Source organism: Nocardioides sp., from assembly GCF_964228225.1.
In the GTDB taxonomy this organism is placed as follows: domain Bacteria; phylum Actinomycetota; class Actinomycetes; order Propionibacteriales; family Nocardioidaceae; genus Nocardioides.
Genome location: NZ_CAXQZB010000009.1, coordinates 1 through 51126, shown reverse-complemented (window position 1 = coordinate 51126; position 51126 = coordinate 1). Strand labels below are relative to the sequence as shown.

Sequence of the window (51126 nt, the reverse complement as noted above, 5' to 3'; positions counted from 1 at the left end):
CACGTTGTCACCAGCGGAATGCACCGGTCAACAGCGTTGACCGGTGCATTCCGCTGGTGACAACGAGCCCGCGGCGACCACCGACGGTCCGGACACGAGGCTCAGACGCCCGCGAGCTCGCGCAGCCGCTCCAACTCGGGGGCGAAGTGGCGCACCAGCGCCTCGGCGTCGGGCATCGACTCCCGGCACGCGATGACGCCGACGTGCACCACGCCGTTGTTGCTCATGACCGTGATGTTGAGCCCGGCGCCGTGGAAGACCGGCCCCAGCGGGTACATCCCGGTGATGCGCCCACCGAGCAGGTAGAGCGGGATCGGGGGTCCGGGCACGTTGGAGATCACCAGGTTGTGCACCACCGGGTGGCGTTCGGCCAGCCGCAGCCCCGCGTAGGCCCGCACCGCCAGGCCGAAGGTGCGCGGTGCCGCGAACTCCGCCCAGTCCTGCAGCGAGTCGGCACTGATGGCGTCGTGGTGCTCGCGGGCGTGCCGGTTGGCCCGCGCCATGTCCTGCAACCGCTCCAGCGGGTCGTCGGTGTCGGTGCCGAGCCGCGCGAACAGCGAGCTCACCTTGTTCGAGCCGCCCTCCCGGCGCGAGCTGCCGCGCACCGACACCGGCACCGAGGCCAGCAGCGACGTCGCCGGCAGCTCGCCCCGCTCCTCCAGGTAGGCGCGCAGCGCACCGCCGCTCACCGCCAGGACGACGTCGTTGACCGTGGTGCCGGTGGCCGACTTCACCGCCCGGATCGTGGCCAGCGGCAGGTCGGCCAGTGCGATGGTGCGGTGGCCGGTGATCGTGCCGTTGAACGAGGTGCGCGGGGCCGTGAGCGGGGCGGCCATGGCCGTGCCGGCGCGGGCCCGGGCGACGGTGCGCCCCACCCCGCCGAGCGTCGGCCCGAGGACCTTGGCGGCCTGCACCGGCAGCGAGAGCCGACTCACCACCGCTCGCCCGAGCAGCTCGCGGCTGCCCGGGTCGCGGCCGAACCGCTGGCCCTCGTCGCCCATCGGCAGCGGCTCGGCGTCCGGCTCGAGCGCACACAGGTGGGAGATGAGGTTGGCCCCGGACACCCCGTCCACCGTGGCGTGGTGCATCTTCATGAACACCACCAGCCGCGGTGCCCCGTCGTCGTCGACGTGACCCTCGATCAGCCACATCTCCCACAGCGGTCGGGCGCGGTCCAGCGGCAGACCCGCGAGGTGGGAGGCCAGGTCGAGCAGCTCCGCGCGTCCGCCGGGGCTCGGGACGGCGAGCCGGTGCACGTGCCGCTCGATGTCGAAGCCCTGGTCGCGCACCCAGATCGGGTGGTCGAGGCCGAGCGGCACCCGCCGCAGCTTGCGGGTGAAGGCCGGCACGTCGACGATGCGGCGCTCCAACTCGGCGCGGAAGCGGGTGAAGTCGTAGCCGCCCGGCATCGTGGCGGGGTCCAGCGCGACCAGGGCGCACACGTGCATCAGCTGCGCCGGCGTCTCGAGGTAGAGGAAGCTGGCGTCCAGTCCGGAGAGTCGTTCCATAGCGAACCGCTCAACGTCCGAGCGTGGCGGAGGTCACGGTCCCCGGACGCGCGCGGGCGGTGTCGGCCCGGCGTCCTACAGTCGCGGCATGGGGTATCAGCGACGCCGGCTGCTCACCGCGGCCCTCACCGCCAACGCGATCCGCCCGGTGCCGGGCTACCGTGCCAGCATCCCGGCCTTCTTCGCCGGCTGGCTCACCGGCGAGCTCGCCCCGCACGTGCTGGCCACGACGGCCGCCGACACCGCCTGGCACCTGGCCCGGGGGCGCCGCGACACCCGGGCCCTGGCGCTGGCCGGGCTCACCGCCGCCGGCCTGGTGCACCTGATCCGACAGGCGCAGGACTCGGCGCGCGTCGCCGAGGAGGCGCTCACCGAGGGGCTCGGCGTCGACTACGCCGCGGTGCTCGACCCCGCCCCCACCCCCGCCGACCTCGCGGTGCCGTGGCGCCGGGTGGCCCGGCCGTTCCGGGTCCCGTACGACGGCGTGGTGGTCGAGCGCGACATCGCCTACACCGAGCACGGCCGTCGCGGACTGCTCGACGTCTACCGCCCCGCGGTCGTCGCGCCGGGCGCCCCGGCCGCGCCCGTGCTGCTGCAGATCCACGGCGGCGCCTGGACGATCGGCAAGAAGGAGGAGCAGGGGCTGCCCCTGATGACCCACCTCGCCGCCCGCGGCTGGGTGTGCGTCGCGATCAACTACCGCCTCAGCCCGCGCGACGCCTGGCCGGCGCACATCGTCGACGTCAAGCGCGCCATCGCCTGGATCCGCGCCCACATCGGGGAGTACGGCGGCGATCCCGCCTACCTCGCCGTCACCGGCGGGTCGGCGGGCGGCCACCTCACCGCCCTCGCCGCCCTCACCCCCGGCGAGGCGGCCTGGCAGCCCGGCTTCGAGGACGTCGACACCTCGGTGCAGGTCGCGGTGCCCCACTACGGCGTCTACGACATGGCCGGCACCCTCACCGGCCCGGTGGCCGGGCCGAACGGGCGTCGGATGCGCGACGGCTTCCTGGCCCCGCGGATCTTCCAGCGCCGCTACCGCGAGGACCCCGCGGTCTTCCACGACGCCTCGCCACTGGAGCACGTCACCGACCGGGCCCCCGACATGTTCGTGATCCACGGCCGGCTCGACACCCTCGTCCCGGTCGACCACGCGCGGGAGCTGGTCGCGCGGCTGCGCGCGACCTCGCGCCGCAGCGTCGTCTACGCCGAGCTCCCGGGCACCCAGCACGGCTTCGACGTCTTCGCCTCGGTGCGCTCCCAGCACGTGGTCCGGGCGGTCGAGCGGTACCTCAACTGGCACTGGACGACCTGGCGCTCGGGGCTCGGGGCGGCCCGCCCCGACGCCGGTGACGATTGGGTGAAGACCACCTCCTGAGGCGACAATGCCAGGCATGGGGGGCCGCTCGTCACTGCCGCGTCGGATCGCCTGGGTCTCGGGACTGCTCGGCCTGGTGCTGGTCTTCGCCGTCACCGTCGTCGCCGTCGTGACCGCGCGCGGCGACGCCGATCAGGCGCCCACCCCCACCGCGGCGCCCACCCCGGCCGCGCTGCCGGCCAGCTGCGTGGACGGCGACGACCTCGTGCCGGACACCGCCCGGCGCTGCGACCTGCTGCCCTACGTGCCCGGCCGTCCGACGCTGGTGCTGTGGGGCGACAGCCACGCCTGGCACCTCGTGCCCGCCCTCACCGAGGCGATCGGCGCCCAGCCGGTGAACCTGGTCGGCTTCCTCTTCGGGTCCTGCCCCCTGGTGCGCATCGAGGCCCGCACCGAGTGCGCGCGCACCAACGACCTCGCGCTGCGGTTCGTGCGCCAGGCCGTGCGGCGCGGCGACGACGTCCGGGTGGTGGCCAGCGAGGCCTGGGAGCTCTACCGCGACGCACTGCCGGGCTCCACCGGCGAGGAGCCGCTGCCCACGTCCGACGCCATCATCAAGGCCGCCCCCGAGACCGTGGACGGCACCCCGCGGCTCTTCCGCACCCTGGCCACCCTCGGGGTCCCGACCGACGTCGTCGGCCCGATGCCGGTCGTGCCCACCGACGTCACCGGCTGCACCGCGCTGCAGCCGGGCACCCCGAGCGAGTGCGAGCTCCCCCGCGCGGCCGCACTGGAGGACGAGGACGACACCCGCCGCGAGATCGAGCGGCTGATGACCGGTCTCGACGACGCCACGCTCATCGACCCCAGCCCCGCGCTGTGCGACGACGCCACCTGCGCGGCCGTCCTCGACGGCATGCCGGTCTTCCTGGACAACATCCACCTCTCGGCCGAGAGCTCGCGGCTGTTGGCCGACTACTTCTCCCCCACCGTCGAGCGCCTGCTCGCCGACGCCTGACGCAGGCCGGCCCCGCCCGCGGATCAACCCCGGGGCAGGCCGAGGATCCGCTCGCCGGCGATGTTGCGCAGGATCTGGGTCGTGCCGCCGGCGATGGAGAGGCACCGCGTGTTGAGCATCTCCCACAGCGCGGCGGCGGCGTCGTCGCTGCCGGGACCGGTGGCGTCCAGGACGTCGGTGCCGAGCAGCTCGACCACCAGCTCGGCGCCGTCCTGCCGGTTGCGCACGCCGAGCAGCTTGGCCACGCTCGACTCCGCCCCGGGGCCCTGACCCGCCAGGGAGCGCAGCACCGTGCGCACGCCGAGCAGGCTGCACACCGTGGAGAGCGCCACCGAGCGGCCCACGCGGGCCCGCTGGGTGAGCGGCAGGTCCGTGCCGGCGGCGAGGGCGACCGCGCGCTCGGTGCTCTTGTCCAGGCGGCTGGTGGCCATCGCGACCCGCTCGTTGGCCAGCGTCGTGCGCGCCAGCCGCCAGCCGTCGCCGGGCTGGGCGACGAGGCAGTCGTCGGGCACGAAGACGTCGTCGAGGAAGACCTCGTTGAACAGCGCCTCGCCGGTGATCTCGCGCAGCGGCCGGACGTCGATGCCGGTGCTGTGGCGCATGTCGACCAGGAAGTAGGAGATGCCGCGGTGGGCCGGCGCGTCCTGGTCGGTGCGGGCCAGGCAGATGCCCCAGTCGGCGCGGTCGGCCACCGAGGTCCACACCTTCTGACCGTTGAGCACCCACCCGCCCTCGACCTTGTCGGCACGGGTGCGCAGCGAGGCGAGGTCGGAGCCCGAGCCGGGCTCGGAGAAGAGCTGGCACCAGACGAGCTCGCCGAGCAGCGAGGGCACCACGAAACGCTCGCGCTGCTCGGGGGTGCCGTGCTCGAGGATCGTGGGCAGCGCCCAGCCGGCGATCACGATGTCGGGGCGGACGACGCCGGCCGCGGCGAGCTCCTCGTCGATCACGATCTGCAGCACGGGGTCGGCCCCCAGGCCGGCCGGGGCGGGCCAGTGGGGCGTGAGGTAGCCGGTCTCGACCAGGGCACGGCGCACGTCGGGCGCGCCGGCGATGTCGGCCACGGTGGCCCGCACCTGGTCGCGCACCGCCGCGTCGCGACCCTCGAGGTCCACGCGCAGCGCCCGCCTGGTGCCGGCCGCCGCGCGGGCGGCGAGCCGCACCGCGGCGTCGTCGGCGTCGCCGGCCAGCGCGCGCAGCGCGAGCGCGCGGCGCAGGTAGAGGTGGGCGTCGTGCTCGAAGGTGAACCCGATGCCGCCGAGCACCTGGATGCAGGACTTGGCCACCGCGACGGCGCCGTCGAAGACGGTCACCGCGGCCACGTCGGCGGCGAAGGCGGCCTGCTCCTCCTCGGGCGTCCCGGCGACGGCGGCGAGGTCCCACGCGGCCGCGGTGACGGCCTCGCAGGTCTCGAGCATCTCCGCGCACAGGTGCTTCACGGCCTGGAAGGCGCCGATCGGCTTACCGAACTGCTCGCGCACCCGGGCGTAGTCGGCCGCGGTGGCCAGGCACCACCGCGCCAGACCGGCGGCCTCGGCGGCGGCGTAGGTGAGGAAGGTGCGCCGCACCCGCTCGGTGGTCAGACCGGGCACCGGCCGCCCGGCGGCGAGGTCGACGGCGGTGACCCGCGCCGTGCGGCGGGACAGGTCGAGCAGGCGGCCCGGCACGGCGGACACCGCGGTGACCGGCACCAGGTGCCAGACCCCCTCGGGGCCGTCGGGGCCGGGCAGCAGCACGTGGCTGGCCCCCGGCAGGTCGAGCACGACGTCGGCCCGCGCGGTGAGCGCGAGCGCGTAGCGACCCGGGGCGTCGAGCAGGGTCGCGACGACGGCGCTCGCGAGGAGGGCCCCGGGCACCATGCCGTGGGCGGCGGCCTCCAGGGCCACGGCCTGGTCGAGCACCGAGCCGCCCCCGCCGCCGGCCGACTCGGCCACCGCGATCGCGGGCAGGCCGACCTCCAGGGCCTCGGCCCAGGCGGCGTCGAAGGCGGCGTGGGGGTCGGCCTCGGCCGCGCGCGCCTGGGCGGGACCGTCCAGGCCCAGCGCCCACTTGCGCAGGGTGGCGGCGAGTTCGACGTGGTCCTCGGTGATGCCGATGGTCATGGAGTTCCTCAGGGGTGCACCAGAACTAGAACAGGTTCTAGATGGTAGCGGACCCGGACGCCGGCGTCCCCGCCCCGCCGACTAGCCTGCGCGGGTGCCCCCCGAGATGCGCCCCGAGACGCCCGCCGAGATGCCCGCCGACCTGCTCGCCCACGCCCTGGCCGCGAAGGGCTTCATGCCCGAGGACGAGGGGCTGCTGCTGCACCGGTACGCCCGCGAGCGGCTGCCGCACGGGCCGGCGCTGGAGGTCGGCACCTACTGCGGCAAGTCCGGCATCTACCTCGGCGCGGCGGCGCGCGAGGTGGGCACCCCCGACGCCGGCGCTCCGGCGGTGGTCTTCACCGTCGACCACCACCGCGGTTCGGAGGAGAACCAGGCCGGCTGGGAGCACCACGACGCCTCGCTGGTGGACCCCGAGTTCGGCCTGATGGACACGGTCCCGACGTTCCGGCGCACGATCGCGCGTGCGGGCCTGGAGGACCACGTGGTGGCCGTGATCGGGCGCAGCACCACGGTGAGCGCCCACTGGCGCACCCCGCTGAGCCTGCTGTTCATCGACGGCGGCCACGCCGAGGTGCACGCACAGAACGACTACACCGGCTGGGCGCCGTGGGTGATGCCCGGCGGCCTACTGGTCATCCACGACGTCTTCCCCGACCCCGCCGACGGCGGCCAACCGCCCTACCACGTGTTCCTGCGCGCCCTGGCGGGCGGCAGCTTCACCGAGGTCGAGGCCCTGGGCTCGATGCGGGTCCTGCGCCGCACCCAGGGCGCCCCCGGCGACGCCGTCGGCTGAGGGTCACCGTCTCCCGTTGCTCCCCGGCGACCACCGAGGGTCAGGGGATGAGGGCGGACTCGCAGCCGCACTCCAGGGCGAGCTCCTGGAAGTGGGGGGCGAGGGAGGTGCCGCGCATGATCCCCGAGCCGGGGGTGCTGTGGCCGTAGGTCTCCCCCAGCGCGTCGACGGCGAGCACCACCGCGGCCGCGGTGTAGGTGGTGTGCTCGTGGGGCCAGTACACGTCGCTGGGCTCGTCGGTGCGGCCGGTGTCGTAGACCCAGCCGGTCCAGTAGCGGCCGTCGTCCTCGCGCAGGTGCTGCATGTCGGCCAGCAGGGCGCGGGCGCGCTCGTGGTCGCCGAGGGCGTCCAGGGCCATCGCGAGCTCGCAGGTCTCCGCGCCGGTCACCCACGGGTTGGTGTCGACGCAGTGGATGCCCAGGCCGGGCACGACGAAGTCGTCCCAGCGCCGCGCCAGCCGGGCGTGGGCGGCGTCGCCGCGCAGGGCCCCGCCGAGCACCGGGTAGTACCAGTCCATCGAGTAGGTCGACTTGTCGGCGAACCGGTCCTCGTGGCGCCGGATCGCGTGGCCGAGCCGGCCGCCGGCCAGCTCCCACTCCGGCTGCGGGTCGTCGAGCAGGTCGGCCAGCGCCACGCCCGCGCGCAGGGAGTGGTAGATGCTGGCGTTGCCCGTGAGCAGGCAGAAGTCGTCCACCGGCGTCCAGCTGATGCCGCCCCAGCCGGTCTGCAGCGAGACGACGAAGTCGAGCGCGGCACGCACCGAGGGCCAGTACCGGCGCAGGTGGTCCAGGTCGCGTCGCACCAGCCAGTGGTGCCACAGCCCGACCGCCGGGTAGGCGGACATGTTGGTCTCACCGCGGTCGTCCTCGACGGTGTCGTCCACGATCTTCATCGGGAACGAGCCGTCGGCGCGCTGCATGGTCGGCACCCAGGCGTAGGCGCGCTCGGCGGCCTCCACTTCACCGCCCACGAGCATGGCCATCGCGGCCTCGACGTGGTTCCAGATGTCGACGTGCTCGCCGGTGGTCCACGGCACGGCGCCGCAGGGCTCCTGCATGGCGGCGATGGCGGCGGCGGTGGCCGCCACCTGCGCTCCGGTCAGGACGCCGTCGACGTGCGGGAGCAGGGCGGGGGTGGGCTCAGGCACCGGACTCCTCGGGCTTGCGGAAGTACAGCACCATCGACTTGCCGATGAGCGGGTCGAGCACCTTGCCGGCCAGCTTGAGCGTGCGCGGCTGCTTCATGATCTCCCAGACCAGCAGCTTGTGGTAAGCCTTCGCCGCCGGGTGGTCGTCGTTGTTCACGCCCACCGCGCACTTGATCCACCAGTACGGGCTGTGCAGGCCGTGGGCGTAGTCCTTGCCCTCGAAGACCATCGCCTCGCCGGGGGTGCCGTCGTTGAAGCGGCCGGCCTTGGTGACCTTGTCGACGAGCTCGTGGTCGGTGTAGATGCGGATGTGGCCGCCCTCGGCGTGGTGGTAGTCCGGCGAGAGCCTCCAGTTGATGACCTCCGGCAGCCAGCGCGGCACCGAGACCGCCAGGGTGCCGCCGGGGCGCAGCACGCGCACGAGCTCGCGGATCGCGCTGACGTCGTCGTGGATGTGCTCGAGCACCTCCGCAGCGACGATGCGGTCGAACTCGCCGTCGGCGAAGGGCAGCGCGAGGGCGTCGCCCTGCTTGATGTCGGCGCTGGCGCCCACCGGCGCCTCGCCGGCCTCCTTCATGGCGCCGAAGAGCTCGAGCACGCCGGCCAGCTCGTCGGCGTCCATGTCGAAGGCGACGACGTCGGCGCCGCGCCGGTACATCTCGAAGGCGTGGCGGCCCCCGCCGCAGCCCATGTCGAGCACGCGGTCGCCGGGGCGCAGGCCGAGGCGGTCGAAGTCGACGGTCAACATGTCAGGCTCCCTGGGTACTGGTCTGGAGGGTCTGGCCGGTCGTGCTGGTCTGGCCGGTCTGCTCGGCCCGGAACTGCTCGATCACCTGCTCGTACTGCGCGGCGACCTTCACCGCGACCGCCCGCCAGCTGAACATCTCCTCGACGCGCGCGCGGCCGGCCGCGCCCATGCGGGCACGCCGCTCGGGGTCGTCGAGCAGCGCCGCGAGCGCCGAGCGCAGCTGCTCGACGTCGCCGGGGGGCACGAGGTCGGCGCACAGGCCGTCGGGGCCGGTGACCTCGGGGATCGCGCCGGCCTCGGAGACCACCAGCGGGGTGGCGCAGGCCATCAGCTCGGCGGTGGGCAGCGAGAATCCTTCGTAGAGCGAGGGCACGCACGCCACCTCGGCCGAGCCCATGAGCGCGACCAGCTCCTCGTCACTGATGCCGTGCACGAACCGCACGTGCGGGCCGATGCCGAGCTTGTCGATGAGCTTCTCGGTGCGCCCGCCGGGGGTGGGACGGGTGACCAGCACGAGCTCGACGTCGCGCTCGGTGCGCAGCTTGGCGAAGGCCTCGAGCAGCGTGGCGACCCCCTTCATCGGGGCGTCGGCGCTGGCCATGGCCATGATCCGACCGGGCACGCGCGGGGTCGTGGGCGGCACGAACATGTCGTCGACCCCGAGCAGCACGACGTGCATCTTCGCGGGGTCGACACCGAAGTCGGTGGCGATGTCGCGCTTGGAGGTCTCCGAGGGCGTCATGATCCACCGCGCCTGCCGGGCCACCTTCCCCTGCATGCGCAGGAAGCCGTACCAGCGGCGCAGCGTGATCTTGCGCCACGGGTTGCGGGTCTGGGCCAGGTCGATGCGGCGGTCGTAGGTGATCGGGTGGTGCAGGGTGGTGATCAGCGGCAGACCGTGCTCCTCGATGTCGCGCATGCCGTAGCCCAGCACCTGGTTGTCGTGGGCGATGTCGAAGTCGCCGGCGCGGTCCTTCATCAGCCGCGCGATGCGGCGGGAGAACGTGCGGGCCTCGGGGAACCCCGCGAGGCACATGATGAGGAACTCCTGGACGTCGATGAGGTCGCGGAACTCGCGCAGCTTCGGCACCCGGAACGGGTCGGGCTCGCGGTAGAGGTCCAGGCTGGGCACCTTCGTGAGGGTGACGCCCTCGTCGAGCACGGGGTAGGGCTGGCCGGAGAAGACCTCGACCTGGTGGCCCAGGGCGGTGAGTTCACGGCTGAGGTGCCGCAGGTAGATGCCCTGACCTCCGCAGTGGGGCTTGCTGCGGTAGGACAACATGGCGATGCGCATGCGAGGCCGACCCTTCGGGGTGTGGGGGGCGGCGTCAGCGCCGCACAAACTGGAACGTGTTCCTATTATGGGACACGTCTTGATAGCGTAGCGACGCAATCACTGGACACGACGACCAGTCCCCGGCGCTTTCCACCGACGCAACGTGCTGGCGGAACCAGACCGGAAGGCTCCCATGAGCACGCTGAACTCCCTCTCTGTGGAGGATCTCGGGTCCGCGGCCCAGCGCGACCGGCGCAAGCGCATCCTCGACGCCACCTACGAGCTCGCCCGCGAGGGCGGCTTCGACGCCGTGCAGATGCGCGCGGTCGCCGACAAGGCCGAGGTCGCCCTCGGCACCCTCTACCGGTACTTCCCGTCCAAGATCCACCTGCTGGTCTCCGCCCTGGCCCGCGAGTTCGAGCGCAGCCAGAAGTCGATCGCCACCATGGACGCCGTGCCCGGCGACACCGCGGCCGAGCGCGTCATCTTCGTCATGAAGCGCACCACCCGCGGCCTGCAGGGCGATCCGCGGCTCACCGAGGCGCTCACCCGCGCGTTCATGTTCGCCGACGCCTCGGTGGCCACCGAGATCCACACCGTCGGCATGCTGCTCACCTCGATGCTCACCCAGGCGATGCGCCCGGGCGCGGAGGAGCCCACCGCCGAGGACGTCGCCATCGCGCGCGTGATCGGCGACGTCTGGCTCTCCGCGCTGGTCGCGTGGGTCACCGGCCGCTCCACCGCCGCCGAGACCGGCGCGCACCTCGAGACCGCCGTCGGCCTGCTGCTGCGCGACTGAGGGCGCCCCGCCCGATCCCCCGCACACCACGCGCGACACGGCCGGCCCCGAGGACCGGGGCCGGCCGTGGCGCGTCGGGATCACTCCAGGAAGGCTGCGGTGGTCCCGCCGAGCTCCATGGCCGGCAGTCCCAGCTTGCGGTGGTCCCAGGAACGGACCCGGTCGACGTCGAGGCGCACGACCACACGGTTCCTGGCCATCACCTCCACGAAGGGCCGCAGCTCCTCGGTGTAGGTGGCGTTGTAGCGCTCGAAGATGCGCACGCAGACGTCCCACACCAGGTCGGCGTCGTCGAGCACGACGGCGCTGCCCTCCAGCGACACGCCACGCAGCTGGTCGTAGGTGTGACCGGCCTCGACCAGCACGCTCATCCGCGGGTCGCGGCGCAGGTTGACGACCTTCTGCGACTTCGCCTTCGTCTCCAGCCAGATGTGGCCCTCGTGCCAGTCGTACCACATCGCCACGAGGTTGATCCGGCCCTGCAGCCCGAGGGTGCCGATCGTGCAGGAGCGCTGCTGGACCAGGAAGGTGTCGACCTCCTCGGGCGACATCACGATCTGGCCGCGCTGGTTCGCCATCCCGGACCCTCTCAGCCGCCGAAGGCGTGGGTGGAGGTCACACCGCCGTCGATCGCGATCTCGGCACCGTTGACGTAGGACGACTCGTCGCTGGCGAGGTAGACGTAGAGCGGGGCGATGTCGTGGGGGTTCCCCACCCGCCGCAGCGGCACCTTCGAGGCGCCGAACTCCATGGCGGCGTCGCCGCCGTGCACGCGCGTCATCGGGGTGTCGATCATGCCGGGGTGCACCGAGTTCACCCGGATGCCGTGGCGCCCGAGCTCCATCGCCCCGCACTTGGTCATCCCGCGGATCGCCCACTTGGTGGCAGCGTAGGCGGTGCAGCCCGGCATCCCGGCCAGCCCCTCCACCGAGGAGGCGTTGATGATCGAGCCGCCGCCGTTCTTGCGCATCGTGCGCGTGACGGCCTGCATGCCGAGGAAGCAGCCGAGCTGGTTGACCCGGAACAACAGCTCGACCTCCTCGCGCGGCATCCGCTCGATGTCGCCGAAGCGCAGGATGCCGGCGTTGTTGGCGAGCACGTTCACCGCGCCGAAGCGGGTGGCGGTCTCCTCGACCACCGCGGCCCACGACTGCTCGTCGCTGACGTCGTGGTGCACGTAGTGCGCCCGCTCCCCCAGCTCGGCGGCGAGCGCAGCACCCTCGTCCTTCGCGACGTCGGCGAGCACGACGCGCGCCCCCTCGGCCACGAAGGCGCGGGCGATCTCGGCACCCTGGCCCATCGCGGCGCCGGTGACGATGGCGATCTTGTCCTCCAGGCGGCCCGGAGTGGTCATGACGGTCCTCCTCAGACCTGGAGCTGCATGATCGAGTCGGCGGCGAAGCCGACGGCGGGGTCACGGTCGGCGAACCAGGAGCCCAGCTGGGCGTCGAGGTCGGCCGGGGTCCAGGTGGCGCCGGCGGCGTCGAACCGCTCGGCCACCACCGGGGCCGCGACGACGGCCACCATGCCGCCGTAGACCACGAAGACCTGCCCGGTGATCCGGTCGGCCGCCGGGGAGGCGAGGTAGGCCACGAGCGGGGCCACGTGGTCCGGCGAGTAGGGGTCGATCTCGGCCCCCGAGGTGTCCTCCCCGAAGACCTGGGCGGTCATCGCGGTGCGGGCGCGCGGGCAGATGGCGTTGGCACGCACCCCGATCCGGCCCAGCCCGCGGGCACTGGACAGGGTGAGCGCGGCGATGCCGGCCTTGGCGGCCGCGTAGTTCGGCTGGCCCGGCGAGCCCCCGAGGAACGCCTCGGAGGCGGTGTTCACGATCCGGCCGTACACCGGGGCGTCGAGCTCCTTGGCGCGCCCGCGCCAGTACGACGCCGCGTTGCGCGAGAGCAGGAAGTGACCACGCAGGTGCACCCGGATCACGGCGTCCCACTCGTCGTCGGACATGTTGAACAGCATCCGGTCGCGGGTCATGCCGGCGTTGTTGACCACGATCTCCAGGGAGCCGAAGCCGTCGACGGCGGCCTTCATCATCGCCTCGGCCGTGGCGCTGTCGCTCACGTCGCCCTCGACGACGGCGACCTCGCCGCCGCGCGCGCGGATGGTCTCGGCGGCCTCGTCGGCCGCGCCCGGCAGGTCGTTGAGCACGATCCGCGCACCGGCGTCGGCCAGGGCGAGCGCCTCGGCGCGTCCCAGCCCGGCCCCGGCGCCGGTGACGATCGCGACCTTGCCGTCCAGGGTGGTGTCGCCCACGCCTCAGTCCTCCAGCCGGATCGCCGCGCGCGGGCAGGCCGCGACCGCGCGCTGCACCGACTCGATGTTCTCCGGCGTCGTCTCCTCGGCCTTGAGCACCAGGTAGTCGTCGTCGTCGAGCTCGAAGACCTCGGGGGCCATCGCCTCGCACAGCGCGTTGGACTCGCACAGGTCGAAGTCGACCTTGATCCGCATGGGGGTTCCTCTCAGTCGGGACGGGGGTGACGGGTCGTGCTCGGGGCGGGTCGCTCAGCCTTCGCTGGAGTGGCCCGGGAAGACCTTGGCGCTCGGGTCGATGGCGACCGTCGCGTTGTTCACCGCGGTGGCGGCCTCGCCGAAGCCGACGGCGATCAGGCGCACCTTGCCGGGGTACTCGGTGATGTCGCCGGCGGCGAAGACGCGCGGCAGGTTGGTGCGCATGGCGGGGTCGACGACGAGGTGGCGCTTGTGCACCTCCAGGCCCCACTGCTGCAGCGGGCCGAGGTCGGCGACGAAGCCGAGGGCCGCGACCACCGCCTGGCAGGGCCGCACCACGGTCTCCCCGGCCACCTCCAGCTCGACCTCGGTGACGACGTCGTCGCCGCGCAGGGCCGTCACCTGGGCCTGGGTGATGATCTCGGTCGAGGAGGCCCGCACCTGCTGGACGGTGCGCTCGTGGGCGCGGAACGCGTCGCGGCGGTGCACCAGCGCCACGGAGCGGGCGATCGGCTCCAGGTGCAGGGCCCAGTCGAAGGCGGAGTCGCCGCCGCCGACGATCACGACGTCCTTGTCGCGGTAGGGCTCGAAGCTGGGCACGAAGAACTCCAGGCCGCGGCCGAGCCAGTCGCCGCCGGCGGGCAGCGGGCGGGGGCTGAACTTGCCGATGCCGGCGGTGATGATCACCGCACCGGCCCGCACGGTCGTGCCGTCGTCCAGACCGACGGTGACGCCGTCGTCGTCGGCCTCGAGGGTGGCGGCGGTGCGGTCGAGCAGGTAGACGGGGTCGGAGGAGTTCGCCTGGGCGACGAGTCCGGCCACGAGGTCGCGCCCCTTGACCGCCGGGAAGCCGGCGACGTCGAAGATCTGCTTCTCGGGGTACATCGCCGTGATCTGGCCGCCGAGCTCGGGCAGGGAGTCGACGACGCCGACGCGGTGGCCGCGGAACCCGGCGTAGTAGGCCGCGTAGAGGCCGGTGGGACCGGCCCCGACGATGAGCAGGTCCACCTCGACCAGCGAGGCGGCGGGAGCGGGATCGATCGCTGTGGTGTGGGTCACGGCGGTGATCCTTCCTGTCCCCGGGCGGTTGTCAATCACACTAGAACACGTTCTAGTCCTGGCGGCACAGTAGCGCCCGCCGCGCGGCGGCACCAGCAGCGGTCCCGGCCCGGCGAGGTGGCCCGGGCGGCCCTTCGGCCGTTGCCTAGGATCGCGGCATGAGCGAGACGTGGTGGCGGGACTTCTCCCACGACCCGCGCGTGCGCTCCCACGCCGTCCTGCGCGCCACCGACCGCGACCGCGACCACGTCCTGACCGAGCTCGCACGCGCCTACGCCGACGGTCGCCTCGACCGGGCCGAGTTCGACCGCCGCCAGGATGCGGCGCAGTCCGCCCGCACCCTCGGCGACCTGCGCGGCCTGTGCGCCGACCTGAGGCCAGGGCGGAACTCGCTCTCCGCGCTGGTGCCGCTCGCCCCGTTGACGCGGCTGATCCCCCGCGCCGCGCCGCCCACCCAGGCCGAGATCGCGGAGCGCGCCCACCGGGCCTGGCGCGACCAGCGCCGCGGCGCCGTCGCCCTCACCCTCACCACCAGCCTGGTGTCGTGGGCGGTGTGGCTCGGCGCCGGGGCCGACGTGCTGGTGTGGCCGGTGCTGGTGATGCTCGCCGGTGGCGGGTACGTCGCCCAGGTGCAGTGGCGCCGGGCCAGCATCGAGGCCGAGGAGCGACGCCGCCTCGAGCTCAAGGCCCAGCGGCGACGTCGTCCGCGGCCGCTCGGCGGTTGAGCGCGGCTCACCCCAGGACGGGTGCCCCGGACTCCAGCGCCGCCCGGTCGGTGGCCCGGCGGGCCCGGCGTCGGTAGCGCAGCAGCTGGACGCAGCCCACGGCCCACAGCGCGTACTGCGCCGCCATCGCGGTGGCGAACGCCGCCGGACCGTAGTCGGTGGAGGTACCCGGGGTGCGGAGGTCGAGGATCACCCCGATCGCGATGACCAGCACCAGGGTGGCGACGAATCCCGCGACGTTGACGATGCCCGTGGCACTGGCGAGCCGGGACCCGGGGTTCACGGTGCGTGCGATGTCGAAGCCCACCACCGAGGCCGGGCCGCCGACCCCGACCACGACGACGAGCAGCACGAGGACCCCGAACGGGGCCGGGCCTGGCCAGAGCAGGACGAGGGCCCAGGCGGCCGCCATCGCCGCGATGATCCCGAGCACGAGGGTCGAGCGGTGCCACGGGTGGCGCCCGATCACGGTGCCGAGCACCGGTCCGGCGATCACGACGGCGACCACCATGATCGTGAGCAGGGCCCCCGCCTCGGCCGAGCTGCGACCCTCGCCCTGGACGAAGAAGGGGTATCCCCACAGCATGGCCAGGGCGTTGGCGCTGAACGGGGTGCAGAAGTGCACCCAGAACGCCAGCCGCGTGCCGGGGTGGGACCAGGAGGCACGCAGGCTGGCGCGCACCGCGGCCGGTGAGAGCACCGGACCCGAGGCCGTCCGGCGTCCGGGCTCGTCGCGCAGGACGACCAGTCCGACCACCGCCGCCAGCAGGCTCAGCCCCGCCGCCACGAGGTAGGCGTGCGACCACCCGAGCCGGCCCAGCGCCCAGGTCATCGGGATCGCCGCCCCGATCGAGCCGAGCTGGCCGATGGTGCCGGTCACCTGGGTCATCACCGGGATCCGGGGCCGGGGGAACCAGGCGGCCAGGAAGCGGATCAGGCAGATGAACGTCATCGCATCGCCCGCGCCGACGAGCACCCGCGCCAGCAGGGCGGCGGCGTAGTGGTCGGCGAGGGCGAAGCAGGTCTGCCCGACGACGAGCACGACGGCCCCGGTGAGCATCACCCGGCGCGGCCCGAAGCGGTCGACCGCCAGCCCGACCGGGATCTGCATCGCGGCGTAGACCGCGAGCTGGAGCATCGTGAAGGTGGCCAGCTGCGAGGCCGAGATGTCGAAGCGGTCGACGGCCACGAGCCCGGCGACGGCCAGGGAGGAACGGTGGAAGACCGCGAGGGTGTAGAGCGCCAGCGCGACCGCCCAGACCCGCCAGGCGGTCGCGCCGGGACGCACGACCTCGGAGCTCACCCCTCGATGATGGGCCCTCGAGGCGCGGCACCGCTCAGCGGGTGGCCTCCATCATCTGCCGCAGCTCCTTCTTCAGCTCGTTGATCTCGTCGCGCAGCCGCGCGGCGACCTCGAACTGCAGCTCCGCGGCCGCCGAGCGCATCTGCTCGGTGAGCTCCTGGATGAGCTGGGCGAGGTCGGCGCTGGGCATGCCGGCGAGGTCGGCGGCGTGGTGCCCGGCGGCCTTCTCCCCCAGCACCGGCGTGGGCTGCCGGGGCCGGACCCCGCCCGCGCCTCCCTTGGCCTCGGTCCCGGCCCAGGTCTCGAGCAGCGCCTGGGTGTCCTCGGAGTCGCGGGCCAGCATCTCGGTGATGTCGGCGATCTTCTTGCGCAGCGGCTGCGGGTCGATGCCGTGCTCGGTGTTGTAGGCCACCTGCAGGGCGCGACGGCGGTTGGTCTCCTCGATCGCCGACTCCATGGAGGGGGTGATCTTGTCGGCGTACATGTGCACCTGGCCGGACACGTTGCGCGCCGCGCGTCCGATGGTCTGGATCAGCGACTTGTCCGAGCGCAGGAAGCCCTCCTTGTCGGCGTCGAGGATGGAGACCAGCGACACCTCCGGCAGGTCGAGGCCCTCACGCAGCAGGTTGATGCCGACGAGCACGTCGTACTCGCCCATCCGCAGCTCGCGCAGCAGGTCGATGCGCTTGAGGGTGTCGACCTCGGAGTGGAGGTAGCGGGTGCGGATGCCGGCGTCGAGGAGGTAGTCGGTGAGGTCCTCGGACATCTTCTTGGTCAGGGTGGTGACCAGCACGCGCTCGTTCTTCTCCGCGCGGGCGCGGATCTCGTGGATGAGGTCGTCGATCTGGCCCTTGGTGGGCTTGACGATGACCTCGGGGTCGATCAGCCCGGTGGGCCGGATGATCTGCTCGACGACGTCGCCCCCGACCTTGTCCAGCTCGTAGTCGCCGGGGGTCGCGGAGAGGTAGACGGTCTGCCCGATCCGCTCCAGGAACTCCTCCCACCGCAGCGGCCGGTTGTCCATCGCGCTGGGCAGCCGGAAGCCGTGCTCGACCAGGGTGCGCTTGCGGGACATGTCGCCCTCGTACATGCCGCCGATCTGCGGCACCGCGACGTGGGACTCGTCGATGACGAGCACGAAGTCCTCGGGGAAGTAGTCGAGCAGGCAGTTGGGGGCGGACCCGGGCTCGCGGCCGTCGATGTGCATCGAGTAGTTCTCGATGCCCGAGCACGAGCCGACCTGGCGCATCATCTCGATGTCGTAGGTGGTGCGCATCCGCAGCCGCTGGGCCTCGAGCATCTTGCCCTGGCGCTCCATGACCGCCAGCTGCTGCTCGAGCTCGGCCTCGATGCCGCGGATCGCGCGCTCCATGCGCTCGTGGCCCGCGACGTAGTGGGTGGCGGGGAAGACGTGCAGCTCGGCGTCCTCGGTGAGCACCTCGCCGGTGACGGCGTGCAGCGTCATCAGCCGCTCGATCTCGTCGCCGAAGAACTCCACCCGCACCGCGTGCTCCTCGTAGACCGGGAAGATCTCGAGGGTGTCGCCGCGCACCCGGAAGGTGCCGCGGGTGAAGGCGAGGTCGTTGCGGGTGTACTGGATCTCGACGAGCCGGCGCAGCACGGAGTCGCGGTCGTGCTCCTCCCCCACGCGCAGCCGCAGCATCCGGTCGACGTACTCCTGGGGCGTGCCGAGGCCGTAGATGCAGGAGACCGTGGAGACCACGATCACGTCGCGCCGGGTGAGCAGGGAGTTCGTGGCGGAGTGGCGCAGCCGCTCGACCTCCTCGTTGATCGAGGAGTCCTTCTGGATGTAGGTGTCGGTCTGGGGGACGTAGGCCTCGGGCTGGTAGTAGTCGTAGTAGCTGACGAAGTACTCCACCGCGTTGCGCGGGAAGAGCTGGCGCAGCTCGTTGGCGAACTGCGCGGCCAGGGTCTTGTTCGGCTGCAGCACCAGCATCGGCCGCTGCACCTGCTCGGCCACCCAGGCCACGGTCGCGGTCTTGCCGGTGCCGGTCGCGCCGAGCAGCACGACGTCGGAGACGCCGTCGTTGAGCCGCTTGGTGATCTCGGCGATCGCCGCCGGCTGGTCACCGGAGGGCTGGTAGTCGGACTCCACCTTGAGGGGGGCGACACGGCGTTCCAGATCGGTGACGGGGCGCATGGTCCGAGCCTACGGTCGCCCACCGACAACCTCCGGAGGGGCCGCGGCGTCACACGGGGCATGACCGTGCCCCGGACCTCCCTCAGCCCGCTCGCGCGCCTCGCGCTGGGCCTGCTCACCACCTGCTCGACCGCCGCGACCGCGGTCGGCGTGAGCGGTCTCACGGCCGCGCCGCGGCCCGTGGCGCCCCTGGCGGTACCCGTCGCCGAGACCGTCGCGACCTCGGACACGCCCGCACCGCAGGCCGGGCGGACGACGCCCCCGCGCGGTGCCGCGCCCCGGATCGCCTATGCGGTGGACCCCCGTCCCACCTTCGGCGACGGGCACTTCCGCGTCGTCCTGCCCGGTGGGGACACCGTGGCGATGCCGCGCGGCCCGATGGGCGCCTGGACCGTGCAGGACGCCGCTGCCCGCACCGTCGTGCGGGAGTACCAGACCGAGGCGGGCGCGGTGCTGCAGGTCGTGGGTCCCGACGGGACCCTGCTGCACGAGGAGTCGGGGTTGCCCTGGGTGGGCCTGAGCGCCACCCCCGACGCTGCGGTGGCCGGCTGGCAGACGGCGTCGGGCCGGATCCGGGTGCGGGAGGCCGACGGCGCCCTGCTGTCGCTCCCGCGCACGCCGCGACCCGCCGGGCTCGGGACGTTGCTCGGATCCGACACCTGCCGGGAGGCCGCGCCCGAGGGCGGGGGCTGCGCCGCGATCGTGACCGCACGCCGCGGCCCGGCGCGGATCACCACCTCCCACGGGATCGTGGACCGGCTGCCCGGCGTGGGACGGGCCCTCGACGCCGATGCCCGGGGCCGGGTGCTCGCCGTGCTGACGCGACCCGGCTGCTACGGCGTCCTGACCTCGCCCGGCGCGGCTCCGCTCCGGCGGGTGTGCGCGGCTGAGGAGCCGGTGGCGCTCGGCACCCGCGGCCGGGTGGCCGCCCTGGCGGACCCGGTGGCCGACGGCCACCGAACCGTCGTGGTGCGGGGTGGGGACGGCGCCGTCGTGCGGAGCTGGCGCGGCCTCGGCGTCGTGACCGAGGTGGCGTGGGAGGACGCCACCCACCTGCTCGCCGTCGCCCACCGCGGGGCGCGCTGGGACCTGCTCCGCCTCGACCTGGACGGCCCGGTCGTGCGGGCGGCACCCACGCGCCGCACGGGCGAGTTCACCCCCTACCGACTCCCGACCACCTGACTCCCCGTTCTCCGTCGTCACCAGCGGAATGGCTGGGTTGTGGGGGCAAACCGGTGCATTCCGCTGGTGACAACGGAGAAACCGCGACCACCGACCCCGGCGAGGTGGGGCTCAGTCGAGAGAGTGGCGCAGGTGCATCGCGAGCCGGGCGGCGGCCCGGCCCGGCGGGGTGGCGAGCAGCGCCTCGGCCGGACCGGTGGGCACCGGGAGCCGGCGCTTCTGGCGCGTGGTGACGGCCCGGCTCAGCGTGAGCAGGCCCTGGTCGCCGGCGAGCGGGCCGTAGCCGTCGGCCCGCAGCGCGGCCCGGGGCAGACCGCCGCCCGAGCGCCGCACCGCCGGCAGGTTCACCGTCACCTGCGCCGCGCGCAACGCCGTGCCGATGGCCTCCCCGCGTCGACGTGAGAACACGGTGACCTGGGCGTGGGGTCGGGCGCGGAGCTGGTCGACGAGCTCGGGCAGCTCGGTCTCGACGTGCAACCGCACCGGGGGGAGCCCGTCGCCGCCCGGGGCGCCCTCGCCGTCGTGGCGCAGCAGCCCACCGCCGGTGCGGGCGCCCAGCGCGCGCACCAGGCCCCGACCTCCGACCGCGGCCCGCGCCGCGGGCTCCTGGGCGGTGCGGGTGGCCCAGGCGCTGCGCAGGGCCCGGGTGAAGTCGGTCGCCAGGCCGGGGGCCACGAACACCTCGGCCTCGCCGTGCGCACCCCCGCCCGTCACGGGCAGCCCGGCGGCCACGGCCCGCGCGGCCACCTCGACGTCGGCGTCGGGGGCCACGACCGTGATCGGGGCCCCGACCGGCACGCCCGTGACGGGCACGAGGTCACGGGCGCAGCGGGCAGCGATCCCGGCCACCCGGCGGGGGCCGCCGAAGACGACCATGTGGTCCACCGCAGCGTCGGCCAGCACGAGGGCGGCGTCGCGACCGCCGTCGGCGTACAGCACGGCCGGCCGGGCGAGCGGGAACAGGGCGACGGCTGCCTGCAGCGCCTCACGGGTGGAGGGCGGCCCGAGCACGACGACGGCGTTGCCCGCGGCCAGCGCGGCGCTGATCGCGGTGAGCGGACCGTAGACCGGCGCCGCGCCGGCGGCCACCACACCCACGACCCCGACCGGCAGGCGCCGGGTGCGCTGGGCGACCTCGGCGTTGAGCAGTCCCCCGCCCTGGGTGGTCGTGGCCAGCACCCGGCCGGTGTGCTCCTCGAGCCACTTCAGGTGCTCGACGGCCTGCACGACCTCCAGCAGGGCGTCGTCCAGCGGCATCGCGGCGTCCTCGACGAGGCGTCCGGCCAGCTGCTCGGCGTCGCGCCACAACCGGGCCCGCCAGGAGCGCAGCACCCGCAGCCGCTCGGGGATCGGCACCTCCCCCCACACCTCGGCGCGGTCGCGGGCGTGCTCCACGGCGGCGAGGACGTCGGGCTCGCGGGTCACCAGCGGCTCCTCTCGCGGGGGTTCGACGCCGGGGCGGCGCGCAGGACGGATCGCCGTCCAGGATCCCACACCGCGGGCGGGGACGCCGCCGCCGCGCTCACGCCCCGGGTGTCGCCGGCGTCACCCGCCGCGCCGGTCGTCCCGCCCGGTCGTCGTCGCGGATCGTGCCGGTGATCGCCCCGCGGCGCAGGGTCGCGCCGGTGAGGCCGACGACGGCGATCCGCAGCGTCTCGTCGCGCTCGACCCGCGTGTCGCCGCGCACGGGCACCACCCACCGGGCACGCCGGGTGCCCGGGGCGAGCGTCACGCGCCGCCGGACCGTGGTGTAGTCCGTGCCCGCGGTGGCGGTACCCGGCCGGGTGCGCCAGGTGAGGGTGATCGGCGCCGTGCCGGCGCGGTCGAGGCTCACGCGGAACACCAGCCGGCGGGTGCCCCGGTCACCCTCGACGACGCGGGCGGGGGCGACGGTCAGGACCGGCCGCACCGCGGGCGGCGCGTCGAGGATCCGCACCTGCGCCTCGGCGCGCGCGACCTGGGCGTGCTCGGGGTCGCTGAGCACGAGGGCCACGACCTCCGCGGGCTCGGCGGCGGCGTCGCGGCGCAGGGTGAGCGCGACCTGCTGGGTCGCGGGATCACCGGGCGCCCAGGTGAGCGTGCGCGCGACGGTCACGACGTCCGCCGCCGAGGCGGTGCGTGCCGCGGTGGCCACCCGCACCCGGTAGGTGGTGTCGGGGTCGGGGTCGGTCAGGGTGACCGGCACCCGCACGGTGTCGCCCTCGGTCGCCGTGACGTCGTCACCGATCGCCAGGGTCGGGGGCACCGCGAGGATCCGCGCGGTCACGGGGCCGTTGGCCGGCACCGAGGAGGACGCCACGGCGACCTCGAAGGTCTCTTCCGGCTCGGTGGCGCCGTCGGCGACGATCGGCACCCGCACGTGCTGGGTGAGCGGGTCGCCGGGTCCCCACGAGACCGTCACCGGGGTGCCGTCGAAGTCGTCGGGGGCGGTGGCCGTGCCGTCGACCATCGCGAGGGTGACCTGCTGGGAGGCCCCGTCGGGGTCCAGCAGGGTCACGGGGACGTCGAGCAGGTCGCCCTCCCCCACCGGCACCGGGGGCGCGACGAGCACCGAGGGGGACGACGGCGGACAGGTCACCGCGTCCGAGCGGGTGGTGAGGGTCCAGCCGAGCACGGAGCCGGTGTCGCCGGCGGCCGTGTCGGTGACGCGCAGCCGCCAGGTGCCGGCCGGCGCCTCCCCGCGCACGGCGGCGAGCGGCGAGGCGGGCAGGTAGGTGCCGGTGTAGGGGGCGCCGACGGCGGGCGGGGGTGCGTCGGCGTCGTCGCTGAAGCGGGTGTCGACGAGGTCGTCGCCGGTCCCCCCGACGCGGGTGAGCAGCGGCACCACGGTGCCGGCGGGCGAGCGCAGCGCGAGCTCGAGGTCGCCGACGTAGGTGTGGGAGATCCGCACGCTCACGACGACCCGTCCGGCGGTCGGGTCCGCGGCGCTGGCGGGGACCTCGAGGGGCACCTCGATCCCGGGGGCGTTGTCGGGGACGGCCACGGGCACCGCCGTCGCCGCGATGCTGCGCGCCGGGCGCGGCGAGCCCACCGGCACCTCCAGGGTCTGCACGACGGTCCTGCCACCGCCGCGCCAGGTGTGCTCGAGCACCACCGGGGTGGCGCAGTCGGTCCCGGGGTCGAGGCGCACCACGTGGCTGCGGCGCCCCACCGCGACCTCGCCGGGGTCGACGACGGGGTAGCCGACGACGCCGTCGAGCACGGTGGCGGGGCCGCTGACGACGCGCAGGGTGCCGGTGCCGCGCGGCAGCGGAGCGGTGCCGGCGTTGCTGATCGCGGCCTCGACGGTGAGCACCTCGCCCGGGGCCGCGGCGCCGTCACCGCCGGTGTCGGTGGCGGTCAGGCCGGCGCCCGCGGGGACCTCGACGGTGGCCTCGTCGAGGTTCGTGGCCGTGAGCGCGAAGTCCTGCTGGAGGTCGCCGAGGTCGTGCGGGAGGGCGTCACCGGCGATGTTGTGGGCCACGACCCGCACGGCGACCGGACCGCTGAGGCCGGCGGGCAGCCGCACGCTCTCGACGTTGTTGCGCCGGTCGGGTCCCCCGCCGGGCAGCGAGACGCCGTCGGGGCCGGTGACGTTGCCGCGGTAGGTGCGACCCTCGACGACGACCTCGAGGTCGAGGTCGTTGACGTAGGCGTCGCCGGTGGTGGGTCCGGCCGCGTCGGTCCACACCAGCGTGACCCGCACGGGCTCGGCGGGGTCGTGCACGGTGCCGGTCCGCACGACCCGCTGCCCGCTGGCGGCGAAGACGGTGGTCTGGTCGATCAGCAGCCCGTGCGGATCCGGGTCGAAGAGGGTGCCGAGGTCGGGTGCCCCCCAGCCCTGCGTGGGGCTGGGCAGCGGCCCGCCGGTGTCCTGGCCGTCGAGGTGGTCGGCGGTGCCGAGCAGCAGGGCCTTGAGCATCGCCGGGCTGGCGGTCAGCCCGGGCGCCAGCACCCGCCCGTAGTAGTTCTGGGCCAGCGCCGCGGCCCCGGCCACCGCCGGGGTGGAGTGGCTGGTGCCCGAGGACCAGGTGTAGAGCGTCTGACCCGCCGGCCGGAACCGGCCGGCCGGGACCGGACCGCACACACCCGAGCCGTCCGCGCCCGGCGCCAGGGACGCCAGGCCCTCCAGGTGGGTGCCGGCGGCCACGAGGTCGGGCTTGATCCGACCGTCGTCGGTGGGGCCGCGGCTGGAGAAGGCCGCCAGGTCGGCGGCGTCGTCGGCGTCGGCGATGCCGCACCCGTCGGGTTCGCCGTCGTCGCGCACGCCCTCGGTCGCCCCCACCGTGAGGCCGTTCTTGGCGGTGCCCGGGGAGCCGATCGTGTTCGCGGCGCTGCCGGCGTTGCCCGCGCTGATGACGTGGAGCAGCTGCTGGTCGCCGGGGCGCGTGGCCACCGCGTCGCGGGTGAGCAGGTCGTAGGCACGGGCGGTGGCGTCGTAGGCGCCGCCGACGTTGGAGCCCCAGGAGTTGCTGCTGATCGTGGCGCCCGTCCCCGCGACGGTGGCGGCGACACCGGCGTCGGTGCCGCCGCACCGGGAGATCGAGTAGCTGCCGGCGTCGCTGAAGATCTTGACCCCGCTGAGGCGTCCGAACGGTGCGACCCCCAGGCCGTAGCGGTAGCCGGCGCCGTCGGCGCGCCCCGGGCCGGTGCCGGCGGTGTAGCCGCCGACGATGCCGGCGTTGAGGGTGCCGTGCCCGGCCGTGCCGACCGCGGTGGCGTCGGTGCTGCAGTTGTCGTTGACGCTGATCCGCGAGTCCGCGGCCGGGTCGCCGAGCTCGAACAGGTCGGGGTGGGTGGGCACGACGCTGCCGTTGTCGATGCCGTCGTCCACCACCGCCACCACCGGGTACTGCGCGGGATCGGTGGGGAAGCCGAGCCCGGTGAGCCAGTCGAGGTAGCCGGGGCCGTCGGGCACCAGCCGCCCGTCGACGACGCCGGAGTTGCCGGCCAGCAGCTGCCCCTGGGCTTCGTCGTCGGTGCTGCGTGCGAGGAAGGGCTCGACGTTCACCACCGCCGCGCGGCGGGCGATGGTCGCCACGGCCGCGGCCGGGACCCGCACCGAGGCGGTGACGAGTCCGCCCAGCTCGGAGGCGGGGGCGAGCACCCGGCGCCCCCGCAGCACTGCGGCCAGCACGCTCCGCCCCGCCCGGCCGGCGACCACCTGCACCGTGACGTCGACCGGCCCGGCGTCGGCGGGCGGTCGGCGGCGCAGCCCGGGGGCCAGGCGGTAGAAGGGGTCGACGGGCCCGCTGTAGCGGATCCACGCCGGCCGCGCGGCGCGGCGCGCCAGGCGCGCGGCACCCTCGGCGGTGGTCCACACCAGGTAGGCGTGGTCGGGGAGGTAGGTCACGACCCGGCCGAGGCGGGCGAGGGCGGCGTACCAGGCGGGGCGGGTCGGACCGCGGAACTGCACGACCCGCAGCTGGCGTCCCGACGCCTGCGGTGGAGCGGTGAGCCGCGGCGGTCGGACGGCGACGCCGCCCGTGGTCGACACGGGAGCGCCACGCCAGCGCAGCAGCGACGGCGTCGGCCGCGGTCGCGGCACCGGGACGTGCGCGGTGGACGCCGGTGGCACGGCGGCCGGGGCACCGGCGGGTCGCGCCGGCGCGGGCCGCACGCCCTCCGCGCTCGGGGCCGCGAGGGCGCCCAGGAGGAGCGCCGTGACGACCGCGACCACGGCCGGCGCCACTCGGGTCCGTCGTGAGACGGCGTCCACACGGGTCATGACGGTCCTCGCAGCCTCGGATCGGATCGCGCGACGCCGTCGTCGCCCGCCCCATGATGGCCGTCGGGGCCGGGGAGCGGAAGCCGAGGGCTCAGAGCAGGGGGCGCAGCGGCTGGAGGAAGGACTCGGTGAAGCGCCGGTGCAGGTCGCGGGTCTCCCACTCACCGCGGGTGAGCTCGACGCAGTTGGACTCGTCGACCTCGAAGATCCGCTCGAGCTCGCGCGCGAGGCCGGCGTCGATCACCTCGACGTTGATCTCGTAGTTGCCCGAGAGGCTGAGCCGGTCGATGTTGGCGGTGCCGACGGTGCTCCAGGTGCCGTCGACCGTGGCGGTCTTGGCGTGGATCATCGCACCGCGGTACCGCAGGATCCGGACCCCCGACTCGAGGAGCTGGGAGAAGTAGCCGCGCGAGATCCAGTCGGTGACGATGTGGTTGGACTTCAGCGGCACGAGCAGGCGCACGTCCACCCCGCGCATCGCGGCGGCGCGCATGGCGTCCACGAAGTCCTGGTCGGGCAGGAAGTAGGCGGTGGTGATCCACACGTTGGTGCTGGCGCGGTTGATCGCCTCCAGGTACATCGCGCGGATCGGGAACATCCACAGCCGGGGCACGTTGCGCTGCACGCGGATCCGCGGCTCCCAGGTGGAGGCGGTCTCGAGCAGCAGGGGCCGCTCGCTGCTGCGGAACCGGCGCCGGCGGTGCAGGTTCCAGAAGTCGGCGAAGCTGCGCTTGAGGTCCCACACGCCGGGGCCGGTGATGCGCACGTGGGTGTCGCGCCACTCCGACTCGTAGGCCAGGCCGATGTTGTAACCGCCGACGAAGCCCACCTCGTCGTCGACCACCAGGATCTTGCGGTGGTCGCGGCCGTAGCGGCGCAGGTCGAAGAACCGCCATCCCGCGGCGTACACGGGGAAGCGCAGCACCTTCATGCCGGGCGGGAAGCGCTTGAATCGGGGCGAGACGACGAGGTTCGCGAACCCGTCGTAGATGCAGTACACGTCGACGCCGCGCGCCGCGGCGTCGGCCAGGGCCTGCTTGAACCGCTCGCCGACGACGTCGCCCTTCCAGATGTAGGTCTCGAAGAGGATCTGTCGGCGGGCACCCTCGATGGCCGCGATCATGTCGTCGTAGAGGTCGCGGCCGAAGGTGTAGGTGGTGACGGTGCTGTCACCGATCTCGACCCGCCCGGGCGGGGTGGTCGGGAAGGCGTGCGGCTTCTTGCCGCGGCGCCGGTAGGAGTCGACGACCGACATCACCACGGCCAGCGCCACCTGCAGCCCGAAGAGCGTGAGCAGCGTGCGGCGGACGACGACGATCGCCCGCTCCCACCCCGCTCGACTCGGCACGCCGCCACCCTAGGGGGTCGCCGGGCACCGCACGGACCGACGCCCCGTCCGCAGGCGCGGACGGGGCGTCGTCAGGAGAGCCGGACCAGGCTCGGGTCAGGCCTGAGTCAGAGGGTGACGGGGTTGAAGCCCCGCTCGATCTCCCGCCCGTCCTTCATCCCCGACTTGTCGGTGTCGGCACGGTTCGGGTCGGTCCTGGCCCGGTCGAACTTGGTGTTGGCCGAGCCGGTGACCTCCTGCTTGTCCGACAGGCCGTCACCGTCGGTGTCGGCCTTGGCCGGGTTCGTGACCCGCAGCCCGATCGTGTACCGACCACCCTTGGCCTGCACGACCTGCTTCACGTTGGTGCCCCGCACCTCACGCCGGTCGCTCAGGCCGTCGCGGTCGGTGTCCTTGCGCAACGGGTTCGTGCGCACCAGACCGATCACCCGACCGGCCTCGTCCGCACCGGTGCCGGTGTAGACGCGCGCGGAGATCCGGATGCCGCGCACCTCCACCCCGTCCGAGAGGCCGTCACGATCGGTGTCGGCACGACGGGGATCGGTACCGAGTTCCTGCTCCTGGGCGTCGGTCAGGCCGTCACGGTCGGTGTCGGTCACGATCGGGACCACCGAGAGCGTGCCCGCCTCGAAGGTCACCTCGTAGTTGCGCGGATCCACATCCTGCGACGCAGCGGTGAACACGATCGGGTACTCCCCCGCCGGCGACAGCTGGGTCGCGGTGGTCTCCAGCTGCGGCTCGACATCGAGCACGTCCTCCAGGTCGTCCCCCTCGACCAGACCGTCGACCGAGTAGGTCAGCGGCGGGTTCACCTGACCGACCGGACGCGACACATCCTCCGCACTCACCGTCAACGGCGCCGGGGTGACCTCCAGGCTGCCCAGAACGTACACCAGGTCGTACTTGCCCTCCGGACCCGGCGCCACCGCACCCGAACACACCACGTCGTAGAGATCCACCTGCACGTGCACACCCTCGACCCCGCAGGTGGGCAGCGTGGTCAGGGTGTCACCGGTGGCGAGCCCTGAGACCGTGTACCCGAAGGTCGGGTCGGGCTGGCCGTACACCTTGGTCACGGCGTTGCCGGTGATGGTGACCTCGGTGGTCGCGAGCGGGATCACGGCCTCCGAGGCCGGTGAGGCGTCGGAGGCGGTGGTGTCGGCGTTCGCGGTCGCGGTGTAGGTGTAGGAGGTGCCTGCGGTGAGTCCGGTGACCTCGCACGAGAGCGGGTCGTCGGTGGCCTGGATCGTGCACGAGGCGCCACCGGGTGAAGCGGTCACCGTGAACGAGTCGGCCTCCAGACCGGTCGCTGCGGGGGTCACCGTCACCGACGCCGACCCGTACCCCGCCACCGCGACCGGCTTGCCGGGCGCGTCCGGAGCCAGGACCGTCAGTGCCAGGACCTGCGGGGTGTACGTGGTCGCTGAGCCGCCTCCCGACGACGGGACCGTGCCGAGGATCAGGGCGCCCGTGGCGGGCTCGACCGCCACCGAGACCGGTTCGGTCACCGGGCTCGACAATGCCGGCCCAGCCGTGGGGAGTCCGGTTCCGCCGGTGCCGGCGACCCGCTGCACCATCGGTGGGGCCCCCGGAGTCGCGGGCGGGGTGATCGCGAGGACGTCATGGCTGAACCGTCGCGTGCCGTAGAGCACACCGTCCGACGTCCTGGCCAACGAGCCGGCCAGGAACTTGCCGCTCGTCCCGTCCACGGGGGTCGATCCCACGCTCAGATCGGTGTTGTCGTCACTGGAGCCGGCGTAGATCGACACCTGGCCCTGATCGACCTTCATCACACCCGTAAACTTGCCAGCGGGGCCACTCTCGCCGGCGAGGTAGTACGTGTCGGCGTCCTCGACAGCGATCCCGGAGACAGCGAGGGACACCGATGCGAGCGGCTGCGGGGTGGCCGTCACGATGGATGGCGCATTTTTGGCGGCCAGCTCGGTGGGTGTGTCGCCGGCGGTCACCGGCGCGTCGAACCGCATCAGGCTGAGTCGTGCCGCGACGTAGAGCGATCCGTCCGGTGACACCGCGAGGTCGGTAAGTGGGCCGGTGGTGGACAGGAACTGGGTGACGGTCCCGTTGGTCTCGAGCCGGAACACCTTGAACAGAGAAAGGCTGTTCACGCTGTCGGTGGCCGTGCCGATGAAGTAGAGGCGGCCATCAGGTGCGACCGCGACCTGGGTGATGGCACCGAACGCGGAGGTCGCGGCGTCGGCTCCGGTGGTCGGACCCTCCCCGCTCGCGCCCACTCCGGTACCCACCAGCCGCACCAGGTCGTAGGACCCGTCGGTCTGGGGGTCCAACCGCACGATCCGCTTGCCGTTGGCCACATAGACCACACCACCGGCGCCGACGGCAACGTCGTTGATGTCCCCGGCGAGCTTGGCGGCCGCGGCGGGTCCTGCGGCCGGGTCGGTCGGGGTGGTACCGGCGCCGCCTGCCGCGTTAACAATGACCGAGACCCCGAAGGTCGGGACCGTCGGCGCACTGGTGGTCTCAGCGCCGGTGGTCTCAGCGCTGGCGGGCTGGACCGGGCCGAACACCGCGATCGCGCTGGTGAGACCCAGCAGCCCGGCCGCGACGAGCGACGGCACCCGCCGACGCCGCGTCACCGCAGGAGGACGAACAGACAAGGGGGACGACATGCAACGACCTTTCCAAGGCGACGACGCGCCCACACGGCGCAGCGACCAGTGTGTGCGCCCCCCACCGCCAGTCCCACCGATCGAGCCCCGATCGAGCCCCGACGGGCGGAACTTCCATCACGCTCCTGCACCACTCCCGCTCCCGCGGCGCAACCCGACTGACGGACTGTTCAGCCCCCCACGGACACGACGCCCCGCCCGCAGCCGCGGACGGGGCGTCGTGGTCACACTCGGGTCAGAGGGTCACGGGGTTGAATCCCCGCTCGATCTCGGTGCCGTCCTTCATGCCCGACTTGTCGGTGTCGGCACGGTTCGGGTCGGTCCTGGCCCGGTCGAACTTGGTGTTCGCCGAGCCGGTGACCTCCTGCTTGTCACTCAGCCCGTCACCATCGGTGTCAGCTCGAGCCGGGTTCGTGACCCGCAGCCCGATCGTGTACCGACCACCCTTCGCGAGCACCACCTGCTTCACGTTCGTGCCCCGCACCTCACGCCGGTCACTCAGACCGTCGCGGTCGGTGTCCTTGCGCAACGGGTTCGTCCGCACCAGACCGATCACCCGACCCGCCTCGTCCGCACCAGTCCCGGTGTACACCCGCGCCGAGATCCGGATGCCGCGCACCTCCACCCCGTCCGACAGGCCGTCACGATCGGTGTCGGCACGACGCGGGTCCGTCCCCAGCTGCTCCTCACGGGCGTCACTCAGACCGTCGCCGTCGGTGTCGGCCGAGGTCACCGTCAACGTGCCCGGCTCGAATTCGACCACATAGTTGCGCGGCTCCACAGCACGGGACTCGAAGGTGAACTCGATCGGGTACTCCCCCACCGGCGACGCCGCCGTGGCCGAGGTCTCCAGCTGCGGCTCGACCCCCAGCACCTCCTCCACGGTCTCGCCGTCCACCAGACCGTTGAGCGTGTAGGTCAGCGCCGGGTTCGGCGCACCCACCAGCCGAGTCTGGTCATCGGCGCTCAGGGTCAACAACGCCGGCGTGATCTCGAGGGTCCCCGGCACGTAGGAGATCACGTACTTCTCCGCGGCCTGCGCACCCTCACAGGTCACCACCCGCTCACCGACGTCCTCGCCCGCCGCCCGGGTACACGTCGGCAACGTCGTGAGCGCGTCCCCCGAGGCCAGGCCCGACACCTGGTAGGACAGCACCGGGTCGGGCTCGCCGTACACCTTGGTCACCGCCTCCGCAGTGATCGTCACCGCCGTCCGCGCCAGCGGGGTCACCGGGTCCGACGCCACCGACGTCAACGACGTCGCACCGCCCCCCGTCGCCGTCGCGGTGAACGTGTAGCCAGTCCCCGCCGTCAGACCCGTCACCGTGCACGACAACGGGTCCGCGGTGGCCTCGATCGTGCACGTCGCCCCGCCCGGCGACGCCGTCACCGTGAACGACTCCACCTCCAACCCGCCAGCGCCGGGCGTGACCGTCACCGACGCCGAGCCCAACCCCGCCACCGCACCCGGCTTCCCCGGCACCGCCGGCAACCGGGGGACCAGCCGCAGCACCTGCGGCGTGTAGGTGACCGTCGTCGCGTCGCCCGTCGCGGGAACCGCACCGATCAGCAGGGCACCGGTGGCGGCGTCCGCGGCGACCGAGCCTGGCGACGTCACCGGGCTCGAGAGCGCCGGCCCGGGCGCAGCCACCCCGGCGTCACCGGTACCGGCCACCCGCTGGATCATCGTCGTGCCGCCTTCCTGGGCGGGCGGCGTGATCGCCAACACGTCGCGCCTGGAGGCACGGACGGTGTAGAGCACCCCGTCACCAGTGAGCGCGAGTGCGGTCGCCTCGAACCAGCCGCTCGTGCCGGAGACCGGAGTCAGGCCGGGGTTGAGGCCGTTGAACTGGCCCCCGCCGGCGTAGGTCGCGATCTGGTCGGCGTCGACCTCGACCACACCCGCGAATCCGATCGATGACGGCTCGCCGCCACCGAGATAGAAGGTGTCGTCGTCCACCACCGCGATCGCCCGCGGCTCGAAGGCAGTGGCGTCCGCCGGCTGCGGGGTCGCGGTCACCGGCGACGTGCCGGCCGTGCTCTGCACCAGCACGGGGGTGTCGCTGGCGGTGACGGGGGCGTCGAAGCGGCTCGTCCCGTTCGCCCTGAGCATGAAGAGGGCCCCGCTGGGCGCGACGGCGATGTCGAAGATCTCCGCGCCCACGACGCTGAAGACCCAGACCCTGGTGACGGTGCCGTCGGTCTCGAGCCGGAAGACGCTGTAGGCAGTGACCCGGTCGGTGATCACGCTGACGAAGTAGAGCCGGCCGTCAGGCGCGACCGCGACGTGCGAGACGGCCCCGAAGCCGGTGGTGGCCGCCACCGCACCGGTCTCCGGCACCACCTTGGTGTCGGCCGCACCCGTCCCGACCAGCCGGACCAGGTCGTAGGACCCGTCAGCCTGGGGGTCCAGCCGCACGACCCGGTTGCCGTTGGCGACGTACACCACACCACCGGACCCGACCGCGACGTCGTTGCTGTTCCCCGCCAGCGCCGCGGCCGCCGCCGGCCCCGCCGCAGGGTCGGCCGGCGCACTCCCGGCCGCACCGGCCGTGTTCGCGATCACCGACAGGTCGAACACCGGGACCGACGGCGCGGTCGCCGCGACCGCGGCACCCGGGCGCGGACCGATCAGGTCCGAAGCCGTGAGCAGCGCGACCAACGAGGCACGCCGCCCGACAGCGCGGCGACGCCTGGCTGCGGGTCGTGCCGGTAGGGCATGACAGGACTGGACAGACATGGGGGAACCTTTCGTCAGAGCGCGCCGCGGTCCGACCACGCGCCCCGTCACTGTCCTCGACCGCCACCGGCCTCCCAAGCCGAACGGCGACGATCGGAGCATCTACCGCCCGCGATCCCACGCCGACCCGCACCACCACGCCGTGGCCGCTAAACAAGCGCTCAGCCATCCCGGCCGCCGCGCACGACGGCGCCCCGCCCGCTGGACTGCGGACGGGGCGCCGTGGTGGGACCGGTCTCGGGTCAGAGGGTGACGGGGTTGAAGCCCCGCTCGATCTCCGTGCCGTCCTTCATGCCCGACTTGTCGGTGTCGGCACGGTTCGGGTCGGTCCTGGCCCGGTCGAACTTCTTGTTCGCTGACCCGGTGACCTCCTGCTTGTCCGACAGTCCGTCACCATCGGTGTCGGCCTTCACCGGGTTCGTGACCCGCAGCCCGATCGTGTACCGGCCACCCTTGGCCTGCACCACCTGCTTCACGTTCGTGCCCCGCACCTCACGACGGTCACTCAGACCGTCGCGGTCGGTGTCCTTGCGCAACGGGTTCGTGCGCACCAGCCCGATCACCCGACCCGCCTCGTCCGCACCAGTCCCGGTGTAGACCCGCGCCGAGATCATGATCCCGCGCACCTCCACCCCGTCGGACAGCCCGTCACGGTCGGTGTCACGACGACGCGGGTCGGTGCCCAGCTGCTCCTCACGGGCGTCACTCAGACCGTCGCCGTCGGTGTCGGCCTCGGTGACCGTGAGCGTCCCGGACACGTACTGCACCTCGTAGTCCGGGGACGCCTGCACGCCGGCGACCAAATCGGCGGTGAACTCGATCGGGTACTCCCCCGCCGGCGAGGCCGGCGTCGCCACCGTGGTCAGCGCGGGCTCGCCCTCGATGACCTCCGCGGCGTCGTCCCCCTCGACCAGACCCTCGACGCGGTAGGTCAGCGTCGGGTTCGGCGCGCCTGTGACCCGCGACTTGTCGTCGGCGCGGAGGGTCAGCGGCGCCGGGGTGATCTCGAAGCTGCCCTCGACGTAGGACAGCGCGTAGTTCGGCCCGGCCGAGCCGCCCGTGCACACCAGCACGTAGGAGCCTGCGGACGCGCTGGGATCCTGGGGTGCGCACACCGGCTGCTCGGTGAACACCGGAGTGCCCACCGTGGAGGACACCGTCGCCGTGAACTCCGGGTCGGGGGACCCGTACACCCGGCTGGCATCGGTTGGCGTCACCGTCGCCGGGGCCGGCGCCACCGTGAGCGTGGCCGTCGCGGTCTGGTCCAGTTCGAACCGGGAGTCGGCACCCCCGGCACAGCTGATCGTGTAGGTCCCGGCGTCGGTCGCCTCCTGGCCCACACCGCACATCGGCGCGGTGTCCAGCACGTCGTCGTCGGCGATCCCGGTCACCGAGTAGGTGAAGGTCGGCGCCGATTCGCCGAACGTGATCGACACGTCGTTCGGCACCACCGCGCCGGGCTTCTTGGTGATCACCAGGTCCGCCGCACCCACGGTCAGGGTGTAGTTCGAGCCCGCCGACAGGGTGCAGGTGATCGGGTACGACCCCACCGCCGACGGCGTGCCCTGCACCCCGCACGTCCCGGTCACCTCGTCCTGGCCCACCAGCGACCCCGAGGTCACCGTGAACGGGTACGTGCTCGGCAACGCGTCGCGGAACACCCGCGACTGACCCGTCGGGGTCACCGTGATCGGCCGCGCCGTGATCGACAACGACCCCGCCACGTAGCTGATCGCGTACTTCTCCGCCGCTGCGGCGTCGGCGCACGTGATCGCCCGAGAACCCACGCCCTCACCCGCAGCCCGCGTGCAGGTCGGCGTCGTCGTGAGCGCGTCACCGGGCTCCAGACCCGACACCCGATAGGTGAACGCCGGGTCGACCTCGCCGTACACCTTCGTCGCGTCGTCGGCGGTGATCGTGACCGCGGTCCGCGCCAACGGCACCACCGCGTTCGAGGCCGGCGACGCCGTCGAGACCGCCGTACCGGCCGACGCGGTCGCGGTGAACGTGTAGGACGTGCCCGCCGTCAACCCCGTCACCGTGCACGACAGCGGGTCGTCAGCAGCATCGATCGTGCACGTCGCACCACCCGGCGACGCCGTCACCGTGAACGAGTCCGCCACGTTGCCGGACCCGGCCGGCACCACGGTCACCGACGCCGACTCGTACCCCGCCACCGCCGTCGGCGCCGACGGGGGGTTCGGTGCCGGCGGCGGCGTGAGTCGCACGATCTGCGGGGTCTGGACCTCGCTCGACCCGCTCCCCGTCGTGGGGACCGAGGCGAGGACCAATGCGCCGGTGCCGGGCTCGAGCGCCAGCGGGTTCGGAAGGGTGATCGGGCTGCTCAGCGCCGGTCCCGGCACGAGCGCGGAGGCGGTGCCGGTGCCGGCGACCCGCTGCACCATGGGTTCGCCGTCGGGCGTGGCAGGCGGTGTGACCGCGACGACGTCGTTGGAGGAGAACCGCGTGGCGTAGATGACACCGGAACTCGTGGCGACCATGCTCCCGAGGCCGGACAGGTTCACCATCGACACCGGTGCCGGTGTCGTGGTGATCGCTCCCGAGCTGGCACCGGTCGCGTACACCGTCCCCATGCCGTCGGCGATCCGGACGAACCGGGCATTGATGCCCTGCCGCGGCGAGCCCAGGGAACCCGGAGACTCCCGGACGAGCAGAGAGTCGTCGGGCATCACCACGAAGCGGTCGAAGCTAAGGTTCAGCGACGTCGCCGGCTGCGGCGTGCTCGTCGGGAGCGCGGTGCCACCACCGACGACCAGCTGCATCACGGCCTGCGGAGTGCCGGGGTCGGTGATGCGGAGGATCCGACTGGAGTCGGTGCGCAGGTACAGGTCGCCGTCGGAATCGAACGCGAGCTGGAAGACGAACCCGATACCGCTCGTCAGCGGCGCGGTCTGAGTCGCCAGGTAGAAGGACCCGTCACCCGCGATCCGGGTCAGCGTCCCGTCGGTCTCGATGCGGTAGACCCGCAGGAGATCGAGGTCGTTGACGACCGGTCGGCCGGCCGGATCGATGGTGACGCCCGAGAGTCGGCCGAACGACGCAGTCGCCGCGACCGCCCCCGTGGCCGGTGCAGAGGTCGTCGACGCACCGGTTCCGGCGATCCGCACCACGGTGTAGCCGCCCCCGACGGCGGGGTCGAGCCGCACGAGGCGGTTGCCCGACACGACGAAGATCCGCCCGGTGGCGTCGACCGCGAGATCGGAGGAGAAGATCGCGGGGAACCGCGCGGAGGCGGCGTTGCCGGCGGCCGGGTCCGCGGGTGCCGTGCCGGCCGCCCCTGCGGTGTTGGCGATGACGCTCAGCGTGAGGGCCGGGACACTCGGCGTCGATCCGGCGGCGGAGGCGGCGTCGGGTCGCAGACCCACGAGCGTCGCAGCCGCCACGGTGAGCACGAGGAGGCCGCGCGCGAGGACGGCAGGGAGCAGGGGAGGCATCTTGGGGGATCCTTTCGACGGGGCCACCGTGGCCGCCGTCCTTGCAGTGTCGGCAAACGGCCGCCGGAACCGGAGCCCGATCGACAAGATCGGAGCAAGTCCGAGATGCGGGTCGCCTGATCCCGCGGCAGGACGGGGTGCCGCCTGAACGATCGTTCAGGTCGAGGCCGACGTCGGACCACATGCTGGCGCCCCTCCGGCACGCGCGGGCGACCGGAGTTGAATCGAGGCGTGGGGCGGGCAGTCGGGCGAGCAGCGGAGGTCGAGGCGGCACCGAGCGATCGCCGTCGCTGGGCGATGCTGGCCGCGAGCACCACAGCCCAGGCGGCCTCCGCCGTCATGGCGCACGGCGGTCCCTTCCTCATCCCCACCCTGGTGCGCGACGAGGGCCTCTCGCTGGCGCAGGCCGGCGTCGTGGCCGCGGCCCCGACGGTGGGCGTGATGCTGATGTTGGTGGTGTGGGGCGCGATCGCGGATCGTCGCGGCGAACGGCTGGTGCTGCTCAGCGGCCTGGGCGCGACCGCACTGGCCGGCGGCGTGGCCATGGTCGCCGCCCGCACCGGCAGCGTGTCGGCGCTGACGCTCGCGCTCCTGCTCGGCGGCGCCGCCGCGGCCAGCACCAGCTCGGCCAGCGGACGCGTCGTCGTGGGCTGGTTCCCGCCGCACCGGCGCGGCCTGGCCATGGGCATCCGGCAGATGGCCCAGCCCGTGGGGGTCGGCGTCGCGGCCGTGAGCATCGCCGCCGTGGCCGACCGGCACGGCATCGCCGCGGCCCTGCTGGTGCCGACGCTGGCCTCGGCGCTCGCGCTCGGCGTCGTGGCGGCCGTCGTGCTCGACCCGCCCCGCCCGCCGCGCCCGGCGGGCGGGGGCGACAACCCGTACCGCGACGACCGGTTCCTGGCCCGGATCCACCTGGTCTCGGTGCTGCTGGTGGTGCCGCAGTTCACCGTGTGGACCTTCGCGCTGGTCTGGCTGGTGCAGGACCGCGGGTGGTCGGCCGCGGCCGCCGGCGCCCTGGTCGGAGCGGCGCAGATCGCGGGCGCCCTCGGACGGATCGCCGCCGGCCAGCTGTCCGACGTCGTCGGCTCCCGCACACGGCCGCTGCAGTGGGTCGCCATCGCGGCCGTGCTCACGATGGCGGCCCTCGGCCTCACCGCCGGGGCGGAGTGGGCCCTCGCGGTGCCGCTCATGGTCCTGGCCACCGCGGTGACGGTGGCCGACAACGGCCTGGCGTTCACCGCCGTGGCCGAGCGCGCCGGCCCGCACTGGTCGGGACGTGCCCTGGGCGTCCAGAACACCGCGCAGTACCTGACGTCGTCGTTCGTGCCGCCCCTCGGCGGGGCTGCGGTGACGGCGTACGGCTACAGCGCGACCTTCGCCGCCGCCGCGGTGTTCCCGCTGGTCGCGATCGCGCTCGTGCCGGTCGCGCAGGAGGCGGCGTGGGACCGGGCGGGCGGCTCGGCACCAGATCCGGAATGAGAAATCCCCGCCTCGCGTACGGAGCCGCGAGGCGGGGCACTCAGAGGGCCGGCGCCGCCTCCTCAGTCAGCGGCCGACCGGATGTCACTCGGCCCCCCGACCTCGTGACGTGAAGAAGATTACGGGGATCAGCACGCGCGGGACATCCACGAAACACCCTCGCGCGATCCACAACTCGGTAAACCGAGGTCGACGTGAGGTCGGCTGGTCGGGATCTTGCGGGTTTCTTTACGGCGACGTGAGCCGGTCGTTGACCGCGACCTGGTCCACGAGCCACCGACCGTCCTGGAGGACCATCTGCACGCTCAGCCGCGGCTGGTCCACCTTGGCCTCCTGACCGGGCACCTCGAGGGTCTGGTCCACGAACAGCAGCACCTTCACGTGGGTGGCGTCGGCGGCCGTCGCGGCCGCGTCGACGACCTCGCCGGTGGCGACCGCCCTCAGCCGCGTGATGACCGCCTGGGAGTCCGCGCTGGACTCGGCGAAGTAGCGCTGGAACGCCTCGGTGCCGGCGTCCTGCACCCAGGCGAAGTCGCGGTCCAGGGAGCGGTAGTCGTAGGTCGTCATCGAGGTGACCGCCTCCCGGGCGGCCGACTCCGCCGCCGCCTCGGCGGCCACCAGGTCCCCCGAGGCCGCCGCCGGAGCCGGCGCCGGGCCGTCGTCGTCACCGGTGAAGAGCAGGACGACGGCGACCGCCAGGGCCGCGAGGGCCAGCACCAGGGCCGCGGCCAGCAGCCGCACGAGCCGACGCGGGCCGGTGATCCCGCCCACCTCCGTCATCGCACGGGTCCCGGGGCGTGGGCGGCGCCGCGCTGCAGCGTCGCGAAGGACGCCGAGCAGGAGCCGTCGCGCTGCAGGGGCCGCCGGGTCGGGTCACGCGGATCCTGGCGCGAGGTGGCGTACCGGCACCGCGGGTCGCGGTCCATGATGAGGTCGAGCCGCACCGACCCGTTGCCGATCACGCGCTGGAACGTGGCCAGCCCGGGCGCGTAGGCCTGCAGCAGGGCCCGCAGGTGCGGGTCGTGGGCAGCGATCATGTCGGTGAGGCTGACCCCGGCGGACAGGAAGTCGGGCAGCACCCGCTGGGCGTCGTCGACCAGACGCTGCAGCTGCTGGATGCGTCCCGGAGCGGCCGCGATCATCGTCTCCAGCTCGGGGTCGTAGGCGCGCAGGAACCCCGCGAGGCTGCGGGCCCGGGTACCGAAGGTCGCGAGGTCCGAACGCCGCGCCGGCAGCACGTCGAGCAACCGGTCGGCGTTCTCCAGCAGCCGCTCGGTCTCGGGGTAGGCGCCGTCGAGCTCGGCCAGCAGCGCGCGGGTGTCGTCGATCAGCCCGCCGATGTCGTCACCGGTGCCCCGCAGCGCGGTGCTCAGCTCGACCAGCAGCGTGCGCAGCTTGCGGTCGTCGATCTGGCGCAGCACGTCGTTGATCGCCACCACGGTGGAGGCCAGGCTGCGCGGGATGTCGGTGGAGTCCGCCGCCACGGTGGACCCGTCGGTGAGGTAGGGCCCCGCGGCGCTGGTCGGCTGGAAGTCGAGGTACTGCTCCCCCACCGGCGAGAGGCTGCGGACCTTCGCGATCGAGTCGGCCGGCACGCGGTCGGAGGAGGTGAGCACCACCGTGGCCTCCACCCCGGAGTTCGTGAGCTCCATCCGGGTGACCTTGCCGATCTTGACCCCGCGGTACGTGACCGCCGACCCCTCGAACAGTCCACCGGCCGCGCGCAGCTGGACGGTGACCTCCACCGGCGCGCGCGTGACCGGGCGACCCAGGACGATCGTGAACAGCGTCGCGAGCGTGACCACGAACACGACCCCGACCCCGAGCGCGGAGACCGCGAGCCGGGAGGCGAACAGGGCCCGCAGGCGGGCGAGCGGGTTCATCGGGCACCTCCGGTGAGGCCGCGGGCGGTGAGCGGCGCCAATTCCTGCGGCACGGCGTCGGGGCGCCCGAGCACGCCCCCCAGCACGCCCCCGAGGCCGTCGAGCACGCCGAAGACGGTGTCGAGCAGGTCCGGCGGCGTGGTCTGCTCCAGCCGCAGCGTGAAGGCGATGGCGAGGTAGTCGTTGGGCACGAGCTCGTTGAGCGTCCGGCTCAGCGACACCAGGGCGCGCAGCGACTCCGGGAACCGCCGCTCGTTGCCGGCGAACTCCGCGAACACCGGCTGCGCGGCACGCAGGACGGTGAGCAGGTCGTCGCGGGTCCGCGCGACGGTGTCGTTGGCCACCGCCGAGAACGACCGCACCTGCTCCAGCAGCGCGGTGAAGTCGGGCGTGCGGGCCCGCAGCACCTCGGCCGCGGGGCGGATCTCGCGCACCGCGCGGTTGATGACGTCCTGCCGGTCGGCCAGGGTCTGCGCCACCGAGTCCAGGGCACGCAGCGTGCGGTCGAGGTCGGCGGTGGTGCCGTTGGCCTCGGCGAGGAAGGTGCGCGCCCGCTCGAGCAGCGCACGCACGTTGCCCTCCCGGCCACCGAGGGCGGTGTTGAGCTCCTCGGTGATGGTCTGCAGGTCGGTGAGTCCCCCTCCGTTGATGAGCAGCGACGCCTGCGAGAGCGCGTTCTCGACCGTGGGCGCGGTGGAGGTGTCGGCCAGCGTCAGCAGGTCGCCGTCGTCGAGCAGCGGCCCCTCGGCGGGGTTGGTGACGTCGACGTACAGCTCGCCCAGGGGCGTGGTGTAGCGCAGCCGTGCGGTGGCGCCCTCGCGCAGCTGGGCGTCGGTGGAGACCAGCATGTCGGCGGTGGCGCGGAAGTCGGCGACGCCGACGCCCTGCACCTTGCCGCTGTCGACGCCGTTGACCTTCACCGTGGCGCCCTGGGCGAGGTTGAGGGCCTCGGCGAACTCGGCCTGCACTTCGATCGTGTCGCCGGCCACGCCGGTGCCGGGCAGCGGCACGTCACCGAGGGTGGTGGAACACCCCGTGGCCCCGAGCAGGACCAGGCCCAGCGCCGCGCCGACCGCGGTGCGCCGGGGGCTCACGAGGCACCCCCGCCGGTCGTGCCGGTGGCGGGGCGACCGCGGGTCGGGCCACCCGGGCTGGTGCCGGAGAGCAGGTCGCACAGCGAACCCGGGAGCCGGTCGCACAGCTGGTCCAGCTGCGCCCCTCCGGGGAAGAGCGCGGTGGGCTGCAGGCGCACCCGCAGGCGCCCGCCGTCCTCGGCCGCGGCGAGGTTCTGCAGCGCCAGGGGCATGACCTCCAGGATCCGGGCCAGCTCGCGCTGCTTGCGGTCCAGGGTGCGCAGCAGGGTGCCGCCCTCCCCCAGCGCCGCGGTGAGCTCAGGACGGTGACGGGTGGCGAAGTCGGCCACCGCCGCCACGGCGTCGTCGAGATCGCGCAGGGCCTGGCGGAAGTCGGTCTTCTGCTCGTCCAGCTGGGTGGTCACCGAGGCCACCTGGCCGATGAAGGTGTCCACCGTGTCGCGGTCCACGACCAGGCGTCCGACGAGTCGGTCGAGCGCCTTGAGGGTGGCCACGGCGTCGCCGCGCACGGCCGACAGGCTGCCCACCGCGCCGCTGAGACCGGAGACGGTGTCGTTGATCAGCTGGCCGCGGCCGTCGAAGGCGCCCACGCCGGCGTCGATGAACTGCCGGATCGCCTCCACCGAGTCGCGGGAGCCCGAGATGCCGGTGGCGAAGGTGTTGAGGGTCTCCAGCACCTGGTCGAAGTCCACCGGGGTGCGGGTGCGCTCCACGGGGATGTCGGCGCCGGCGGCCAGCCGGGGGCCGTCGCGGTAGACGGGCGTCAGCTCGACGTAGCGGTCGGTGGCCACCGAGCGTGCCACCACCACCGCACCGACGTCGGCGGGCACCGCACGGTCGGCGTCGATCTCGAGGGTCACCGCCACCTGGTCGCCCTCGGGCGTGATGTCGCGGATCGTGCCGACCGGCACCCCGAGGATGCCGACGTCGTTGCCGACGAACAGGCCGGCGGTGTCGGCGAAGTGCACGGTGACGGTCATCGTGTCCTCACCACCGGGGAGCACGGAGCACCCGGAGGCGCCCAGGCCGAGGGCGACGACCAGTCCGGGCAGCAGCGCGGACAGCAGCGGACGGGACGGGCGGAGCCTCATCAGCAGCCCCCCGCCTGGCAGCGCAGGTCGTCGGCCGGGATGGCCGGATCCTTGACGTACAGGTCGGCCCAGGGGCCGTTGCCGGTCGCGTTGGCGATGTAGCGCACCGCGGGCTCCATGATCTCCAGAGTGCGCGTGAGCGCGTCCTTCTGCTGGTTCAACGACGCCAGCGCGGTGTCGAGGTCGCGGAACGCCGGCCCGACGGCGTCGTCGGAGCGGGTCACGATGTCGGCCAGGGCGGTCGAGAGTCGGCTGGTCTCGGTGAGCAGCAGATCGATCGCCGCGCGCCGCGCGGTGACCTCGCCGACCACGAGGTTGGTGGCCTTCATCAACCCGATGAGGTCGTCGCTGCTGCGGTCGAGCTGGTCGGAGACCGAGCGGGCGGCCTGCAGCAGGTCGCGGGTCTGACCCTCGCGGGTGGTCACGAGCTCGGAGAGCCGGCCCACCCCCTCCAGCGCCGGACCGATCTCGTCCGAGGACGCCGACAGGGTGCGGCTGGCCTGGGTCAGCGCCCGGGCCAGCAGCACGGGGTCGAGCTCGGTGAGCCGCTGGGTGCCGCCGTCGAGCACGTCCTGCAGGTTGGAGGGCACCGAGGTGCGCTCCAGCGGGATCCGGCCGTCGGCCAGCGTGCCGTCGCCGGCGGGGGCGACGTCGAGGAAGTGGGTGCCGAGCAGGGTGGCGACCTTGACCGAGGCGGTGGTCTGCGAGCCGAGCTCGATGTCGTCCTCGACCGTGAAGGTGACCAGCACGTCGGTGTCGCCGAGCTCGATGTCGGTGACCTCGCCCACCGGGACGCCGTGCACCTGCACGTCCTCGCCGGTACGCAGCCCGGCCGTGTGGGGCAGCACCGCGGTGTAGGACGCGGTGCCGAACTGGGCCACCGAGAGCAGCACGACGCCGCCCCCGAGCACGAGCGCGACCGCGATCGCGATCAGGCCGATCCGGAACGGGTCGCGCTCGGCGAGGCTCGGGCGACGCGTACGAGTGGATGCCGAGCGGGCCATCAGCGGCACACCTCCGACCAGGGTCCGTTGTTGCCGGCCGGGTTGAAGACCACCGGGCCGAGGGCGAAGATGATCGAGCAGGGATAGACGTTGATGGCGTTCTCGTAGGACCCCGCCCGTCCGAGCGCCTCCAGGGAGACGCCGAAGGAGTCGATCGCGTCGCCGAGGTCGCGCCGGGAGTCGGCCAGCAGCGCCGCCGCGCCCCGCAGCTCGGTGAGCGTGCCCACCGCCGGGTCGCGGGCCTCGTCGAGGAAGCCCGAGGTGGCGCCGACCAGCCGGCTCAGGCCGTCGATGGAGTCGCCGATCGCGCGGCGGTCGTCGGCCAGGCCCTCCATCAGCGACCGCAGGCTCACGATGGTGCTCTTCAGCTCGTCCCCCTGCCCGGCGAGGTTGTCGAGCACCGGGATGAGGTTGGTCGCGACGCTGTCGAAGAGCTCGTCGCGGTCGGCGAGGAAGTTCGTGAGCTTGGTCGTCTCGGTGAGCAGCCCCTCCACGGTGCCGCCCTCGCCCTGGAGGACCTGCACGATCGAGGTGGCCAACCGGTTGACGTCGTCGGGCTGCAGCACCTCGAACAGCGGCCGGAAGCCGTTGAGCAGCGAGGTGAGGTCGAAGCCGGGGTCGGTGCGCTCCAGCGGCACGTCGGCACCGGCCTCGAGCTCGGCGCCGCGCTGCTCGCCCTGCACCAGCGCGAGGTACCGCTGGCCCACCAGGTTCTGGTAGCGCATCACGAGGCGGGTGTTGTCGAGCAGGGGCTGCTCGTCCACCAGCTCGAACCCGACCCGCGCGCCGCGCTCGGTGACCTCGATAGAGGACACCCGGCCCACCCGCACGCCGGCGACCTTGACGTCGTCGCCGACCCGCAGACCGCTGACCTGGGTGAACTCGGCGGTGAAGCGCCGGGAGTCCTCGCCCAGGCCGTTGGTCATGGTGTTGACCAGCAGCACGAGCAGCAGGATGCTCACCAGCGCGAAGGCGCCGAAGCGCAGCGCGATCCCGCGCAGGCCCGTCATCGTCCGGCCTCCTTCGGCGTCGGCGACACCATGCCGCGCAGCATCGCCCGGCCGTAGCGGGGGCGGTCGGCGGCGGTGTAGAAGGCGGGCGGGGTGGTGACCAGGCGGGCGTCGATCTTCGCGAAGCCCTCCTTGATCACCGTGGGCAGCACGCCCGCCACGCCGATGTTGGTGGAGATCGCGTCGGTGATGCCGACCCGACGGTTGTCGTAGACGGCGTCGAGCACCACGGCGCCGGCGCGCAGGGTGCGCACCAGGTCGGGGGTGATGTCGCCGAACAGGGTCTGGGCCGCGTCGGCCAGCGTGGTGCCGCCGGTGAGGATCGCGGTGATGGCCGAGCGCTGGGTCACGATCGTGTCGAGGGTGACCAGCCCGTCGGAGGTGGCCTGCAGCAGGTCGGGGGCCACCCGGTCGACGATCTCGAGGTTGTCGGCCAGCTTGCGCAGGTCGCGGCGCACGAGCGGCAGCAGGGGGGTGACCTTGGCGAGGTAGGCGTCGGCGTCGTCGACGAGCTCGCCGATCTGCTCGCCGCGACCCTGCAGCGCGGTGGCCGCGGAGCTGATCGCCGACTGCAGCTCGGCCGGGCCGAGGGCGGTGACCAGGCGGTCGATGTCGTCCAGGGCCTGCTGCAGCTCCAGGGTGTCCTGCTGCTCGTCGGGCGGGATGACGGCGTCGGCCGCGAGCCGCTGCGAGGAGGCCTGACCGTAGACGACGAGGTCGACGAAGGTCGTGCCGAACACCGTGGCCGGCAGGATCCGGGCCACGACGTTGGCGGGCACCTGGTCGAGGTTCTCCTCAGGGACGGCCATCTCCACCGCGACGTTGCCGTCGGCGGCGCGGGTGATGTCGGTGACCCGACCGACGATGACGCCGGCGATCTTGACGTCGGAGCCGGGGCGCAGGGCGCCGCCGGCGTTGCGGACCTCGGCCACGACCCGCGGGGCGCCGCCGATGATGCCGTTGGTGCGGGCGTAGGCCAGGCCGAGGAGCAGGGTGGAGGCGAGCACGACGACCAGGCCGCGGCGGGCGAGATCGGCGCGGCGCAGCTCGCGGCGCGGCTTGGAGGGGCCGCTCGCGCGGCGCCCGGGACGAGGGACGGTGGCCATGTCTGCGTCTTCCCTTCTCAGCCCGAGACCCGGAAGCCGGGGTCGCCGCCCCAGAACACGAGGGTGAGCACCATGTCGAGCACGACGACGGCGACGATGCTGGCGCGGATCGCCGCACCCGTCGCCTCGCCGACCGCCTGCGGACCGCCGCCCACCTTGAAGCCGTACCAGCAGTGGATGAGGGTCACCACGAGGGCGAAGACCAGGATCTTGATGATCGAGAACAGCACGTCACGGGGCTGCAGGAACGTCGAGAAGTAGTGCCAGTACTGGCCCGGGCTCTGACCGAAGATCACGACCACCGAGATCTGCGAGGCGAACCACGAGCCGAGCAGGCCGATGAAGTAGAGCGGCAGGATGGCGATCATGCAGGCCATCACGCGGGTGCTGACGAGGTAGCGCATCGGGCTGACCGCCATGACCTCGAGCGCGTCGACCTCCTCGTGGATCTTCATCGACCCCAGCTGGGCGGTGAAGCGGCACCCGACCTGCGCGGCCAGCGCCAGCGCGGCGATGAGCGGCGCCAGCTCGCGGGTGTTGGCACTGGCGGAGATGAACCCGGTGAGCGGGGCGAGGCCCACCAGCTCGAGACCGTTGAAGCCCTCGATGCCCAGCGAGGTGCCGGCCGAGATCGAGAGCAGGATCATCACCCCGATCGTGCCGCCACCCACGATGAGAGCGCCGCTGCCCCAGGCGATGTCCTTGAGCTGGCGCAGCATCTCCGCCGGGTAGAGCACGACCATGGCCGGGATGTCGCGGATCGCGCGGCCGGCGAAGCTGGCGAAGCTGCCCAGCTGCGCCAGCGTGTTCAGCACGCCGTCGAGCACCTTGACGAGCACGTCGCCCAGACCGCGACCGCCGGCACCGGTGGTGCCTCCCACGGCGGCCATCAGGCGACGCTCTGCGGGACGAGCATCACGTAGGCCTGCGTGATGGCGACGTTGACGAAGGCGAGCAGGATGACGCTGAGCACGACCGACTGGTTCACGGCGTCGGCCACCCCCTTGGGTCCGCCGGAGGCCGAGAGGCCCTTGTGGGAGGCCACGATCGTGGCGATGAACCCGAACACCAGTGCCTTGAACTCGGCCAGGAACAGGTCCGTGGGCTGGCTGAAGCTGACGAACGAGTCGAGGTAGGCACCGGAGGAGATGCTGCCGTTGCCGACGTTGAGGATGAAGGCGGTGACCATCGCGGTCATCGCGACGATCACGGTGAGCAGCAGCGAGACCACCAGCGCCGCCACGATCCGGGGCGCGACGAGGCGCTGCACCGGGTTGATGCCCATCACCTTGAGGGCGTCGATCTCCTCGCGCACCGCCCGCGCGCCGAGGTCGGAGCAGATCGCGGACCCCACGGCGCCGGCGATCATCAGCGACGTCACCAGCGGGGCGCCCTGGCGCAGCACGCCGATGCCGTTGACCGCGCCGCTGAACGACGTCGCACCGATCTGGCTGGCGACGGCGCCGATCTGCACCGAGGTGATGACGCCGAACGGGATCGCGACCAGGATCGTGGGCAGCAGCGAGACGCGGGTCATGAACCAGGCCTGGAGCAGGAACTCCGACCAGGAGAAGCGCCGGGCCAGGATGTCGGTGACGGCGGCGCGGCTGGCCTCGATGCCGAGGACGGTGAGCTTGCCGCTGGTCTCGACGCCGGCGCGCACGCGCCCGCCGAAGGAACCGACCGTGGCCTTCGTCGCCCGTCCCGCGGAGACGACCACGCTCATCCGGCGCGCTCCGCGAGGGGCAGGGCCTCCGGGGTGGGGCGACGTCGGGGGTGGTGCTGGAGCATTCCGATGGTGCCCTTCGACTCGGGCTGGGACAGACGGGGGGGTCGCGCCCGGTGCGCTCATCTGTAACAGCCGGTTACAGGTATCACACTTTCACCCGAAATGGTGAGCGCCGTCACCATCTCGTGACCCGTGCGGGCAGGTGCGTGCGCGGGGACATCCGGGCGCCGCGCCGGGGGCGGTGCAGGCCCGCGAGCGCGATCAGGCCGGGGACCCGTCCGCGCTGCGGGCGGTAGGGCTCGAGGAACTCTGCGAGGGCCGCGTCATCGAACGGGGTGCCCGTGAGCGCCCAGCCCACGTCCTTGGCGACGTGGTAGTCGCCGAAGGACACCGCATCGGGGTCACCGAGCACGCGCACGCGCACCTCGGCGCTGGTCCACACCCCGATGCCCGGCACCGCGCGGAGCCGGCGGTCGCGCTCGACCGCGCCCTGCGGCACGGCGCGTTCGAGGGCGTCGGCCACCCGGGCGATCGCCACGATGGTGCGCGAGCGGGCCGGATCGACGTGCATCTGCAACCACGCCCAGGACGGCACGGCGCGCAGGGTCGCGGCGTCGGGGGCGATGCGCAGGCCGCGGTCGGCGCCGGGGCCGGGCGCCGGCTCGCCGTAGCGGTGCACGAGCATCCGGTAGCCGGCGAAGGCCTCCTGCCCGGTGACCTTCTGCTCCACGATCGCCGGCACGAGGGCGTCGAGCAGGACCTCGGTGCGCCCAAGCCGGTGGTGGGGGTGACGTCGTCGCAGCTCGGCGAGCAGCGGGTGCCGCGGCTCGAAGCCCTCCCAGGAGTCGGCGGCGCCGAGCAGCGCGGGCAGCCGCTCGAGCGCCCAGTCCGCGCCGCTCCCCCAGGCGCGTCCCTCCACCTCGCCGAGGTCGGGGCGGGCGGCCACGACCAGCGTGACCGGGCCCTCCGGGGTCCGCAGGCCCTTCCAGATCGTGCCGCCGGGGTCGACCTTGAAGGTCGGATCGGCGCCGCCGTGGCGCTGCTGGTGCAGCACCGAGGACACCGGGCAGGGCCAGTCGGGTCGCCACACCCGGGTCCGCGCCGTCACCCGGCCGATCGTACTTCTAGAACACGTTCTACTTCTGTTCTAGAGTGTCGCGCCATGACCCCGCCGCCCCTGCTCGTGAGCGACGACGCCCGCGTCCGCACCCTCACCCTCAACCGGCCCGAGGCGCTCAACGCCTTCAACGAGGCGCTCTACGACGCCACCGCCGAGGCGCTGCTGGCCGCCGCGGAGGATCCCGCCGTGGCGGTGGTCCTGCTCACCGGCGCCGGGCGCGGGTTCAGCGCCGGCACCGACCTGTTGGAGATGCACCGGCTGGCCACCGATCCCACGTTCGAGCGCGGCACGCACGGCTTCCTGGGCCTGATCGATGCGCTCGTGGAGTTCCCGAAGCCGCTGGTGGTCGCGGTGAACGGCCTCGGGCTCGGCATCGGCACGACGATCCTGGGTTTCGCCGACCTCTCCTTCGCCTCCACCCAGGCGCGGTTCAAGTGCCCCTTCACCAGCCTCGGCGTGGCCCCCGAGGCGGCGTCGTCGCTGCTGTTCCCGCAACTGCTCGGCCGCCAGGAGGCGGCCTGGGTGCTGCTGTCCTCGGAGTGGATCAGCGCGACCGAGGCGCACCGGATGGGTCTGGTCTGGCGGCTGTGCGAGCCCGACGACCTGCTCGCCGAGGCGCACCGGCACGCCGCCGTGCTGGCCGCGCGGCCGATCTCCTCCCTCATCGCGGTCAAGCGCACGATGACCGCCCCCCACCGCGACGCCGTGCGGGAGGCGCGTGCGCGCGAGAATGCGGCGTTCGCCGAGCTGATGGGCGGCCCGGCCAACCTCGAGGCGCTCACGGCCTTCGCCGAGGGTCGCCCGGCCGACTTCACCTCCCTGCCGCCCGGCTGGTGAGTCCGGCAGATGAGTCCGGCAGATGAGTCCGGTTTGTGACCGGCCAACACCGGTTCGCGGGTTCATGACATCCTTTCGTGCGCCGTCCCACCGGGAGCGGCGGGCGCGACGGACTCGGGAAGGGACCCCATGAGCGAGAGCAGGCGGACGCGCCTGGACCGCGAGACGGTCGTGCTCACCGCGGAGGCGATCGTCGACCGCGACGGCTACGACGCGCTGACGATGACCGTGCTCGCGGGCGAGCTCGACACCCGCGTGTCCTCGCTCTACAACCACGTGGCGAACCTCGACGACCTGCGCTCGGAGATCCAGTCCCGCGCGATGGCGCAGCTGGGCCGGCAGGTGTCGCGGGCGGCGATGGGACGCACCGGCGGCGACGGCCTGCGGGTGCTGAGTCACGAGCTGCGCGCGTTCGCCCGCGCCTACCCCCAGCGCTACGCCGCCCTCACCCGCACCCCGCTGGACCGCGACGGCTTCTTCGCCGCGGCCGGCGAGGTGATCGAGGCGGTCGGGGTGATGGTGCGCTCCACCGGCCTGGCCGACGAGGACGTGCTCACCACCGGCATGGCGATCTTCGCCGCCCTCCACGGCTTCGTGTCCCTGGAGGCCTCGGGCTACTTCACCGGCTCCTTCGTGGCCGACTCCCACCTCGACGTCGTGTTCGCGCAGGTCGTGGAGGGCGCGGTCACCGCCGCGCTGTCCGGGCTCGGCCGGCCGCACGACGTCGGGGTGCTGACACCGACCACCGGGGCGTAGCAGGCTGGCGGGGTGCTCCTCGCCGACGTCGTCGCCACCTCCGCCGCCGTAGCCGCCACGCGCTCGCGCAAGGAGAAGGCGGCCCACCTGGCCGCGCTGCTCGCCCGCGCGGACGCCGGTGAGATCGAGATCGTGCTGACCTACCTGGCGGGTGCGATCCGGCAGCGCCGCACCGGGGTGGGCTGGCGCTCGCTGGCCGACCTGCCGCCCCCGGCGTCGGCGCCGACGCTGGAGGTCGTCGCGGTGGACGCGACCCTGGAGCGGCTGGGTACCTTCGCCGGCCCGGGCTCCGCCGGCGCCCGCACCGCCGCACTCGCCGCGCTCCTCTCGGCCGCCACCGACGCCGAGCAGGACTGGCTGCGGCGGGTGCTCACCGGCAACGTGCGCCAGGGCGCTTCCGACGCCCTCGCCCAGGAGGCGCTGGCCGCCGTCACCTCGCTCCCCCTAGCGGCCGTGCGGCGCGCGGCGATGCTGGCCGGGTCGACGGCGGCGATCGCACGGCTCGCGGTCGAGCAGGGCGCTGCGGGCCTGGCGGAGGTCGGGGTACAGGTGCTGCGGCCCGTCTCCCCGATGCTGGCCGCCAGCGCCCCGAGTGTCTCCGAGGCGCTGGCCGGGCTCGGCGGGCGCGGGGTGGTGGAGGCCAAGCTCGACGGCATCCGCATCCAGGCCCACCGCGACGGCGACGAGGTGGTGCTGGCCACCCGCAGCCTCGACGACGTCACCGCCCGGCTGCCGGAGGTGGTCGAGGTGGTGCGTGCCCTCCCCGCGCAGCGGCTGATCCTGGACGGGGAGGTCCTCACCGGCGGGCCCGACGGCCGCCCCCGGCCCTTCCAGGAGACCTCGTCGCGCACCGCCTCCGCCGCGGCCGCCGACGCCGACGACGCCGCCAGGGTGACGCCGTTCTTCTTCGACCTGCTCCACCTCGACGGCCGCGACCTGCTCGACGCCCCCACCACGCAGCGGCGCGCCCTGCTCGAGGAGCTGGTGTCCCCCGACCACCGGGTCGGGTCGCTGCTCACCGACTCCCCCGCCGAGGCCGAGGAGTTCACCGCCTCCGTGCTCGCCGCCGGGCACGAGGGCGTCGTCGTCAAGGCGCCGGACGCCGGCTACGAGGCCGGCCGGCGCGGCGCGGCGTGGATCAAGGTCAAGCCGGTGCACACCCTCGACCTGGTCGTCATCGGCGTCGAGCACGGCTCGGGCCGGCGTCGCGGCTGGCTCTCCAACCTCCACCTCGCCGCCCGCGACCCCGACGGCGGTCCCCCGATCATGGTCGGCAAGACCTTCAAGGGGCTCACCGACGCCACGCTCGCCTGGCAGACCGAGCGGTTCCGCGAGCTCGCCCTCGACGACGACGGCTGGACCGTCACCGTGCGCCCCGAGCAGGTGGTCGAGATCGCCGTCGACGGCGTCCAGCGCTCCACCCGCTACCCCGGCGGCGTCGCCCTACGGTTCGCGCGAGTGGTGCGTTACCGGGAGGACAAGAGCGCCGAGGAGGCCGACACGATCAAGGCGGTGCGCGCGCTCGGAGCCACCTGAGGGTCGCGGCGACCGAGGCCGAGCGAGCGCTGTTCGTCGATGCGGCGGAGTAGGCGGCCACGCACCCGCCGGCGTCCTGGACCGGGCGGTCAGTGCCCGCGCCGGAGGACGAGCCGGCCTCGACGTGGATCGACTCCTCGGCGATCCCGGAGTTCGCCTGCGCCACCTCACGCACCCAGCACTCCGCGACGACCTACCTCGTCCACGCACTCGAGTGCGCGACCCGGCTCCCCGGCTGTGAGCGCGCGTGGTCGCCGGCGAGGTCGCGGTGTGGCGGGCACGGACCATCGTCGAGCGCACCGTGTGCCTGAGCGACGAGGCCGCCGCCAGCGGGCCGCCGGCTTCGAGGAGTCGCTGGACGTGCGCCGCTCGATGGCGCTGGGCGAGCTGGGCGGCAAGCAGCTCGCCCTGGAGTTCCCGACCGTCGACCCCGAGACCGGCGAGATCACCCCGCCCCCGACCAGTCGCGGGCGGCGCCGCCGGCGCGAGCTGACCCTCTACGTCCAACCTGGCCGAGCAGGCGGTCGCCACCGGCGTCGGCGTCGGGCGCTGCGAGGACACCCGCACCGCGATCACGTCGAGCAGATCCGCCGGTGGTGCGCGACAGCCGGCACCACCGTCCTGCTCCGTCCCGTGCTCGACATCGGCGCCGCGCGCCACGTCGATGCCTACGAGGCCACCCACCTGCATCGCGAGGGCCTGGTGCTGCGCGACACCACCTGTGTGGCGCCCTTCTGCACCCGCCCCGGGCGACGGCTCGACCTCGACCACATCGAGCCCTACGACCATCACGATCCCCGCCGCGGCGGAGCGACCTCGACACACAACCTCGCAAAGCGGCTAAGGCTGAACCGTCACGGGTTTGATGCCGCTTCCTTGTGAGTCAAGGAGGATGAGCACATGCCCAAGAAGGTGGACCCGGCCCTGAAGGATCGGGCGCTTCGGATGGTCGCTGAGCACCGAGCCGACTACGGCTCGACC

Annotated in this window: 39 protein-coding genes; 11 read left to right on the top strand and 28 right to left on the bottom strand. The window is 73.4% G+C overall.

The features are described from left to right. Positions 1-101: 101 nt before the first annotated feature. On the bottom strand, positions 102-1508 hold the full coding sequence (locus ACERUJ_RS02175; RefSeq protein ID WP_370246797.1) for a wax ester/triacylglycerol synthase family O-acyltransferase: 1407 nt from the start codon (positions 1506-1508) through the stop codon (positions 102-104). An 88-nt stretch (positions 1509-1596) separates the two neighbouring features. Here ACERUJ_RS02175 and ACERUJ_RS02170 point away from each other — a divergent pair, with 88 nt between their 5' ends. Both ACERUJ_RS02170 and ACERUJ_RS02165 read left to right on the top strand, forming a co-directional pair. Then, positions 1597-2886: an alpha/beta hydrolase fold domain-containing protein gene (locus ACERUJ_RS02170; protein WP_370246796.1), complete on the top strand. Its 1290-nt coding sequence runs from the start codon at positions 1597-1599 to the stop codon at positions 2884-2886. Between the two features lie 16 nt (positions 2887-2902). Beyond that, the gene (locus tag ACERUJ_RS02165; RefSeq protein WP_370246795.1) at positions 2903-3844 is read left to right on the top strand and encodes an SGNH hydrolase domain-containing protein; all 942 of its coding nucleotides are present in this window, start codon (positions 2903-2905) and stop codon (positions 3842-3844) included. Between the two features lie 23 nt (positions 3845-3867). On the opposite strand, the gene ACERUJ_RS02160 is transcribed toward ACERUJ_RS02165, so the two are convergent. After that, positions 3868-5946 carry an acyl-CoA dehydrogenase family protein gene (locus ACERUJ_RS02160; RefSeq protein ID WP_370246794.1) on the bottom strand — a complete coding sequence of 693 codons (2079 nt, stop codon included), beginning with the start codon at positions 5944-5946 and terminating at the stop codon, positions 3868-3870. A gap of 94 nt (positions 5947-6040) precedes the next feature. Between ACERUJ_RS02160 and ACERUJ_RS02155 the strand changes: the two genes are divergently transcribed. Next, positions 6041-6742: a class I SAM-dependent methyltransferase gene (locus tag ACERUJ_RS02155; RefSeq protein ID WP_370246793.1), complete on the top strand. Its 702-nt coding sequence runs from the start codon at positions 6041-6043 to the stop codon at positions 6740-6742. 40 nt (positions 6743-6782) lie between these two features. On the opposite strand, the gene ACERUJ_RS02150 is transcribed toward ACERUJ_RS02155, so the two are convergent. Genes ACERUJ_RS02150 through ACERUJ_RS02140 form a run of 3 tightly spaced genes read right to left on the bottom strand, consistent with a single transcriptional unit; the run spans position 6783 to position 9931 of the window. Beyond that, the gene (locus ACERUJ_RS02150) at positions 6783-7889 is read right to left on the bottom strand and encodes a prenyltransferase (protein ID WP_370246792.1); all 1107 of its coding nucleotides are present in this window, start codon (positions 7887-7889) and stop codon (positions 6783-6785) included. After that, a complete protein-coding gene (locus ACERUJ_RS02145; RefSeq protein ID WP_370246791.1) occupies positions 7882-8637 on the bottom strand; it encodes a class I SAM-dependent methyltransferase in 756 nt (251 codons plus the stop codon). The genes ACERUJ_RS02150 and ACERUJ_RS02145 overlap by 8 nt, the downstream gene beginning before the upstream one ends. A gap of 1 nt (position 8638) precedes the next feature. Beyond that, entirely contained in the window at positions 8639-9931 is a 1293-nt protein-coding gene (locus ACERUJ_RS02140) for a glycosyltransferase family 4 protein (protein WP_370246790.1), read from the bottom strand. Positions 9932-10106: 175 nt separating this feature from the next. On the opposite strand from ACERUJ_RS02140, the gene ACERUJ_RS02135 reads away from it, so the two are divergent. Then, positions 10107-10712 (top strand): TetR family transcriptional regulator, encoded by a 606-nt coding sequence (locus tag ACERUJ_RS02135; RefSeq protein WP_370246789.1) that lies wholly within the window; start codon positions 10107-10109, stop codon positions 10710-10712. Between the two features lie 80 nt (positions 10713-10792). Here ACERUJ_RS02135 and ACERUJ_RS02130 read toward each other — a convergent pair whose 3' ends face one another. The 5 genes from ACERUJ_RS02130 to ACERUJ_RS02110 are packed head-to-tail and all read right to left on the bottom strand — an operon-like array spanning position 10793 to position 14231. After that, positions 10793-11290, bottom strand: a complete 498-nt coding sequence (locus tag ACERUJ_RS02130) for a pyridoxamine 5'-phosphate oxidase family protein (protein WP_370246788.1) — start codon at positions 11288-11290, stop codon at positions 10793-10795. An 11-nt stretch (positions 11291-11301) separates the two neighbouring features. Continuing rightward, positions 11302-12066, bottom strand: coding sequence for a glucose 1-dehydrogenase (locus ACERUJ_RS02125; protein ID WP_370246787.1), 765 nt, complete (start codon positions 12064-12066; stop codon positions 11302-11304). Between the two features lie 11 nt (positions 12067-12077). Further along, entirely contained in the window at positions 12078-12977 is a 900-nt protein-coding gene (locus ACERUJ_RS02120) for a 3-oxoacyl-ACP reductase (RefSeq protein ID WP_370246786.1), read from the bottom strand. 3 nt (positions 12978-12980) lie between these two features. Then, positions 12981-13172: a ferredoxin gene (locus tag ACERUJ_RS02115; RefSeq protein ID WP_370246785.1), complete on the bottom strand. Its 192-nt coding sequence runs from the start codon at positions 13170-13172 to the stop codon at positions 12981-12983. Between the two features lie 54 nt (positions 13173-13226). Then, positions 13227-14231 (bottom strand): NAD(P)/FAD-dependent oxidoreductase, encoded by a 1005-nt coding sequence (locus ACERUJ_RS02110; protein WP_370246784.1) that lies wholly within the window; start codon positions 14229-14231, stop codon positions 13227-13229. A 158-nt stretch (positions 14232-14389) separates the two neighbouring features. Between ACERUJ_RS02110 and ACERUJ_RS02105 the strand changes: the two genes are divergently transcribed. Then, a complete protein-coding gene (locus ACERUJ_RS02105) occupies positions 14390-14956 on the top strand; it encodes a DUF1707 domain-containing protein (RefSeq protein ID WP_370246783.1) in 567 nt (188 codons plus the stop codon). 7 nt (positions 14957-14963) lie between these two features. Here ACERUJ_RS02105 and ACERUJ_RS02100 read toward each other — a convergent pair whose 3' ends face one another. Together ACERUJ_RS02100 and uvrB are read right to left on the bottom strand one after the other, a co-directional pair. Then, the gene (locus ACERUJ_RS02100) at positions 14964-16259 is read right to left on the bottom strand and encodes a nitrate/nitrite transporter (RefSeq protein WP_370246782.1); all 1296 of its coding nucleotides are present in this window, start codon (positions 16257-16259) and stop codon (positions 14964-14966) included. 34 nt (positions 16260-16293) lie between these two features. Continuing rightward, positions 16294-18420: an excinuclease ABC subunit UvrB gene (uvrB, locus tag ACERUJ_RS02095; RefSeq protein WP_370246781.1), complete on the bottom strand. Its 2127-nt coding sequence runs from the start codon at positions 18418-18420 to the stop codon at positions 16294-16296. Positions 18421-18480: 60 nt separating this feature from the next. Between uvrB and ACERUJ_RS02090 the strand changes: the two genes are divergently transcribed. Further along, on the top strand, positions 18481-19602 hold the full coding sequence (locus tag ACERUJ_RS02090) for a hypothetical protein (protein ID WP_370246780.1): 1122 nt from the start codon (positions 18481-18483) through the stop codon (positions 19600-19602). Positions 19603-19713: 111 nt separating this feature from the next. Here ACERUJ_RS02090 and ACERUJ_RS02085 read toward each other — a convergent pair whose 3' ends face one another. From ACERUJ_RS02085 to ACERUJ_RS02060, 6 genes are all read right to left on the bottom strand, one after another. Next, positions 19714-21027 carry an aldehyde dehydrogenase family protein gene (locus ACERUJ_RS02085; protein ID WP_370246779.1) on the bottom strand — a complete coding sequence of 438 codons (1314 nt, stop codon included), beginning with the start codon at positions 21025-21027 and terminating at the stop codon, positions 19714-19716. A 97-nt stretch (positions 21028-21124) separates the two neighbouring features. Next, entirely contained in the window at positions 21125-25309 is a 4185-nt protein-coding gene (locus ACERUJ_RS02080) for a S8 family serine peptidase (protein WP_370246778.1), read from the bottom strand. A 91-nt stretch (positions 25310-25400) separates the two neighbouring features. After that, the gene (locus ACERUJ_RS02075; protein ID WP_370246777.1) at positions 25401-26657 is read right to left on the bottom strand and encodes a phosphatidylserine/phosphatidylglycerophosphate/cardiolipin synthase family protein; all 1257 of its coding nucleotides are present in this window, start codon (positions 26655-26657) and stop codon (positions 25401-25403) included. Between the two features lie 107 nt (positions 26658-26764). Next, complete coding sequence (locus ACERUJ_RS02070; RefSeq protein WP_370246776.1) at positions 26765-29254, bottom strand: MBG domain-containing protein; 2490 nt, start codon at positions 29252-29254, stop codon at positions 26765-26767. 286 nt (positions 29255-29540) lie between these two features. Next, positions 29541-31871 carry an MBG domain-containing protein gene (locus tag ACERUJ_RS02065; RefSeq protein ID WP_370246775.1) on the bottom strand — a complete coding sequence of 777 codons (2331 nt, stop codon included), beginning with the start codon at positions 31869-31871 and terminating at the stop codon, positions 29541-29543. Positions 31872-32287: 416 nt separating this feature from the next. Beyond that, positions 32288-35500: an MBG domain-containing protein gene (locus tag ACERUJ_RS02060; protein ID WP_370246774.1), complete on the bottom strand. Its 3213-nt coding sequence runs from the start codon at positions 35498-35500 to the stop codon at positions 32288-32290. Between the two features lie 231 nt (positions 35501-35731). On the opposite strand from ACERUJ_RS02060, the gene ACERUJ_RS02055 reads away from it, so the two are divergent. Continuing rightward, entirely contained in the window at positions 35732-36979 is a 1248-nt protein-coding gene (locus ACERUJ_RS02055; protein WP_370246773.1) for an MFS transporter, read from the top strand. Between the two features lie 228 nt (positions 36980-37207). Here the strand turns inward: ACERUJ_RS02055 and ACERUJ_RS02050 are convergent, their stop codons facing one another. The 10 genes from ACERUJ_RS02050 to ACERUJ_RS02005 all read right to left on the bottom strand — a co-directional run bounded on the left by ACERUJ_RS02050 (position 37208) and on the right by ACERUJ_RS02005 (position 47004). Beyond that, positions 37208-37759 (bottom strand): hypothetical protein, encoded by a 552-nt coding sequence (locus tag ACERUJ_RS02050; protein ID WP_370246772.1) that lies wholly within the window; start codon positions 37757-37759, stop codon positions 37208-37210. After that, entirely contained in the window at positions 37756-38862 is a 1107-nt protein-coding gene (locus ACERUJ_RS02045) for an MCE family protein (RefSeq protein WP_370246771.1), read from the bottom strand. Before ACERUJ_RS02045 ends, ACERUJ_RS02050 begins: the two co-directional genes overlap by 4 nt. Further along, positions 38859-39956 (bottom strand): MCE family protein, encoded by a 1098-nt coding sequence (locus ACERUJ_RS02040; protein WP_370246770.1) that lies wholly within the window; start codon positions 39954-39956, stop codon positions 38859-38861. Before ACERUJ_RS02040 ends, ACERUJ_RS02045 begins: the two co-directional genes overlap by 4 nt. Then, a complete protein-coding gene (locus tag ACERUJ_RS02035; RefSeq protein WP_370246769.1) occupies positions 39953-41047 on the bottom strand; it encodes an MCE family protein in 1095 nt (364 codons plus the stop codon). The genes ACERUJ_RS02040 and ACERUJ_RS02035 overlap by 4 nt, the downstream gene beginning before the upstream one ends. Then, positions 41047-42051, bottom strand: a complete 1005-nt coding sequence (locus ACERUJ_RS02030) for an MCE family protein (protein ID WP_370246768.1) — start codon at positions 42049-42051, stop codon at positions 41047-41049. The genes ACERUJ_RS02035 and ACERUJ_RS02030 overlap by 1 nt, the downstream gene beginning before the upstream one ends. After that, entirely contained in the window at positions 42051-43061 is a 1011-nt protein-coding gene (locus ACERUJ_RS02025) for an MCE family protein (RefSeq protein WP_370246767.1), read from the bottom strand. Before ACERUJ_RS02025 ends, ACERUJ_RS02030 begins: the two co-directional genes overlap by 1 nt. Next, on the bottom strand, positions 43058-44167 hold the full coding sequence (locus ACERUJ_RS02020; RefSeq protein WP_370246766.1) for an MCE family protein: 1110 nt from the start codon (positions 44165-44167) through the stop codon (positions 43058-43060). The genes ACERUJ_RS02025 and ACERUJ_RS02020 overlap by 4 nt, the downstream gene beginning before the upstream one ends. A 17-nt stretch (positions 44168-44184) precedes the next feature. Beyond that, the gene (locus tag ACERUJ_RS02015; protein WP_370246765.1) at positions 44185-45057 is read right to left on the bottom strand and encodes an MlaE family ABC transporter permease; all 873 of its coding nucleotides are present in this window, start codon (positions 45055-45057) and stop codon (positions 44185-44187) included. After that, entirely contained in the window at positions 45057-45893 is an 837-nt protein-coding gene (locus ACERUJ_RS02010) for an MlaE family ABC transporter permease (RefSeq protein ID WP_370246764.1), read from the bottom strand. Before ACERUJ_RS02010 ends, ACERUJ_RS02015 begins: the two co-directional genes overlap by 1 nt. Before the next feature lie 178 nt (positions 45894-46071). Continuing rightward, positions 46072-47004, bottom strand: a complete 933-nt coding sequence (locus tag ACERUJ_RS02005; RefSeq protein ID WP_370246763.1) for a DNA-3-methyladenine glycosylase — start codon at positions 47002-47004, stop codon at positions 46072-46074. Positions 47005-47058: 54 nt separating this feature from the next. On the opposite strand from ACERUJ_RS02005, the gene ACERUJ_RS02000 reads away from it, so the two are divergent. From ACERUJ_RS02000 to ACERUJ_RS01985, 4 genes are all read left to right on the top strand, one after another. Then, positions 47059-47853, top strand: coding sequence for an enoyl-CoA hydratase/isomerase family protein (locus ACERUJ_RS02000; RefSeq protein WP_370246762.1), 795 nt, complete (start codon positions 47059-47061; stop codon positions 47851-47853). 129 nt (positions 47854-47982) lie between these two features. After that, positions 47983-48609, top strand: a complete 627-nt coding sequence (locus ACERUJ_RS01995; protein ID WP_370246761.1) for a TetR/AcrR family transcriptional regulator — start codon at positions 47983-47985, stop codon at positions 48607-48609. 12 nt (positions 48610-48621) lie between these two features. Next, positions 48622-50145: an ATP-dependent DNA ligase gene (locus tag ACERUJ_RS01990; RefSeq protein ID WP_370246760.1), complete on the top strand. Its 1524-nt coding sequence runs from the start codon at positions 48622-48624 to the stop codon at positions 50143-50145. Between the two features lie 303 nt (positions 50146-50448). Further along, positions 50449-51027: a hypothetical protein gene (locus ACERUJ_RS01985; protein ID WP_370246759.1), complete on the top strand. Its 579-nt coding sequence runs from the start codon at positions 50449-50451 to the stop codon at positions 51025-51027. Positions 51028-51126: the final 99 nt, after the last annotated feature.

What these genes read in the sequence shown, in the direction of transcription:
- ACERUJ_RS02165 (WP_370246795.1), top strand. Translation starts at nt 2,903, where the DNA reads ATGGGGGGCCGCTCGTCACTGCCGCGTCGGATCGCCTGGGTCTCGGGA.
- ACERUJ_RS02170 (WP_370246796.1), top strand. Translation starts at nt 1,597, where the DNA reads ATGGGGTATCAGCGACGCCGGCTGCTCACCGCGGCCCTCACCGCCAAC.
- ACERUJ_RS02025 (WP_370246767.1), bottom strand. Translation starts at nt 43,061, where the DNA reads ATGACGGGCCTGCGCGGGATCGCGCTGCGCTTCGGCGCCTTCGCGCTG.
- ACERUJ_RS02090 (WP_370246780.1), top strand. Translation starts at nt 18,481, where the DNA reads ATGACCGTGCCCCGGACCTCCCTCAGCCCGCTCGCGCGCCTCGCGCTG.
- ACERUJ_RS02160 (WP_370246794.1), bottom strand. Translation starts at nt 5,946, where the DNA reads ATGACCATCGGCATCACCGAGGACCACGTCGAACTCGCCGCCACCCTG.
- ACERUJ_RS02015 (WP_370246765.1), bottom strand. Translation starts at nt 45,057, where the DNA reads ATGGCCGCCGTGGGAGGCACCACCGGTGCCGGCGGTCGCGGTCTGGGC.
- ACERUJ_RS02175 (WP_370246797.1), bottom strand. Translation starts at nt 1,508, where the DNA reads ATGGAACGACTCTCCGGACTGGACGCCAGCTTCCTCTACCTCGAGACG.
- ACERUJ_RS02050 (WP_370246772.1), bottom strand. Translation starts at nt 37,759, where the DNA reads ATGACGGAGGTGGGCGGGATCACCGGCCCGCGTCGGCTCGTGCGGCTG.
- ACERUJ_RS02020 (WP_370246766.1), bottom strand. Translation starts at nt 44,167, where the DNA reads ATGGCCACCGTCCCTCGTCCCGGGCGCCGCGCGAGCGGCCCCTCCAAG.
- uvrB (WP_370246781.1), bottom strand. Translation starts at nt 18,420, where the DNA reads ATGCGCCCCGTCACCGATCTGGAACGCCGTGTCGCCCCCCTCAAGGTG.
- ACERUJ_RS02060 (WP_370246774.1), bottom strand. Translation starts at nt 35,500, where the DNA reads ATGCCTCCCCTGCTCCCTGCCGTCCTCGCGCGCGGCCTCCTCGTGCTC.
- ACERUJ_RS02045 (WP_370246771.1), bottom strand. Translation starts at nt 38,862, where the DNA reads ATGAACCCGCTCGCCCGCCTGCGGGCCCTGTTCGCCTCCCGGCTCGCG.
- ACERUJ_RS02035 (WP_370246769.1), bottom strand. Translation starts at nt 41,047, where the DNA reads ATGAGGCTCCGCCCGTCCCGTCCGCTGCTGTCCGCGCTGCTGCCCGGA.
- ACERUJ_RS02130 (WP_370246788.1), bottom strand. Translation starts at nt 11,290, where the DNA reads ATGGCGAACCAGCGCGGCCAGATCGTGATGTCGCCCGAGGAGGTCGAC.
- ACERUJ_RS02115 (WP_370246785.1), bottom strand. Translation starts at nt 13,172, where the DNA reads ATGCGGATCAAGGTCGACTTCGACCTGTGCGAGTCCAACGCGCTGTGC.
- ACERUJ_RS02135 (WP_370246789.1), top strand. Translation starts at nt 10,107, where the DNA reads ATGAGCACGCTGAACTCCCTCTCTGTGGAGGATCTCGGGTCCGCGGCC.
- ACERUJ_RS02010 (WP_370246764.1), bottom strand. Translation starts at nt 45,893, where the DNA reads ATGAGCGTGGTCGTCTCCGCGGGACGGGCGACGAAGGCCACGGTCGGT.
- ACERUJ_RS01995 (WP_370246761.1), top strand. Translation starts at nt 47,983, where the DNA reads ATGAGCGAGAGCAGGCGGACGCGCCTGGACCGCGAGACGGTCGTGCTC.
- ACERUJ_RS02140 (WP_370246790.1), bottom strand. Translation starts at nt 9,931, where the DNA reads ATGCGCATCGCCATGTTGTCCTACCGCAGCAAGCCCCACTGCGGAGGT.
- ACERUJ_RS02125 (WP_370246787.1), bottom strand. Translation starts at nt 12,066, where the DNA reads ATGACCACTCCGGGCCGCCTGGAGGACAAGATCGCCATCGTCACCGGC.
- ACERUJ_RS02105 (WP_370246783.1), top strand. Translation starts at nt 14,390, where the DNA reads ATGAGCGAGACGTGGTGGCGGGACTTCTCCCACGACCCGCGCGTGCGC.
- ACERUJ_RS02000 (WP_370246762.1), top strand. Translation starts at nt 47,059, where the DNA reads ATGACCCCGCCGCCCCTGCTCGTGAGCGACGACGCCCGCGTCCGCACC.
- ACERUJ_RS02080 (WP_370246778.1), bottom strand. Translation starts at nt 25,309, where the DNA reads ATGACCCGTGTGGACGCCGTCTCACGACGGACCCGAGTGGCGCCGGCC.
- ACERUJ_RS02030 (WP_370246768.1), bottom strand. Translation starts at nt 42,051, where the DNA reads ATGGCCCGCTCGGCATCCACTCGTACGCGTCGCCCGAGCCTCGCCGAG.
- ACERUJ_RS02145 (WP_370246791.1), bottom strand. Translation starts at nt 8,637, where the DNA reads ATGTTGACCGTCGACTTCGACCGCCTCGGCCTGCGCCCCGGCGACCGC.